Raw genomic sequence first — 56663 nt, 5'->3', positions numbered from 1 at the left:
TCCCAAGGTATCGTGATGCGTCTTTTCCTGTCGCTGGCCGCGCTCGGTCTCTCGCTGACCCCCTTCGCCCTGTCGCCCGCCGACGCCGCGCAGGCGCGGGCCAAGGTCGACTGGACGACCCACATCACCCAGACGCCCGCCGGGGCCTATGTCATCGGCAATCCCAATGCGCCGGTGAAGCTGGTCGAATATGTCAGCTATACCTGCCCGCACTGCGCCGCCTTCGTTGCCGCTGCAACACCGGTGCTGAAAGGGCGGTTCGTGCGCTCGGGCTCGACCAGTGTCGAGATCCGCCATTATCTGCTCAACCGTATCGACCTGGCCGCGGCGCTGGTCGCGCGCTGTGGCGGTGCGGGCAAGTTCGTCGGGCTGACCGAGACCCTGTTCGCCCAGCAGAAGAACTGGAGCCAGCGCGCTTTCGATTTCGAACAGGCCAATGGCCAGCGGATCGGCATGTATCCCCAGGCCGCGCAGATGCGCGCGATCGCCGACGGGGCCGGGCTGACCGCGATCGGCAAGGGCGCGGGGCTGAGCGATGCGCAGATCGCCGCCTGCCTGTCGGACCGCGCCGCCACCGACCGGATCGTCGCGATGACCAGTTCGGCACCCGAATCGTTCGAGGGCACGCCGGGCTTCTTCATCAATGGCAAGCAGGCGCTGGGCGTCTTCGGCTGGGATCGCCTGTTGCCGCTGTTGCGCGCGGCCGGTTCGCGCTAATTCCCGTTTTTTCCTCGGAGCATATGTCGATGACGTCTCGTCTTCTCCTCCTCGCCCTGTCGCTGTCCGCCCCGCTCGCGCTGGCCGCCTGCGGTAGCGGCAATGGCAATGGCGATGCCAACAGCACCGGCCCCGCCGCCGCGCCGTTGGCCGCGGTCGCCGCCCCTGCGGGCAAGGACTGGACCCAAGTCGTCAGCAAGACGGCCGAGGGCTATGTGATGGGCAACCCCAACGCCCCCATCAAGCTGGTCGAATATGGCTCGCGCCTGTGCCCGGCCTGCGGCGCCTTCGCGCGCGAAGGATATGAGCCGCTGGTCAACAATTATGTGAAGACCGGTAAGGTCAGCTGGGAATTCCGCGAATTCCTGATCCACGGCGCGCCGGACCTGCCGCCCGCGCTGCTGGGCATCTGCGCTGGCGAACAGACCTTCTTCCCGCTGCTGGAGCAGATGTACCAGTCGCAGCAGGGCTTCAACGACAAGCTCCAGGCGATGCCGCCCGCGATGCAGCAGCAGCTACAGAACGCCAAGCCGGTCGACGCGATCAAGGCGATGGCCGAGCAGATGGACCTGATCAACTTCGTCAAGCAGCGCGGCCTGCCCGAAGCCAAGGCGCGCGAGTGCCTGGGCAACATGCTGGAGATCGACCGCCTGACCAAGCAGACCCAGGATCGCGGCGCGGACGGCACGGTGACCGGCACGCCGACCTTCATCCTGAACGGCAAGCCGCTGAAGGGCGCGATCAGCTGGAGCGACGTCCAGGCGGCGCTGAAGAACGCGGGCGCATAAGGCGCGGGCGTTTCGGGTTACGTGAAAGGCGGTCGGGCGAAAGTCCGGCCGCCTTTTGCTATGCCGCCCCTGTTCCCCGGCGAAGGCCGGGGCCCAGTTGCCGCACTTTAGATGGCACGCGGGGCGATGCATGGGAGGCCATAGCGAAGGCGGGTAAGAGCCTCCCGCGCTTTGTCCAATGCTCCCTCTAACAGCACCGAAACTGGGCCCCGGCCTTCGCCGGGGAACAAAACCGCTTGAATGCCACCTCTCGTCATCGCCCTTCCTCGCGCCATCACCAGAAACACAAAAAGGGCCCGGGGATTTCTCCCCAGGCCCTTCTTCTTTGGCTGTGCCGCAAGGACAGGCCGGACCGGTTCCCGGCAGAGGTCGCCCCCCGCCGGTCGCCGATATCCGACTTAGAAGTCCATGCCACCCATGCCGCCCATGCCGCCACCGGCGGGCATGGCGGGCTTGTCGTCGGGCAGCTCGGCCACGGTGGCTTCCGTGGTGATCAGCAGGCCCGCGACCGACGCCGCATTCTGGAGCGCAGTGCGCACGACCTTGGTCGGGTCGATGACGCCGGCGGCCACCAGGTTCTCATAGGTGTCGGTCGACGCGTTGAAGCCGAACGAGGTGTCGTCCTGGTCGAGCAGCTTGCCCGACACGACGGCACCGTCATGACCGGCGTTCTGAGCGATCTGGCGAACCAGCGCGGTCAGCGACTTGCGGACGATGTCGATACCACGGGTCTGGTCGTCGTTGATGCCCTTGACGCCGTCGAGCGCCTTGGTCGCGTACAGCAGCGCCGTACCACCACCGGGGACGATGCCCTCTTCGACGGCCGCGCGGGTCGCGTGCAGCGCGTCGTCGACGCGGTCCTTGCGCTCCTTGACCTCGACCTCGGTCGCACCACCGACCTTGATGACGGCCACGCCGCCAGCGAGCTTGGCCAGACGCTCCTGGAGCTTCTCGCGGTCATAGTCGCTGGTGGTGTTCTCGATCTGCGCACGGATCGCCTCGGTGCGACCCTTGATCGCGTCGGCATCACCCGCACCATCGACGATGATGGTGTTGTCCTTGTCGATCGTGACGCGCTTGGCGGTGCCCAGCATGCCGACGGTGACGGTTTCGAGCTTGATGCCCAGGTCTTCCGAGATCAGCTCGCCCGCGGTCAGGATGGCGATGTCTTCCAGCATCGCCTTGCGACGATCGCCGAAGCCCGGCGCCTTGACCGCTGCGACCTTCAGGCCACCGCGCAGCTTGTTGACGACGAGCGTGGCCAGAGCCTCGCCCTCGATGTCCTCGGCGATGATCAGGAGCGGACGGCCCGACTGGACGACGGCTTCCAGGATCGGGAGCATCGCCTGCAGGTTCGACAGCTTCTTCTCGTGGATCAGGATGTACGGGTCGTTGAGTTCGACCGTCATCTTCTCCGGGTTGGTGATGAAGTAGGGCGACAGATAGCCGCGATCGAACTGCATGCCCTCGACGACGTCGAGCTCGAAATCGAGACCCTTCGCTTCCTCGACGGTGATCACGCCTTCCTTGCCGACCTTTTCCATGGCTTCGGCGATCTTCTCGCCGACTTCACGGTCGCCATTGGCCGAGATGATGCCGACCTGCGCCACTTCCGACGAACCCGACACGGGCTTCGAGCGGGCCTTGATGTCCTCGGTCACCTTGGCGACGGCGATGTCGATGCCGCGCTTCAGGTCCATCGGGTTCATGCCGGCCGCGACCGACTTCATGCCCTCGCGGACGATCGCCTGGGCCAGGACGGTCGCGGTGGTGGTGCCGTCACCGGCGATGTCGTTGGTCTTCGACGCCACTTCGCGCACCATCTGGGCGCCCATGTTTTCGAACTTGTCCTTGAGTTCGATTTCCTTGGCGACCGAAACGCCGTCCTTGGTGATGCGGGGCGCACCGAACGACTTGTCGATCACGACGTTGCGGCCCTTGGGGCCCAGCGTGACCTTGACGGCATCGGCGAGGATGTCGACGCCCTTCATGATGCGCTCACGCGCGTCGCGCGAAAACTTGACTTCCTTGGCTGCCATGATGGCTACCCTTTCAATCTGGAATTGTCAGAAAAACGGAAAAAGAAGGACCGGTCGCTCAGCCGATGATGCCGAGGATGTCCGATTCCTTCATGATGAGCAGGTCTTCACCGTTCACCTTGACCTCGGTGCCCGACCACTTGCCGAACAGGATGCGGTCGCCCGCCTTCACGTCCAGCGGGGTGACCTTGCCGTCTTCGGCCTTCGCGCCCGAACCGGCGGCGACGACCTCGCCCTCCTGGGGCTTTTCCTTGGCGGTGTCCGGGATGATGATCCCACCGGCCGTCTTTTCCTCGGCCTCGACGCGACGGACGAGAACGCGGTCGTGCAACGGACGAAAGTTCATTGCCATGTCCCTTTATCTGGCATGTTACACTTTTCTGGCACTCGAGCCATGCGAGTGCCAACACCCCGGATATGTGAACGGCGCCACTGGGCGTCAACGACCCGTCCATAAAAAATTTGCCGCCGCACGCCCGATCCGGGAACAAAATCCCGGGTTTGTGCCGCGTATTGGCTGCCTAATACGGGCCATTGCTCAGCCCTCGCGGCTGGGGTAGCGATGGGACATGACCGACGCTCGCGCAGACGCTCTTCCGCCCGCCTCCCCGCTCGACCAGGATTTCAGCCGACCGGGGCGCAGGCCCGGCAAGCGCAGCGGCTGGCGGCTGGTGCGCGGTGCATGGCGGCTGCTGGTGGGCATCAAGGACCTGCTGGTCCTGGTCGCGATGCTGCTGTTCTTCGGGCTGATCTTCGCGGCGCTCAATGCGCGGCCGGGCAGCAAGGCGATCACCGACGGCGCGCTGCTCCTGAAACTGGACGGTCCGATCGTCGAACAGCCCGAGGCGATCGCCCCGCTGGCCATGTTGACGAGCGGCGGCGACACGCCGCGCCAGTATCGCCTGCGCGATGTGGTGCGCGCGATCGACACCGCGCGCGACGACGCCCGCGTCAAGGTGCTGGTCCTCGACCTCGACTCCTTCGGCGGCGCCTATCCGGCCTCGTTGCAGGAAATCGGCGAGGCGATGACGCGCTTCCGCAAGGGCGGCAAGCCGGTGCTGGCCTATGCCACCGCCTATACCGACGGCGCCTATCGGCTGGCCGCCAATGCCAGCGAGATCTGGGTCAATCCGCTGGGCGGCACGCTGTTCACCGGGCCGGGCGGCAACCAGCTCTATTACAAGGGGCTGATCGACAAACTGGGCGTCACCACCCATGTCTACCGCGTCGGCAAGTTCAAGTCGTTTGTCGAGCCCTATATCCGCGCCGACCAGAGCCCCGATGCGCGGGCGGCGGCACAGGCGCTGTACGGCACGCTGTTCGCCCAGTGGCGCGAAGCGGTGGCCAAGGCGCGGCCCAAGGCGCAGATCGACGCCTTCCTCACCCAGCCCGACCGCGCCGTGCTCGCCGCGAACGGCAACATCGCCGAGGCCAATCTGAAGGCCGCCCTGGTCGACAAGCTGGGCGACAAGCTGGCCTTCGGCAAGCGCGTGGCCGAGATCGCCGGTGCCGAGGCGAACAAGCCCGTCGGCTCCTTCCGCACCATTTCCTATGCCGCCTGGGTCAAGGCCAACCCGCTGCCGACCGCAGGCGACGCGATTGGCGTGCTGACCATCGCGGGCGACATCGTCGATGGCGAGGCGGGCCCCGGCACCGCCGCGGGCGAGACGGTGTCGAAGGCGCTGCTCGACGGGCTGGCCAAGAAGAACCTGAAGGCGCTGGTCGTGCGCGTCGCCTCGCCCGGCGGCTCGGTGCTGGCGTCCGAACAGATCCGCCAGGCGATCCTGGAGGCCAAGCGCCAGAAGCTGCCCGTCGTCGTGTCGATGGGCGGCCTTGCCGCCTCGGGCGGTTACTGGGTGTCGACGCCCGCCGACGTGATCTTCGCCGAACCCGGCACGATCACCGGCTCGATCGGCATCTTCGGCATCATCCCGACCTTCGAGAACACGCTGGCCAAGATCGGCATCACCACCGACGGGGTGAAGACCACGCCGCTGACCGGCCAGCCCGACGTGCTGAGCGGGACGACGCCGATGCTCGACACCATCCTGCAGGCGGGGATCGAGAACGGCTATCGCCAGTTCCTGACCCGCGTCGCCCAGTCGCGCCACATGACTCCCGAAAAGGTCGACACCATCGCTCAGGGTCGTGTGTGGGACGGCGGCACCGCGCGCCAGATCGGCCTGGTCGACCGCTTCGGCAACCTGTCCGACGCCATCGCCGAGGCCGCCCGCCGCGCCAAGCTGGACCCGGCCAAGGTCCATGCCGAATATCTGGAAAAGAAGCCGGGCTTCGCCGCCTTCCTGGCCGAAGGGTTCGAGAGCGACGATGACGGCCAGCAGGGCGGCGACGTCTTCGCCATCGCCGCCGCCGAGCGCCGCGCCATCGTCGCCCGCGCGCTGGGCGACGTGACCCGGCTGGCCAAGGGCGGCTCGGTCCAGGCGCGTTGCCTGGAATGCGGCGGGCTGGGTCCGGTGGCGAAGGCGGGCGATGCACGCTTGCTTGACCTGCTGATCACGCGACTGGGCCTGTAACCTTCACGAGGAAGTGAGGCCGACATCCCCCCCTCCGTTCAGCCTGAGCAACCGGAGGGGGGGTATCGTGCAAATGGGCGTAGAAAGTTGGCCCTTCCCGAACCGCGCATCCCCGCGCTACGCAGGCCCATCCCTTTCGGAGTTCCATTCCAGCATGATCGCCATCCGCGCCGCCCGCCCCGATGACGCTGCCGCCATCGCGGCCATCTATGCCCCGCATGTCCTGGCGGGCGTCGTCTCGTTCGAGACCCAGGCTCCCGACGCCGACACGATGCGTTTGCGGATGGAAGGCGCGGATGGGCTGTATCCCTGGATCGTGGCGACGCTGCGCAGTCAGGACGGAGTCGATGGCGAAGCGCAGGAGGAAGCCGTGATCGGCTATGCCTATGCCGCACGCTTCCGCGAGCGCGAGGCCTATCGCTGGGTGGTCGAGACGACGATCTACGTCGCCGATGTGTCGCAGCGTTCGGGCATCGGGCGGCTGCTGTACGAGGCGCTGGTCGACACGCTGACCGCGCAGGGCTTCACCCAGGCGATGGGTGTGATCGCGCTGCCCAATGACGGCTCGATCAAGCTGCACGAAGCCGTCGGCTTCCGCCGCGCGGGCGTCTTTCGCGAGGTCGGCCACAAGCATGGCCGCTGGATCGACGTCGGCTATTGGCAGCGCGAACTCGCCGAACCCAAGCCCCACCCCGCCGAGCCGAAGCGTTTCGCCGATGTCGGCGTGGTCCGCGATCCGGTAGCGGGCAAGCATCGCTGACCCGCCACCGGCCCGACTACCGGTCGCACCGGCGAGCCGCCGTCAGCGGACGATGAAGAACGGCGCGCCGGGCTCCCAGTTGATCCGCTGCACCCAGACCGATGCCATCGGCTTGCCATCCGCGCCGATCGCGGGTTCGAAGCTGCCCCGCTTCGTGGCCGCCTGGCATGTGGCGTCCTGAAACACCTTATCCCCGCCGGACTTGGTCACCGCGCAATTCCGGATACGGCCATCGGCACCGATCAGCAGCCGGATGATGACGGCCCCGGCCATGCCGATATTCGCCGCGCCTGCGGGATAGTCCTCCGGCCGAAACCAGGTGGCGATGTTGCCGACCGGCCGGGGACCGCGTGTCGCCTGACGCAGCGCCGCCGGATCGAGTCCCCAGGACTTGATGAGATCGTCGGAACATTGATCGAGCGCCGCCAGCGCACCCTTCATCGGGCCTAGGTCGAACTGCGCCACGTAGCGCCGGACGAAATTGACCCGCATGATCGTCGGCTTGCCTGCCGCGACGTCGCTGCGAAACGCCTTGGGCAGGTCGTCGTCCGGTCGGAAGCGCAGCGTCGCGGGGATCTGGCCCGTGCTGGCGAATCCCTGGGCCTGGATGCCGGGCACGTCGGCCATGGTGGACGTCGCGACGGATACCGGCACCCGCTTGTCCGTCGCCGGAATATGCGGCCCCGCCAGCAGCATCTCCAGTCGATCGGCCGGATCATAGCGACTGAGTTGCAGGATGGTGCGATCCTTGCCCTCTCCGAAGATGCGGATCAGGCGACATTCGTTCGGCGCATAATCGACCTGCCATTTTGACGAGGGGGCAAGAACGAGCGGCGGCTCGGCCGCGATAGCCGCTTGCGGTGCGACATTACCCGCCATCATTGCCAAGCTCGCCACGAACGTCCGAACGCGCATCCTTCCGTCTCCCCGACTCGGCGACTCTCCCTTCGCCGAACCCATTGGTGGCATGACCGTCGCGGATCAGGCAAACGCGATTCAGCGCCACGGCAGCCGCCCGCTTCCCACCATACCAATCTAAGGCTTGGCTTTGCCCGCCCGCTTTGGCTAACGCCATGAGCGAAGCCCCACCGGGCACGTCAAGGAAGGAACAGGCATCATGGCTGCCGACTGGTCGACGATCGAATCGCTCCCGCAGACCCCGCTTCTCGATCTTTTCGCGAATGATCCCAACCGGCTGGCCTCGCTCAGCCTGGATGTGGCGGGCATCCATTTCGACTGGTCCAAGACCCATCTGACGCCCGAAGCGGTCGTCGCCTTCGCCGACCTCGCCAAGGCCAAGGGGCTGGCCGCCAAGCGCGACGCGCTGTTCGGTGGCGAGGTCGTCAACGTCACCGAGGGCCGCGCGGTCGAGCACACCGCCGAGCGTGGCGAGGGCAATCCCGAGAGCGTCGCCACCGCGCGCCAGTCGCACACCCGGATGCGCGCGCTGATCGACGCGATCGAGGCAGAGGCGCTGGGGCCGATCCGCCATGTCCTGCACATCGGCATCGGCGGCTCGGCGCTGGGCCCCGACCTGCTGGTCGATGCACTGGGCCGCGACAGCGACCGTTATGACGTCGCGATCGTGTCCAATGTCGACGGCGTCGCGCTGGAGGAGGTGTTCAAGCGCTTCGACCCCGCCGCCACTTTGCTGGTCGTCGCCTCCAAGACCTTCACCACCACCGAGACGATGCTGAACGCCACCTCGGCGCTGCAGTGGATGACCGAGAACGGCGTGGAGGATCCCTATGGCCGCGTCATCGCGCTGACCGCCAGCCCGGACAAGGCGGTGGAATGGGGCATCGACGAAACCCGCATCCTGCCCTTCGCTGAGTCGGTCGGCGGGCGTTATTCGCTATGGTCGACCATCGGCTTTCCCGCCGCGCTGGGCCTTGGCTGGGACGCGTTCGAGGAACTGCTGGAGGGCGCGGCCGAGATGGACCGCCACTTCCGCCTGACCGACCTGTCGCAGAACGCCCCCGCGCTCGCCGCCTTTGCCGACCTGTACTACACCCAGGTCCGCCATGCCGAGACGCGCGCGCCGTTCGCCTATGACGAGCGGCTGCGCCTCCTGCCCTCCTATCTCCAGCAGCTGGAAATGGAGTCGAACGGCAAGGGCGTGACCGTCGATGGCGAGGCCGTGGGTCGCCCCACCGCCGCGATCACCTGGGGCGGGGTCGGCACCGATGCGCAGCATGCGGTGTTCCAGCTTCTGCACCAGGGTACGCACCTGGTGCCGGTCGAATTCATCGCGGTGATCGAGCCGGGCGACATCCTGAGCGACGATCACCACCGCCAGCTGCTGCTCAATGCGTTCGCGCAGGGTGCCGCGCTGATGAAGGGCAAGAAGACCGACGACCCCGCGCGCAGCTATTCGGGCGATCGTCCGTCCTCGACCATCCTGCTCGACACGCTCGACCCGCGCACGCTGGGCGCGCTGATCGCCTTTTACGAGCACCGCGTGTTCGTGAACGGCGTGCTGCTGGGCATCAACAGCTTCGACCAGTTCGGCGTCGAGCTGGGCAAGGAAATGGCCAAGGCCGCCGACCAGGGCGGACAGGACTTCGACCCGTCGACCGAAGACCTGATCAAGCGGGCCTTCGGAGAGTAACTGTCATTCCTCCCCTGGCAGGGGAGGTGGCAGGCCGAAGGCCTGACGGAGGGGTGTCCCGCCATCGAGAGGGCGACACCCCTCCACCAGCTTCGCTGGTCCCCCTCCCCTTACAGGGGAGGAATTTGAGTTTTCGATCACTGTCAGGGGGACGCTGAACTTGGCTCGGCGTTCCCCGTTGTGCATTCAGGCGGGCCTGTCGCCCCAATTCCCCGGAGAAACCGTTCGCATGGCTGACTATGACTATGACCTGTTCGTCATCGGGGCGGGCTCGGGCGGCACGCGTGCCTCGCGCGTCGCCGCGGCGCATGGCGCGCGCGTGGCGGTGGCCGAGGAATATCGGGTCGGCGGCACCTGCGTCATTCGTGGTTGCGTGCCGAAGAAGCTGCTCGTCTATGGCGCGCATTTCGCCGAGGACCTGAAGGACGCACGCCGCTTCGGCTGGCAGGTGCCGAGCGAATGCGAATTCTCCTGGGAGACGTTGCGCGACAACGTCCTGTCGGAAGTCGACCGGTTGAACGGCGCCTACAAGAAGACGTTGGAGAGCCACAATGTCGAGATCATCGGCCAGCGCGCCACCGTCACCGGCCCGCACAGCGTCCGCCTGGCCGATGGGACCGAGAAGACCGCCGACAAGATCCTGATCGCGGTCGGCGCGCACCCCGCCGTCCCCTCCTGCCCCGGTCACGAGCATGGCATCACCTCGAACGAGGCGTTCCATCTCGATTCGATCCCCAAGCGTGTCCTGATCGCGGGCGCGGGCTATATCGCCAACGAGTTCGCCGGTGTCTTCCACCAGTTCGGCGCGCACGTCACGCTGATCAACCGCAGCAAGGACATACTGCGCGGCTACGACCTGACGATCCGCGACCGCCTGCTCCAGATCTCGATGATGAAGGGGATCGAGTTCCGCTTCGACGCGACGTTCGAGGGAATCGAGAAGATGGACGATGGCTGCCTGAAGGTGTCGATGTCCAACCACGAGCCGATGATCGTCGACATGGTGATGTTCGCGACCGGCCGCCTGCCCAACACGCATGGCCTGGGGCTGGAGACGGCGGGCGTCGAGCTGGACGATCACGGCGCGATCAAGGTAGACGAGGACAATCGCTCGACCTGCCCCAGCATCTATGCGGTGGGCGACGTGACCAACCGGGTCCAGTTGACCCCCGTCGCGATCCGTGAGGGGCAGGCCTTTGCCGACACGGTGTTCGGGGGCAAGCCGACCCGCGTCGATTACGACTGCATCCCCGCGGCAGTCTTCAGCCATCCGCCGATGGCGGGCGTCGGCATGACCGAGGCACAGGCGCGCCAGACGCTGGGCTCGGTGCAGGTCTATACGTCGGACTTCCGCCCGATGAAGAACGTCCTGGCGGGCCGCGAGGAGCGTTCGCTCTACAAGATGGTGTGCGACGGCGACACCGGCCGGGTCGTGGGCCTGCACATGATCGGCCCCGACGTGCCCGAAATCCTGCAAGCCGCCGCCGTCGCGGTGAAGGCCGGACTGACCAAGGCGCAGTTCGATGCCACCGTGGCGCTGCACCCGACCATGGCCGAGGAACTGGTCCTGATGCGCTGATCGATCGGCCCTGCCCCGCCTTTACCGTGCCAAAGCGGGGCAGGGCTTATAGACAGCAACAAAATTGCATATCGCGAAAAACATTATCGCGGTTTACGACTTGTTTGCTAGACAGCAGCTATCCGGCGTGAACAAGTACAGCGTAATGTAAGTTAGGATTCGTCGATGAACGACCAGCCCGTGACATTCGAACAGGTGATCTCCTTCGCACGCGCGGCTTTGGAAGGGGCGGACAAGCTGAACATGCCGCTGGCGGGCAACCATATCGCGGCTGGCCTCGACATGCTGTGCGCGGCGCTGGAGCGCAGCAATGGCGGCCATCCGACCGCCTGATGCAGGGACGTATCTGACGCGTCGGGCGGACGCTCGTCAGGCTGGGTCTTCCCCGGGCGCGCCATCGTCCAGGGCGGCGGCGCGACAATGGGCCGGGCGGTCCTGCAACCGGCCGATATAGGCCATGATCGCGTCGGTCTTCGGCACCAGCCCGAACTGGGTGAACCACATCAGTTGCGATCCGACATAGACGTCGGCCGCCGTGAACCGGTCCCCCGCGATATAGGCGGTGTTCGCCACCGCATCACTGATCACGCCGATCGCACGATCGAAATCGCCATAGCCCGCCATACGCTGCTGCTCGACGCTGACCGTCACCCCCAGCGCGCGATTGGTCGCCGCCGCCTCCAGCGGGCCAGCGCCGAAGAACAGCCAGCGATAATAGGCCGCCCGCTCCTCCGGCATTGGCGCCAGCTCGGCATCGGGAAAGGCCTCGGCAAGATAGGCGCAGATCGCCGCCGTCTCAGTCACCACCCGCCCCTGATGGACGATGGCGGGGACTTTCATCATCGGGTTGATCGCACGATATGCGTCGGCGACCATCGTCGTTCCATAATCCAGGACGACCGTGTCGTAGGCGGCACCGGTCTCCTCCAGCATCCAGCGGGCGATACGTCCGCGCGACTGGGGATTGGTGTACAGCGTCAGGTCGGTAGCCATGCGATCGATCTCCGGCAGGAAAACGTTCGGGCTCAGGCCCGGTCGAGATATTGGTGCAGGAAGCGCGTAGTCCGCTCCCAGGCCAAAGCGGCGGCGGCCGCGTCGTAGCGCGCGGCCGAGCTGTCATTGTTGAAGGCATGGTCGACGCCGGGATAGGTAAACGCCTCGACCGTCCGCCCGGCGGCTTTCAGCGCGGCGACCCAGGGCTCGCCGGTGGCGTTCACCCGCGCGTCCTTGCCCGCATAATGCAGCATCAGCGGGCTGCGCACCTTCGCCGCCTCGGCCGGGTCGGGTGCCGGGCCATAATAGGCGACGCCCGCCGCCAGTGCAGCGCCCGACGCGACCGCCAGCCGGTTGACGAACGCCCCGCCCCAGCAAAAGCCGACCGCGCCCACCTTGCCCGTCCCCGCCTTGTCGGCGGCGGCGTGCGCCATCATCGCGCGCGCCTGTCGCAGCGCCAGGTCATAGTCGAGCGTGCCGATCATCGTGCGGGCTCGGTCCTCGTCCGGCGGCGTCCCGCCCTGCGGCGCCAGCAGGTCGGGCGCGATGGCGTGGAACCCGGACAGGGCCAGGCGGCGGGCCACATCCTCGATATGCGGGGTCAGCCCGCGATTTTCGTGGACGATCAGCACCGTGCCGAGCCGCTTCCTCGCGCCCTTCGGCGCCGCGACATAGGCCGCGGAGCGGGCCCCGCCCTCTATACCCTCGCGCCGGTCGATGCGCAGCCGTGCATCATGCGGGTCGGTCACCGCCGCCGCTGCCGGGCTGGCCGCCAATCCCAGGATCAGCGTCTCGGCCGCCGCTGCCGACCCGGCCAGCACGGTCATCTGGCGCAGCAGGGTGCGGCGATCGTGATGCTCATGGGTAAAGGCGTCATAGATGCGGACCGCCCGATCGTGCAGCGTGTCTGTGTCGGAACCATGGGTCATGCGGCCATCCTCCATGGCCGCCCGCCCGGCTGTGGCCGGGTCCGTCGCTCGGCGACCCTGGACCAGAGCATAAGCGGGTGCGCGCGCATAGGATAGGCCCGCTTGTACCGGAAGGGGGCACGCGCCATGATGATGTTCGAGTGGAGCGCAGGCCGCCCCTCCCCGCTACTGCATGGCGACGTCACGTCGATGGCGCATGTCGTTTCCCGGATGGTGAGCGGGCGACCGCCATGTGCACTTCCCACGGGCCAAATGCCCGCGCAGCCATCTGACGACGCACGCCACGCGGATCGTGGACGGCGAAACAGTGCCTCATCGGGCGGGCTGGCACGCCGTCTGAACCAATCGGAGTCGCCCGGATGGCTGCAAGCCGCGATCTGGGTGGAGACGCCGAGCTTTCAGGACTTTCACAAGACCGGCCACAACCGCGCACGGCGCACTCGCCTCGCGTACGAATTCATCGGCCGTTTGGTGAAGCTGAACGCCTTGTCCTCGATAGGGCAGCCGGGCGTGACTGCCGGGTGAGATCGCTATCGAGAGTCTGCTGAAGCACCACCCCGGCCTTCGCCGGGGTGGCAGGACGCTATTCAGGGTCCATCGACATTCAGGCCTCTCCCCCGAAATTCCTTCCCGGCAAGGGAGCCGGGATCATGCGCAGCATGGTGGAGGGGTGTCGCCGGTCGCGAAGTTTGACCAGCCTCTCAAGGCCGGGACACCCCTCCGTCAGGCCTTCGGCCTGCCACCTCCCCTTGCAGGGGAGGAATGAAACGAATGTCGATTTGCTCCAGGATCAGGTCGATCAAATTCTGACGAGCTTGGCCCGCCCGATCGCACGCTGCAATTCGTTGGCGGAACCTCTCGACATGACCCCGATGCGGGGAGAAGCGGCTATGTGCGACGCCGGGGATTGCGACAGGAATTTGCAAGAAGGGAGGGACCGGGGCGTGGCCACCTACTTCGTTCACGAAAAGCGATGTTCGGGAACGCCGTTCGGAGGCCTCTCTGGTCACGTTAAAGGACATATTCGCGAGATTGGTCAAGTCCATGCCGGAGGCCTGACAAAACAGAGAGAGCCGCCCCCTTGCGGGGACGGCCCTCCATGCCCAAACCCCTAAGGATCAGGCGCCCAGCGGAGTCGGCGATCCAAACGGGCCGTTGCCACGACGGGTCTTCGGGATCGACGTGCCCGCCTTGGCGATCGGGACCGCCTTGGTCTTGGGGTCTTCCCGGTCAATGTCGTCACCCGCGATCAGCTTCTTGATCTCGTCGCCCGACAGCGTCTCGTACTCGAGCAATGCGCCTGCCAGCAAGTGGAGCTGGTCGACATGCTCGGTCAGGACGTGCTTGGCACGGTGCAGGCCGCCCTCGACGATCGACTTGATCTCGTCGTCGATCAGCTGCGCGGTCTGGTTCGACATGCGCACCGGCTGGCTGGACGAATAACCCAGGAAGCTCTCGCCTTCCGGCTGGGCATATTCGACCGGGCCGACCTTGTCCGACATGCCCCATTTGGTGACCATGTCGCGCGCCAGACCCGTGGCATACTGAATGTCGCCGCTGGCCCCGCTCGACACCTTGTCATAACCGAAGATGATCTCCTCGGCGACACGTCCGCCCATGGCGACCGCCAGGTTCGCGTACATCTTGTCGCGGTGATAGCTGTACGAGTCGCGTTCCGGCAGGCGCATCACCATGCCCAGCGCGCGACCGCGCGGGATGATCGTCGCCTTGTGGATCGGGTCGGACGCCGGTTCGTGCAGCGCGATGATCGCATGGCCCGCCTCGTGATAGGCGGTCATCCGCTTCTCGTCGTCGGTCATGACCATCGAGCGGCGTTCCGCGCCCATCATGACCTTGTCCTTGGCTTCCTCGAACTCGGCGCTGGCGACCAGGCGCTTGCCCTTGCGCGCCGCCATCAGCGCCGCCTCGTTGACCAGGTTGGCGAGATCCGCGCCCGAGAAGCCCGGCGTGCCGCGCGCGATGACGCGGGCGTCGACGTCGGGGGCCAGCGGCACCTTCTTCATATGGACTTCGAGGATCTTCACGCGGCCATCGATATCCGGGCGCGGCACCACGACCTGCCGGTCGAAGCGGCCGGGACGCAGCAATGCGGGGTCGAGCACGTCGGGACGGTTGGTCGCGGCGATGATGATGATGCCTTCATTGGCCTCGAAACCATCCATCTCGACCAGCAACTGATTCAGCGTCTGCTCGCGCTCGTCATTGCCATTGCCCAAGCCGGCACCACGATGACGGCCGACCGCGTCGATTTCGTCGATGAAGACGATGCACGGCGCCGACTTCTTGGCCTGCTCAAACATGTCGCGCACGCGGCTCGCGCCGACGCCGACGAACATCTCGACAAAGTCCGAACCCGAAATGGTGAAGAAGGGCACGCCCGCCTCACCCGCGATCGCGCGGGCGAGCAGCGTCTTGCCGGTGCCGGGCGAGCCGACCAGCAGCGCGCCCTTCGGGATCTTGCCACCCAGCCGGGCGAACTTCGACGGGTCCTTCAGGAACTCGACGATTTCCTGCAGCTCTTCGCGTGCCTCGTCGATGCCGGCCACATCGTCGAAGGTAACCTTGCCTTCCTTCTGGGTCAGCATCCGCGCGCGGCTCTTGCCGAAACCCATCGCGCCGCTGGCCCCGCCACCCTTCTGCATCTGGCGCAGAACGAAGAAGGCGATACCGATGAACAGCACGAACGGCAGCGAATTGTAAAGCATCAGCATCCAGATCGAGGGACCTTCCTCGGCCTTGGCCGTAAAGGTCACGCCCTTCTGGCGCAGACGCGGGATCAGCTGGGAATCGGGCACCGGGCTGGTCTTGAACTTCTCGCCCGACGACAGCGTGCCCGTGATCGAATCGCGCGAGATCACGGCGGTCTTCACCGTTCCCTCGTCGACCTTGTCCAGGAAGGTCGAATATTCGATCTGGTTGCCGGTTTGCGCCGACGAACCCGCGCCCGACAAGCTGACGAACAGGGCGAGCGCCATTAGGATGCCCACCCAGATCAACAGGCTCTTCATCCAGGGGTTGCCGCCCCCATTGGGATCGGGGCTCTGCTGCTTGTCGTTGTCGTTCATAGGTGCCGGATACCTTTCAGCGTCCAAGATAGGCATGACGAGGTTAATGGCAATGGAACAAGACCGATCAATGTGATCGGGTCTTATCGCCCCCCCCTGCGCCATGCCTGGGAAGGACTGGGTCAGCCCGTCTTGCGCGGCGGGGCCGGGCGGAAGCGCCAGACACCGGACCGAACGCTGGCGATCACCCCGGCATGGGTGGCGCGGCTGCCCTGGCCAAGCGCTTCTAGCAGCTTTTCGATGTTGCTGCCCTCGCTCCAGGCCGGAGCCTCGATCCCGGCGGCGGCACGTACGGTGCCGATCGCGCGACGGGCGAGCCGACGCCCCAGCTCGCGCGGCAGGTCGGCGGCCTGGATGCGGACATTGTCCTCGTCGATCTGGACACGTTCGTACCACAACCAGTCGACCGTCGCGCGAAGGTCGGTATCCGCCTCGGCCAGTTGCTGCGCGGCGCGCGCCAGTTGCGCGACGCCCAGCCATTCATGCCCGTCGAGCAACTGGCGGAAGCGCGTGCGGTCGTGGCGCGGATCGTAATTGGCGGGATCGTCGACGAATGGTGCCTCGGCCCGGCGGACGATCCGGCGCAGCTCGGCCCGGCGCCAGTCGAGCAACGGGCGCAGCACCACCGCCCCGGCAATCTCGGTGCGGGCGCGCACCCCCGACAGGCCGGACAGCCCCGCGCCGCGGGCCGCACGCATCAGGAACGTCTCGGCCTGGTCGTCGGCATGATGCGCCGTCAGGATCGCCGCCGCGCCGATCGCCCTGGCATGCGCGGCCAGAAGGGCATAGCGAGCCTCGCGCGCCTGCGACTGGAGGCTTGCCCCCTCGATCGGCGTCGCAGGGTGAAGCCCCTGGTGCGGCACGCCCAGCGCGGCGCAGTGGTCGGCCACCATGCGCACCTCGTCGGCCGCCTCGGGACGCAGGCCATGGTCGACCGTCGCCACTGCGATCCGCCCCGGCAAGGCGGCCACGGCCAGCGTCAGCATCGCCATGCTGTCGGGCCCACCGGACACCGCCAGCAACAGGGGCGCCGTATCGGCCCGGTAATCGAAAAGAAGCGTCAGATCGGCGGCAAAGCGCGCAATCTGATCGTCGGCCGTGGCATCGGTGGCCATGATGCTCTCAAAACTGGTCAGGGATGCGGGTGATCTGGCCCTTCCGCCGCACCAGTGCAAGAGGTTTTGCGCTCGACAAGTGGCGTGCGGACCCCCCTCACCCTTCCCACCCGCTATCGCAGGCGGGCCCCTTCCCTCTCCCATTGGGAGAGGGAGGGAGGTGCGCAGCACCGGAAGGGTGAGGCTAGAGTAGTGCGGGAGATACCCGCGACTGGTTCCTTACTGGCACTTCGCCGCGGTGCGTCCGCTGGCGATCTGCCCCTTCATCGCGGCGGACAGCTTGGCGCCGTACACGTCGCTGAGCTCGTCATAGACCTTGCAGGCATCGGTCGGCTTGTTCAGCTTGGTCAGCGCCTGGCCGAGATACAGCAGACTGTCGGGCGCCCGCTCGCCGTCCGGGAATTTCTTGTAATTCTCGTAGAATGCCATCGAGGCCAGGCTGGGCTTGCCCGAGTCGAGATAGGTGCGGCCCAGCAGGTTCTGCGCGAAGCTGGCGCGGCGGCTCTTGGGATAGTCCGCGACCATCTTCTTCAGCGCGGCCTCCGCCTCGGGATAGCGCTTGGCCTGCCACAGGCGGTAGCCGTAGAGATAGGCATCCTCCGCCGCATCCCCGGTCGACGGCTTTTCGACAGCGGCACCGCCACCGGCCGCCGCCGGGATCGTCGTCGCGGTATCGCCGGTCACGACCGACGGCGCCGCCGGGGTCCTGGTCGGGCGGGTCGTGCCGGTCACGGGCTGGGCAGGCGTGTCGAGCGGGGCGCTCTGTCCGGCGGGCGCGATCGGCGCGGGGCCTGCCTCCAGCGCCTTCAACCGCGTCTCGACGCCGCGCTTATACGCATCGAACTGCTCCTGGAGCTGACGGGTGCGATAGCCGTTCTGCTCGATCTGGCCGGTCAGGTTCGCCATCTGCTCCTCGAGCGAGGTCACGCGCGAGGTCAGGTCGCTCAGCGCGCTGGAGGCGGGCACGCCCAGCGTCTGCGCCTGGGCCTGCGGCGCGGTGATCTCGGGCTGGACATAGCCGCCTGCCCCGTTCGGGAAGACCTTGCGCTGGACCGCGCGCATCTCGCTTTCCAGCTTGCCGACACGGCCCTCGACATTGGACTGGGCGATGGCGGCGGTCGGCAGCAGCATCACGACCGCGACCCCGGCCAGCAACAGATTACGCATTCGGTCTCACCCCCCGGTGGGCTGGTTGTTCAAGCGACACGCAATGGTTAACGCGCCGCCCCGGCTGTCTCCAGCCCTAAAAGCGGCCCCGCCTTACAGATCGGCGGGGGCGGTGGTGGCGGGCGTCGGCGTTGCGGCAGGCGCGGCCGACGGCGCCGTGGTGCCGCTCGCCTCGCTGGTATTCGTCGCGCTGCTGCGCCGTACGGGCCGCTCCCGCAACGGGGTGCGCGGCGCGGCCGATGTGGCGGTCGGTGCGCCCGACATTCGTGCTGCGATCGCGGCGGGGTCGAGCGGCACGTCCTTGATGGCGCGCGAACCGTCGCCCAGCGGCGGGATCGCCTGGCCACCGACCGTCACGGTCAGCTTGTCCGGGCGACCGACATTCAGCAGCGGCCCTTTGGCGGTGGCCGGGACCTCATAGCTTTCGCCGGGCTTCAGCGTGCCCATCTTCAGCGTGACGTTGTCGGCGTCATAGACGCGCAGCCAGACCTCGCCATTGGCGGTCAGGACGACCTTACCCGCCGCGACCGGCGTCGGACTGGCGGTCGGGGCGGGAGCGGGCGTGTCGCCATTGGTCAGCGGCGTCGCGGCGGGCACCTCCTGCGCGGTACGGTCACGGCGGAACAGGTCGGTGCCGTACCACAGCCCGGCCAGGACCAGCAGCGCCAGCGCGACCCCGATCCCGATGATCGCCAACCCACGCGAGGGCACGCGCGACGGGTCGACAATGTCCTGCGGCACATATTCGGTGACGCGGCGGCCCAGCTTGTCGACATCGGCACGGACCGACTGCGCGATCGCGACCTCGTCGGCGCCGACCGCGCGGGCATAGGCCTTGGCGAAACCGACCGCATAGGTGGCCGAGGGCAGGCTCTGATAATCGGAAACCTCGATCGCCGCGAGATGACGGCTGGGGATACGCGTGCGCGCTCCGATATCGCCCAGCGACAGCCCTTGCGCCTCGCGCGCCATGCGCAGGACGTCACCGGCGCGGGCAGGTGCCGCCGGTGCGGCATCGTGGCCGGGATTGACCTCGTCCATTCTCAACTCCGAAGCGATCATGGCCCACCCCATGATCGCGGTCGTTCTTTCAGACGGCTGGGATCAAGTCAACGCGCACCCCTGACCTGGATCAGGCCAATTCCACACCATTCGTCGCAGCCCAGGCACCAAGCGCCCCGCGCATGTCCCGCACCGGATGGGCGAGCAGCCGCGTCATTTCGGCGGTGATCGCCACGCGGTCCAGCGAGCGGATCATGGCCTTGACCGGGCCCACCGCCGCCGGGGTGATCGACAGCCGGTCGATGCCGAGGCCGATCAGCGCCATCGCCTCCAGCGGGCGGCCGCCCATCTCGCCGCACACGCCGATCGGCACCCCCGCCGCGTGGGCCGGCTCGACCACCCGGCGCAGAAAGCGCAGGATCGACGGGCTCAGCCAGTCATAGCGTTCGGCCAGCTTCGGGTTCGCACGATCGGCGGCGAACAGGAACTGGGTCAGATCGTTGGTGCCGATCGACAGGAAATCGACGTTCGGCAGGATCAGGTCGAGCTGTTCGGCGAGCGCCGGCACTTCGAGCATCGCGCCGTAGCGGACGTCGAGCGGCAGGCGACGCCCGCGCGAACCCAGCCAGGCGCGCTGCGCCTCGAACAGCGCCTTGGCCTCGTCGAACTCCCATGCCTCCGACACCATCGGGAACATGATGTTCAGGGTCCGCCCCGCCCCCGCCTCGATCAGCGCGCGCGCCTGCGCCTTCATCAGGCCGTCGCGCTCCAGCGCCAGGCGCAGCGCGCGCCAGCCCATGGCCGGGTTTTCCTCGTCGCCGGGATCGGTGTTGAGATAGGGCAGAGCCTTGTCGCCGCCGATGTCGATGGTGCGGAACACCACCGGCCGGTCGCCCGCCGCCTCCATGACGTCGCGGTACAGCCGCTGCTGTCGTTCGCGCTGCGGCAGGGTGGCGGAAACCAGGAACTGGAACTCGGTGCGGAACAGCCCGATCCCGTCCGCACCCGTGGTGTCGAGTGCGGCGGCATCGTCGCGCAGCCCGGCATTGACCATCAGGGTGACGCGGTGTCCGTCCTTCGTCACCGGCGGCACGTCGCGCAGCGCCGCAAAGGCCGCGCGCCGCTTCTGGCGAAGCTGCAGCTTGGCCTCGAACGCCTCCTCCATCGCCGCGGTCGGACGGACCAGAACGCTGCCCTCCGCCACGTCGAGCAGCAACTGGTCGCCGTCCGCGATCTGGCGGCGCACATCGCTGACCCGGCCCAGCACCGGCACGCCCATGGCGCGCGCGACGATGATGACATGCGCGGTCAGCGACCCTTCCTCCAGGATCACGCCCTTCAGCCGCCGCCGGTCATATTCCAGCAGCTCGGCCGGACCCAGGTTGCGCGCGAGCAGGATCGTGTCCTGCCGCAGCCCCAGCTGCGCCGCCGTGCCCATCTGGCCCGACACGATGCGCAGCAGCCGGTTGGACAGGTCCTCCAGATCGTGCATCCGGTCGGCGAGCAGCGGATCGTCGATCTGGCGCATCCGCTGGCGCGTACGCTGCTGCACCCGCTCGATCGCCGCCTCCGCGGTCAGGCCGCTGTCGATCGCCTCGTTGATCCGGCGCGCCCAGCCTTCGTCATAGGCGAACATCTTGTAGGTCTCGATGACCTCGACATGCTCGCCCGCCACGCCGAACTCGGCCTCGCGCGCCATGCGGTCGATCTGTTCGCGCATCTTGTCGAACGCGGCATAGACGCGGCGGCGTTCGGCATCGATATCCTCGGCCACCGTATGCTCGATGAAGATGCGCGGCTGGTGATAGACGGCAAAGCCGCTGCCCATCCCCTCGACCAGCTTCTGCCCCGACAGGCGGATCGTCGCGGTCATCTGCGGCCGGGCCCCCGCCGCGCCCGCCGCGTCGATCAGCCCGGCATTGGCGATCAGCTCGGACAGGACCATGGCGACGGTCTGCAACGCCTCGATCTCGACATCGGCATATTTGCGCGGTTCGCTATGCTGAACCGCCAGCACGCCCACCGCCCGCTCGCGCCGGATGATCGGCACGCCCGCAAAGCTGTGGAAGCGGTCCTCGCCGGTCTCGGGCTTGTAGGCGAAGTCGGGATGGCTGGCGGCTTCGTCGAGGTTCAGCACCTCGACATCCTCGGCGATGGTGCCGACAAGGCCTTCGCCCATCGCCAGCTTGGTGACGTGCACCGCCTCCTCGGCCAGGCCGCGCGTCGCGAACAGCTCCAGCACGCCCTCGCGCAGCAGATAGATCGAGCAGACCTCGCTGCCGATCGCCTCGCCGATGATCTGGACCACCTGGTTCAGCTTGGCTTGGGCGGGGGTGCGCGACGCCATCACGTCGTGCAGACGAACGAGGATCTCGCGGGCGGAGGCGGCGGCCGAAACGGGCATGGCGACAGGGCTAACAGACGGAGTGCGGCGGTGTCATGCTCTAATATCGCACAGCCGTGCCTTTTCATCCTTTGTCATGTTTCGCGGACCGGCTGATCCGCTGGGATATCCGCCAGCCTCGCGCCGTGGCACCTGGCCTGCATCCCGAGAGTTCAGCACTCATGGCCAATGGCCCCGAGTTGCCAGTCACTGACACCCGGTCATTGTTGGCAGGTTCCTGCATTAATCTACGCTATATTGGCAGAATCTGCTTTACCGGCACCCCTTACGCACCGACTTTGATCGGAAATGCCGTCGCAAATTCGCTATGCTCGGCGACATAGAGACAAAGGCGAGGAAGCATGGCGGACCTGAGCAATACCCGGATGGCGACGCGCGCCATCCACCATGGATATGACCCGTCCGCCCATGACGGTGCGCTGTCCCCGCCCATGTACCTGACCTCCACCTTCGTGTTCGATTCGGTCGAGGCGGGCGCGGACATGTTTGCCGGGACTGCGCCGGGCCATGTCTATTCGCGCATCTCCAACCCGACCCTCGACCTGCTCGAGCGGCGTTGCGCCAGCCTGGAAAATGCCGAGGCGGGCCTGGCGCTGGCGTCGGGCATGGGAGCGATCTGCGCGGTCATGTGGACCTTCCTGTCGCCCGGCGACACGGTACTGACCGACAAGACGCTGTACGGCTGCACCTTCGCCTTCCTGCGCGATGGCCTGGCGCGGTTCGGGATCACGGTGACCCATGTCGACATGACCGATGTCGAAGCCGTCGCGGATGCGATCACCCCGGCGACGCGCATCATCTATTTCGAAACGCCCGCCAATCCGAACATGCGCCTGGTCGACATCGCCGCCATCGCGCACATCGCCAAGGCCGCCGGGGTCCGGCTGGTGGTCGACAACACCTATGCCACCCCGATCCTGACCAGGCCGATCGAGCTGGGCGCGGATATCGTCGTCCATTCGGCCACCAAATATCTGGGCGGGCATGGCGACCTGGTCGGCGGCATCGCGGTCGGCCGGGCCGAGGACATGGCGCAGGTGCGGATGCAGGGACTGAAGGACCTGACCGGCGCGGTCATGTCGCCGTTCAACGCCATGCTGCTGCTGCGCGGGATCAAGACGCTGAAGCTGCGCATGACCGAGCATTGCGCCAATGCCGCCGCCGTCGCCCGCTTTCTCGATGCCCATCCGGGCGTGGCGAAGGTCCATTATCCAGGGCTGGAAAGCTTTCCCCAGCATGATCTGGCCAAGCGGCAAATGCCCGGCTTCGGCGCGATGATCGCCTTCGAACTGGTCGCGGGGCTGGCGGCGGGGCGCAGCATGATGAACCGCCTGGCGCTGATCCGCCGCGCGGTGTCGCTGGGCGATACCGAGTCGCTGATCCAGCACCCTGCCTCGATGACCCATTCGACCTACACGCCCGAGGAACGTGCCGCGCACGGCATTCCCGAGGGGCTGATCCGCCTGTCGGTCGGGATTGAGGATGTGGCCGACATCATCGCCGACCTGGACCAGGCGCTGGCCATGCCGGTGCGCGACGCCACGCCCGCGCTGGCCGCCTGATTGGAGACGCCGCCGTCTTACGTTAGGCGGCATATCCTCGATCACGGAAAGGGCAGGCGTTGGACGACAAGGATCGGCAGATCATCGCGGCGTTGCAGGCCAATGGCCGCCTGACCAATCAGGAGTTGTCCGAACAGGTCAACCTGTCGCCCTCCCCCTGCCTGCGGCGGTTGCGGATGCTGGAGAATGCGGGCGTCATTCGCGGCTATACCGCCGTGATCGACGAGGAGGCGTACGGCCTGCCCGTCACCGCGCTGGTCCGCATCCGCCTGCAAAAGCATGACGACGCCACCGTCGCCGCGTTCGAGGCGGCGATCGGCGGCATGGATGCGGTGCTCGATTGCTATGTCATGACGGGCAGCGACGACTATTTGCTGCGCGTGCTGGTCGCCTCGCTGAAGGACTATGAGGATTTCGTGCGCTCGAAACTCCACCCGATCGCCGGGATCGCCGCGATCGACACCAGCTTCGCCTATGGGATCGTCAAACGCTCCACGGTCTTCCCCGGCGTCCGGCGCGGCGGCTGACCGGGCGCTCCGGCAGGTATCCGGTCGACCGGATCATATATCCGCGGTGACGCTGGCCGTGACGCGTCGGCCCGGCAGCAGGGTGTATCCGCCGCCGCCCGATACCCGCCAGCCAAAGACATCCGCCACGTTGCGCACCTGGACGCGGAACAGCGTCGGCACGCGACCGATGCGGCTGCGATAACGGGTGCCCAGGTCGAGGATCGCGCGTGCCGGAAGCGTCGCGGTGTTCGCGGCATTGGCGGTCCGGCGCGCCTCGAACGTCGCATGACCATCGATTGAAAAGCCGGTGAGCCCAGGGATGCGATAATCGGCGCTGGCATCGACGAACAGGGGCGTGCGGCCGATCGGGCGCGCGCCGATCCGCCCGTCGTCGACCGCCTGCCCCGTTACGCGGGGGTGCAGCCATACCGTCCCGGCGACCAGGCTCAGCCCTTCCAGCGGACTGCCCGACAGCGATGCCTCGGCCCCGCGATGCGTGACGGTGCCCAGTTGGCGATACAGGCCGTCACGCCGGTCGAGATCGAAATAGGGCTTGGCGATGTCGAACACCGCCGCCGTCGCGCGCCAGCCGCCGGAAAAGGCGTAGCGTACACCCGCTTCATATTGCCGGGTGCGCAGCGCGGGGAGCGCCGCGCCGGGGTTGCCCGCATTGCCCGGTGCGATGCCGCTTTCCTCCAGCCCGCGCGTCGTCGCGGCATACACCGTCAGGCGATCGGTCGGCAGCAGCGCGAGCGCGGCGTTCCAAAGCCAGGGCCGGTCGCGCTCGATGACGACCGGCGCGCCCGGCACCGCGACCAGCTTGCGATAATCGGTCCGCGTCAGGCCGAGATTGAGTTCGAGCCGCCGGGCCCAGCGGAGTTCGTACCCGATCGCATAGCTCGTCTGCTGCACATCGTCGCGCGTGCGCTCGCCGGGCACCAGCGAGGGCCGGGACTCGTCCACGGGAACGCCGATCGTCGCCAGCCCGAAATCGGCGGTGGCCAGCCCGCCATAGCGCGCCGCCACATTGCGGGCCCGGACCGAGGCGAGCAGCCGGTGACGACGCGCGCCCTCCTCGATCAGACGACTGACCCGCAACTCGCCCGAGGCCGAGGCGGTCGTCTGGTCCTCCCCCGCCAGTACGAAGGAACGGCCGACCCCGCTTGCATCCACCCCGCGATAAAAGGCGGTGTGATATTCGTCGCGCGCGAAACGGCTGCGAAAGGCACCGGCCGCGACCTGCCACAAACCGAACGTCGCCTTGGCCAACCCGCCATAATTGAAGGCCTGCCCCGCCCAGTCGGCCCAATCCTGTCCGAAGAAGCGGCGGCGCGCGATGCGCTGCGGCACGCGGCCGTCGACGGTGAAGATCGTCGGCGCCTGTTCCTCGTCGCCAAAGCTATAGCCGCCATAGAAGCCGGTCAGTTCGACATCGTCGACCGGGCGCACGCGCGCGATCCCGCCATAGCTGACGTACCAGCCACCGGCGCCGCTGACATATTCATCGTCATACAGGCCGAAATCGAGGTTCACGCCGACGCGGTCGCCGATCGGGATCGCGGCATCGACGATCAGGTCGGTGCCCAGATAGTCCCCGCTGTTCACCTGCACGCTGACGACCGGCCTGGTTCCGGCGCGACGCAGGTCATAGTCGATGATCCCGGTCGGCGCGGGCAGCGGATAGCCAAAGGCGCTGAGGCCGACGCGGGTCGTCGATCCGCGCGTGATGACGCTGCTCAGGATTGCCGCACGATCCCAGTAGACGCCCTCGATCCGGTTGTTGCCCGCCTCGGTCGCGCTGAACCCGCGTACTTCGCCACTGGCATAGATGCCGATCGATTCGCTGCCGACGCTCTTGCCGAAGCCGTCCTCGGCCTCGCGCACCGTATTTTCGGCGGTGCGCTGCGCGGCGGCGGGCGCGTGCCAGCCACCGGCGACCAGCACCAGCCCCCAGGCCAGGCGTCTCACAGCGCGACGGCGACCCGGGCGCGGATCGTGCGCGGTGCACCGGGCGTGATCCATATGTTCGAATAGCTGCTTTCGAGATAATAGGCGTCGAACAGATTCTCGCCGTCCAGGTGCGCCGACACACCTTGGCGCACCTGATAGGACAGGTTGAGACGCGCGGTGGTATAGCCCGGCAGGCGAAAACCGCTGGCGACGTCATCGCCCGGCCGCTCGCCGACATAGGTCACGCCCGTCCCGATGCCGACCGATCCCGGTTCGCTGCCCCGCGACTGCCAGAAGGCATAGGCGGCCCCGCTGTGACGCGGGATGTTCGACAGGCCGCTGCCGGTCAGGCCCGGCCGCGTGTCGCGCGTCACCCGCGCGTCGGTATAGGCATAGACGCCGGTCAGGGTCAGCCGGTTTCCGGCGCGGTAGTTGACGTCGGCCTCCACGCCCCGGCTGCGCGCCGCGCCGGTGGCGATGGAAAAACCGGAATTGGCCGGATCGTTCACCAGGACGTTGTGCTTGGTGATCCGGAACAGCGAGACGGTGCCGGTCAGCCTCTTGTCCAGCGCCGCGATCTTGACCCCGCCTTCCCACGCCTCGCCGCGCTCCGGCGCGAACGGGTTGGCGACGGCGTCGACGCCCTGGTTGAACCGGAACGACCGGCCCCAGCTGATATAGGTCGAGAGATGCTCGCTGGGCGCGAAGGTGAAGGCGGCGCGCGGGGATGTCGCCTGGGGGCGCTGGCGGTCGGTACGGCCGTTGCGGAAGTTCAAATTGTCCTGCCGAACCCAGTCATGGCGGATGCCGAGGAGCAGCGAGAAGCGATCGTCGAGCGTCAGCAGGTCCTGCGCATAGACGCTGTGCCCGCTCAGCTTTTCGAGCAGATCCTGGTTGAGCGGGGCGACCGGCTTGGGCTGGCCATAGACCGGCTTGAAGATGTCGATGGCATAGGGCTGCGCCGCGGTCGGGCTGAACCGGTAGAAGATGCGCCGCTGGTCATAGCCGAACGCATCGGCACCGACCCGCATCTGATGGCCGATGCCGAGCAGCGTGCGATTGGCGCTCAGTTCGATCCGCCCCGACAGATCCTGCCAGCGATAATCGTGGATGCGCAACTGCCGCCACAGCTGCGTGCCGACCAGTCTGCTATTGTGCGTCGACTGCCCCAGCAGCGCGCCGTCGCGATACTGGACGCCGCCCTCCAAAGCGACGCCGGGGCCGAGGTCGACATAGGCGGTCGCCTGATGCTGCGACGTGCGCTGGGTCATCTGTCCGTCGTTCGGCTCGCCCAGGAACCGGTTGCGCGGCAGCGCGCGGCCATTGCCGTTCACCGCCACTAGCCCGCGATCATGAGTAAATCCCACCAGATTATATTCGAGCTGGTAGAGCAGCCGCACCCGGTCGTTCAGCCGCCAGCCGATCGACGGCGCGAACAGCAGCCGGTCGTTATGCACGAAGTCGCGGAAGCTGCCGCCGTCCTGATAGACGCCGATGACCCGCGTCGACAGGCCGTTGCCGACCGGGCCGCCGATATCGAAGCTGCCGCGCCACGTATCGAAGCTGGCATAGCCCAGCTCGCCGCCGGCATGGACATGGTCGAGCGGGGCCTTGGTCACGATGTTGATCGATCCGCCCGGTTCGCCCTTGCCCGATAGCGCCGAGGCCGGGCCCTTCAGCACCTGGAAGCTTTCGACCGTCGCCACGTCGCGGCGCGCATTGAAGCCGCGATTGGCGCTGAACCGATTGACCAGCAGGTCCGGCCCCTGATTGATATCGCCGGAAAATCCCCGGATCGCATAGGCGTCCCAGGCGCCGCCGAAACTGTTCTGCCGCGACATGCCGCCCGCCAGATCGAACAGCTGCGACAGGTCGGTAAAGCCCGCCCGCTCGATCAGCTGGTCGTCGAGCAGGCGGACATTCTGCGGCAGGAGATGCGGATCGATGGCAAGACCGTTGATGCTGGCATTGGCCTGGCGTGACCCGGTGATCAGAATTTCATCCGACTGCGCGTCGCTTGCGGGTGCCGGATCGGTCGCCTTTTCGTTCGCCGACGCGCTTGCGGCCATCAGCATCGGCACGAGCATCAGGACCGGTCCGAACCGGCGCAGGCAGATCGTCATGAATGTTCCCCCGAACAAATGATATATTGTTACCTTACGGTCAAAACCGATTGCGTAGCCGCTGTCAATGCTATGATACATCATCACTGTTGACGATCATGCCTCTCGGAGGGCAGGAAGCCCGGCATGTCGACGATATCCCAGATACCCGCCGCCGCGCCCGAAATCGCCATGGAGGATGCGGTCCTGCATTATGGTGCACACCGCGTGCTCGACGGCCTGACGCTGTCGATGGCGGCGGGTGAGATCTATGCGCTGCTCGGCGGCAACGGCGCGGGCAAGTCGACCACCTTGTCGGCGCTGCTCGGTTTCGTCCGGGTCGATGGCGGCCGCGTGCGGGTGGGCGGGATCGACCCGGCGGCCGATCCCGATGCGGCGCGGCGGCGCATTGCCTATCTGCCGGAAAATGTCGCGCTCTACGAACATCTGAGCGCGGTCGAGAATGCCGATTACCTGCTCGCATTGTCGGGAACCCCGCGCGAGCGGACGGCGATCACCGATGCCCTGGCGGCGGCGGGCCTGCAGGAGCGGGCCTTCGAACAGCGGCTGGGCGGCTTTTCCAAGGGGATGCGCCAAAAGGTCGCGATCGCGGTGGCGCTGTTGCGCGAGGTGCCGGTGCTGCTGCTCGACGAGCCGACCTCGGGCCTCGATCCGCGTGCGACCGCAGACTTCAACGCGCTGCTCCATGCGGTCCGCGCGCGCGGCACCGCCGTGCTGATGGTGACGCACGACCTGCTCAGCGCCGCCGATGTCGCCGATCGCATCGGCTTCCTCGAGGGCGGACGGATCGTCGCGGAGGTCGCGGCGGAGGGCAAGGACCGGTTCGACGTGCGGGCGCTGCACGACCGGTTCGCGGGGGCGGCCGGGGCATGAGCGCCGTCTCGCTGATCGCCCGCGACGAATTGCGGCTGATGCGGCGCAACCGCGTCGCGGTGACCGCGATCCTGCTGCTGCTGGTCCTGACGCTGGTCGCGGTCGTCACGTCCTGGACGCATCAACAGGGCATTGCCGACAATCGCGCGCGCAACCAGGCGGAGGCGAACCACGCGTTCGAGGCACAGCCCGACCGCCACCCGCACCGCGTTGTCCATTATGGCCATTTCATCTTCCGCCCGCTGGGGCCGCTCGCCGCCTTCGATCCGGGCGTCGACGCGTTTACCGGCAACACCATGTTCCTTGAAGGACATCGCCAGAACACCAGCAATTTCGGCGATGTGCGGCAAAGCTCGGCACTGGTCCGCTTCGGCCAGTTGACCCCGGCCTTCGTCCTTCAGGCGGTGGCCCCGCTGCTGCTGATCTTCCTGGGATATGGCGCCGTCGCGCGCGAGACCGAGGGGGGAACGCTGCGGCCGCTGATGTTGCAGGGGGCATCGGCGCGCGCGATCGTGCTGGGCAAGCTCGCCGCGCTTGGCGTCGTGGCGTTGCTCGTCGGGCTGCCCGCGATGGTCGGCTTCGTCCTGATATCCGGTCAGCCGGGGGCGTTCGCCGGGCCGATGGCGGCAATCGCGCTGGCCTATGCCGCCTATCTGGCGCTGTGGGTGGTGGCGATCATCCTCGTCTCGATGCTGGTCCGTCGTCGGCGCGATGCGTTGCTGGCGCTGTTGGCGGTGTGGGCGGTGACCGTCGTACTGCTGCCGCGTGTCGCGCCCGACATGGCGAGCGCAGCCTATCCGCTCGCCAACCGCCTGCAGACCGACGTCGCCATCGCCCGCGACCTGCGCCAGATGGGCGACACCCACAATCCCGACGACCCGCATTTCGCCAAGTTCAAGGCGGACGTGCTGAAACGCTATGGCGTCACCCGCATCGAGGATCTGCCGGTCAACTATAAGGGCCTGCTGGCGCTCGACGGCGAGGCGATGACCAGCCGGTTGTTCGACCGTTATGCCGCCGACAGCTTCGCCACCCAGGCGCGACAGAACGCGCTGGTCACCGGTGTCGGCCTGCTCAGCCCGACCATCGCCCTGCGCCAGGCGTCGATGGCGGCGGCGGGCACCGACTTTGCCGGGCACCGGCGCTTCCTCGAACAGGCGGAGGCCTATCGCTATGCCCTCGTCCAGCGGCTGAACCGCTTGCAGGCCGAGGCGGTGAGCTATGCCGACGATACCGCCAAGGATGCCGGTGCCGACCGGCGCAAGCGGATCGGCGCGGACAATTGGCGGCGGATGCCCGAATTCGCCTTCGTCCAGCCCGATGCCGCGACGCTGGTGCGTGCCAGCCTGCCGGGATTGGCGATCGTGTCGGGCTGGCTGGTGCTGGCCATGGGCGCGCTGGCCCTTGCCACCCGCCGACTGGGAGCGAAGTGATGGCGATCTGGAAGCATGAGCTGCGGCTGTTGCTGCGGTCGCGCATGGCGAGCATCGCGCTGGTCCTGCTGGGCGTGCTCAGCATAGCCGCCGTCGCTGCCGGCATGGCCGAGATCGCGCGGCAACGGGCCGCGATCGAGGCGGTCGCCGCCGCGCAGGCCGAGGATGTCGGGGCAATCGCCACCTTCGTCGATCGTGAGAAAGACGCCGGAAGCGCCGCCTATTACACCTTCCACCCCACCTGGGACATGCCCGCGCCGCTGGCCTTCGCGGCGATCGGGATGCGCGACGTCGCGCCCTATATCCTGCGCGTCCGCGCGCTGGGGCTGGAGGCGCAGATCTATGACGGCGACACCTTCAATCCCGAACTGGCGCTGCCGGGGCGGTTCGATTTCGCCTTCGTGCTGGTGTTCCTCGCGCCGCTCTTCGTCATCGCCCTGTTCCACGACCTGAAGTCGGGCGAGCGGGAGGCGGGACGCGCACGGATGCTGGGCGCCTTGCCGGGGGCGCGGCGGCTGTGGCTGCGGCGCGGGCTGCTCCGCCTCGCGCTCCTGCTGGCGGCGCTGGCGGTGCCGTTCGTGGTCGGCGCGGTACTGTCGGGGGTCGCCGCCTGGGCGATCCTGCTCGTGGTGGCGGTGACGGGTGCGTATCTGCTGTTCTGGATCGGATTGGCCGGGCTGGTGACGCGGCTGGGCCATGGATCGACGGCCAATGCCGCGACGCTGGCGGGATCGTGGCTGGTGCTCGTGCTGGTCATCCCGACGCTCGCCAATGTCGTCATCAACCGCGCCATCCCGGTCGACGAAGGCGCCAAGATCGCCCTGGCCCAGCGCGAGAATGTCCATCACGCCTGGGAAATCCCGCGCGAAGACACGATGCGCCGCTTTTATGCCAGCCACCCCGAATGGGCGAACTCGCCGCCCTTGCCCGAGGCCTTCCACTATAAATGGTATTTCGCCTTCCATCAGAATGGCGATGAAAGCGTCGCCGGTCGGGTCAGGGCCTATCGCCACGGCCTGGAGCGCCGCGCCGCGACCGCCGATGCGCTGGGTTGGCTCCTGCCCTCGGTCGGCGTGCAGGCACTGCTGACGCGGCTGGCCGATACCGATCTGGCGGCACAACTCGCCTATCAGGACCGTATTCGCGCCTTCCATCACCGGCTGCGCGATTTCTACTATGCCTATATCTTCCGCGACCGCCCGTTCGCGCGCGCGGATTTCGCCAAGGCTCCCCGTTTTGGGGCCGGGGGCGGCGAGCGGTGATGCGTCGCAAGACATAGCCGCAACCGAACGCTATGGGGGCGGGATGGCCCGGCTGCTGCTGTTCAACAAACCCTTCGGGGTCCTGTCGCAATTCACCGATCGCGGATCGCCGACGGTTCGCTCGACCTTGTCGGACTTCATTACGGTGAAGGGCGTCTATCCCGCCGGGCGGCTCGATCGCGACAGCGAGGGCCTGCTGCTGCTGTGCGATGACGGGCGACTACAGGCACGCATTGCCGATCCCCGCTTCAAGATGCCCAAGACCTATCTCGTACAGGTCGAAGGCGATCCGCAGGAGCCGGAACTGGACCGTTTGCGGCGGGGCGTCGAGCTCAAGGACGGCATGACCCTGCCCGCCGATATCGCTCGTATCGACGCGCCAGACCTGTGGCTGCGCGATCCCCCGATCCGCCAGCGCCAGTCCATCCCCGACAACTGGCTGAAAATCACCATACGCGAAGGGCGCAACCGGCAAGTGCGGCGCATGACGGCGGCGGTCGGGCTGCCCACGCTGCGCCTGGTCCGCTGGTCGATCGGCGACTGGTCCGTCGCCGGGATCGCGCCGGGCCAGTTCGAGGAGGTTTCCCATCTGGCCAAGGGCAGCAACCGATGACGCCGTTTCGTCGGGAGTTGGGGAAAGGCTGGCGGGATGGCGGATCACGCGCGCGCCCGTGGCCGGTTGCCGCCAACCACGCAAACTGATGTGAGGCGGTGCTCAGAGGGGCTTTGTCGCTCCCTCGCCCGATAGCCCGCAGAAAAGCCAAACCGCAGAGTTCGGAATTCCCATGAATTATCGCCACTCCTTCCATGCCGGCAACAGCGCCGATGTCGTCAAGCACAGCCTGCTGATCGCGCTCGTCCGCGCCTTGCAGCAGAAACAGGGCGCGTTGACGCTGATCGACACCCATGCCGGCTGCGGAATCTATGACCTTGGCGGCGAGCAGGCCCAGCGCACTGGCGAAGCCGCGCAAGGCGTGATGCGGGCCTTTGCCGACGCGGATCCCTTGCTGGATGACTATCGCGCCGCCGTCCGGGCGGTGAATGTCGGGGCGGAGCCACGCCTCTACCCCGGATCGCCACGGTTCCTGGCGCAACTCCTGCGCCCGCAGGACCTGCTGATCGTCAACGAAAAGCATCCCGAGGACGCCTATGCGCTACGCGGCGCGATGCGCGGTACGGCTGCCGCCGTGCATGAGCGTGATGCCTATGAACTCTGGCTGGCGATGCTCCCCACCCGCACGCCGCGCGGCGTGGTGGTGGTCGATCCCCCCTATGAGCAGACCGACGAACGTGCCCGCATCACGACCACCCTCGCCGCGGCGCACCGCAAATGGGCGCATGGCGTGACCGTCGTCTGGTATCCGCTGAAGGACCGCGCGACGCATCAGCGGTGGAAGAATGATCTGCGCAGGCTCGGCATCCCGAAATTTCTGGCGGTCGAGCATTGGCTCTATGATGCCGATCAGCCCGGCATCTACAACGGCGCGGGGCTGTTCATCGTCAATCCGCCCTATGCCTTCACGCAAGGATTGCCACCCCTGCTGGAAACCCTCCGCGCCACCCTGGCGCCGGAAGGGCATCGCGGCGAGATCACCGCGGATTGGCTGGTCGATTGAAGGTTAACCCGATTCCGGACTCAGGCTCCGGGGCGGACATGCCGTCCTGGATATTTGACTGGGCCAAACCGAAGCACCAACCCGACCGTGCCGCTTGAAGCCGATCGACGGGCCGATGCCGAGCAAATCGGCGATCTCCCATCACGGATCACCACGCCAGGATGGCGCAATACTTAAAGCTGGAAGGAAATGGTGCACCCGACTGGATTCGAACCAGTGGCCTCTGCCTTCGGAGGGCAGCGCTCTATCCAGCTGAGCTACGGGTGCGTGGGCTGGCCGACTAGCATCGCGCGTTCTTCCACGCCAGTCCTTTTTATCCGGCCAGCATTTTTACGCTGCCGCCTTGACCGCCGGGGCGGGCGTCTTGGGGCGATAGGCGCAAAGGTCCGCGACCGGGCAGCGCCAGCATTCGGGCCGCCTGGCCTTGCAGACATAGCGACCGTGCAGGATCAGCCAGTGATGGGCATGCACCCGGAACGGTGCCGGGGTCGCCTTGTCCAGCTTCAGCTCGACCGCCAGCACCGTCTTGCCCTTGGCCAGGCCGGTGCGGTTGCACACGCGGAAGATGTGCGTATCGACTGCGAAGGTCTCGTGCCCGAAGGCGACGTTCAGGACGACATTGGCGGTCTTGCGCCCCACCCCGGGCAGCCGCTCCAGATCGGCACGCTCCTGCGGCACCTCGCCGCCATAATCGTCGACCAGCATCTGCGACAGGGCGATGACGTTCTTGGCCTTGGTGTTGAACAGGCCGATCGTCCTGATATGGGCTTTGAGCCCCTCTTCGCCGAGTTCCAGCATCTTCTGGGGCGTGTCGACCTCGGCAAACAGCGCGCGCGTGGCCTTGTTCACGCCGACATCCGTCGCCTGCGCCGACAGCGCGACCGCGACGACCAGCGTATAGGGATTTCGGAATTCCAGCTCGGTCTCGGGATGCGGGTTCGCCTCCGCCAGCCGGTGGTAGAATTCGACGACGTCGGCCGTCTTCATGGTTCTTACAGGCCCAGCACGTCGCCCATGCGATAGCGCCCCGGCGCCTGCCCCGCGAGCCACAGCGCCGCGCGCACCGCGCCGCGTGCGAAGATGCTGCGGTCCTGCGCGAAATGGCCCAGCGTCACCCGCTCGCCCTCGCCCGCGAAGATCACCTCATGATCGCCGATCACCGAGCCGCCGCGCAAAGCCGCCAGACCGATCGTCCCCTCCGTCCGCGCACCGACCAGCCCGGCGCGACCATCGACGCGCAACTCGGACAGCGGATGCCCCCGCCCCGCCGCCGCCGCCTCGCCCAGCAGCAGCGCAGTGCCGGAAGGCGCGTCGAGCTTGTGCCGGTGATGCATCTCGGTGATCTCGATGTCCCAGTCGCTGCCCAGCCGCGCCGCCGCCTCGCGCACCAGATTGGCGAGCAGCGTGATGCCGAGCGAGGTATTGCCGGTCTGGAGCACCGCGATCTCCGTCGCGGCGGCGTCGATCGCGGCATGCTGCGCCGGGGAAAGGCCGGTGGTGCCGATCACGATCGGCGTGCGCGCGGCGCGGGCGGCGGCGAGATGGACGTCGAGCGCCCCCGCGATCGAGAAGTCGACCAGCACATCCGCCGCCTTGGCCAGTGCATCGGGATCGTCCCGCGAATCGCACCCACCAGCCAGCGTCGCGCCCTCACCCTCGATCAGGTCGGCAATGGCGCGGCCCATACGCCCGGCGCTGCCGTAGATACCGATGGCGGTCATGCGGGAGTTCCGGTGGTGAAAAGGGAAAAGGTCGTCATGCGGCGTTCCTTGGCACAGGTTACGACCGGGGGAAACCGCCGGCCGTATGTCCATTCAACGCGCCTCGGCCGGTTCCGGGCCAGTCTCGCACCGCGTCCCGACATCAATCCGATCGCTGTAATCCTTGCCCGCCATCATCACGCCCGTCGAATAGGGGCGTCGGATGTGGCGCGGTGCCGAACCGCAACCATCGGCGGCTCATGCCGGGGCGGCAATCCGAAACCGGCCCGCTGCGGCGGGTCGCCAACTGCGCGCGCGATCATTGCCGCGTGATCCGCCATACGGCATATCACGACCTCCATATCCCTATGTCCGCCCAGTGCGCCAACGCTGTCGAATAGAGGAAAATCGGCATGCCGCTATTCTGGCTCCTTGGTCTTCAGTCAGCCTTGGGATGGAGCCCCCCCCGCGCAGGCAGCATGGGCCGATGAAAATCCACCGATTGAAGTCCGGTTGCATGCACCCACGCTGTCCATGCGCGGGGAAGCGCCCATCGAAGTCGTCATCACCGCAAAGGCCAAAGGCTTTGCCGTATCGCCGTTTCTGCAACCCGCACGGGGCATCGCTTTCGAGGTCGTCACGCCGACAGGCCAACCGGTCACAGCCGCCGTACCGATGATGGGCTCGCCGCCCCCGCCCCCGCTGAAGGCGGAGGATCTCGTCACGGTATCGCCGACATCGCCCTACCGTATCGCCACACGCGAACGCACGAACACGATCTTTCCGAAAGCTGGACAATATAAAGTGAAAGCCCGAATTTTTCTGTTCGACTTTCCGTCCGAGCCCGTCCGCTATGCCCAGCTGGTATCGGACACTATCATGGTGAACGTCACGCCATGACCGCCACCCGCAACATCGTCATCCTCACCGGCGCGGGCATCTCCGCCGAATCCGGCATCGCCACTTTTCGCGGGCCCGGCGGGTTGTGGGAGGGGCACCGGGTCGAGGATGTGTGCACGCCTGAGGCGCTGGCCGCCGATCCTGATCTCGTCCACCGCTTCTATGACCTGCGGCGGGCGGCGCTGGCGACGGTCGCGCCCAATGCGGCGCATGAGGCCTTGGCGCGACTGGACCGGGAATGGCCGGGTGAGTTGCTGATCGTCACGCAGAATGTCGACGATCTGCATGAGCGCGCCGGGGCAGTGCGGATGCTGCACATGCACGGGGCGTTGAAGCAGGCGCTGTGCGCGGCTTGTGGCGAGCGGTTCGGTTGGGAGGGCGACCTGCCGCCCGGCACGCCCTGCCCCGCCTGTGCCGCGCCGCGCTTGCGGCCCGACATCGTGTTCTTCGGTGAGATACCGTACGACATGGACCGGATCGAGGCGGCGCTGGCACGGGCCGATCTGTTCGTGTCGATCGGTACCTCGGGCGCGGTCTATCCGGCCGCCGGGTTCGTGCGGATGGCGAGCGCCTGCGGGGCGCGCACGCTGAAGCTGAATCTCGACCCATCGGAGGGCAGCGGATGGTTCGACGAAAGTCGTCTTGGCCCGGCCAGCGAACGCGTACCCGAATGGGTCGACCGGTTGCTCAGCCGGTGACCGGCACGATCACTTCGCGGGCACGGGGTGTAAGCCGCTCGAGCGCCGGGGCCTGAAGCCCGCGCGCCGTCACCAGCACGCCGAATGCGCGCGGATCGGGCTTGTTGAAAAGCAGCGGCTGGCCCAGCGCATCGGCGACCCCCGCCCCCGCTTCCGATGCGATCAGCGCGGCGGCCGCGATGTCCCACTCATTGCCCCAGCGCAGCGTGGCGACCAGATCGGCCTCGTCGGCGGCGACCATCGCGATGCGCAGCGCGATCGAGTTGGGCTTGAAGACGGCGACCAGATCGCGATCCGCCTTGGGCAGGGCGTCCACCGGCACGCGCGCGCCGGGCATCTGGCGGCAATAGCCCGCACTCAATGTGCGACCATTGCGCGTGGCGCCGCCGCCCGCCTGCGCCAGCCACAATTCGCCGCGCGCGGGCGCGGCCAGCACGCCGATCACCGGCCGCCCGTCCTCGACCAGCGCGACCGACACCGCCCAGCCCTCGCGTCCGCGAATATAGTCGCGCGTGCCGTCGATCGGATCGACCACCCAGACGCGGCGCGCGGCCAGTCGGTCGGGCTTGTCCGCCGTCTCCTCCGACAGCCAGCCCGCATCGGGAACCAGCGCGTTCAGTCGCGCATGCAGCATCCGGTCGACGTCCAGGTCGACCTCGCACACCGGGCTGCCCGGCGTCTTTTCCCACTGGCGGAATTCGGTGCGCCAACGGGCGAGCGCCATGGCGGCCGCCTCGCGCGCCGCCGCCACGACCGCAGGGATCAGGTCCGATATGGGGATCGGTTCCGGGATCGGCTCAGCTGCTGGCAACCGTCATTCCATCGATGCGCAGCGTCGGCACGTTGACGCCGTAGCGGAACTCCAGGTCGTTGGCCGGGGTCATGGCGAGGAACATATCCTTCAAATTGCCTGCCACGGTGAACTCCGCAACCGGCCCGGCGATCCGTCCCCCCTCGATCCGAAAGCCCGCCGCCCCCCGGCTATAGTCGCCGGTGACCGGATTGACGCCGCTGCCGATCAGCTCGGTGACGTACACGCCGTCGGCGATATCGGCGATCAGCGTTTCCACCGGCACGCGGCCCGCCGCCATGAACACGTTGCTGGTCGACACCCCCGGTGCGCCGCCCGTGCCGCGCGCGGCGTGGCCGGTCGGCTCCAGCCCCAACTGCCGGGCAGAGGCGGAGTCGAGCAGCCAGGTTTCCAGCACACCGTCCTCGACGATCGCGGTCGGCGACACGGCCAGCCCCTCGCCGTCAAAGGGACGCGAGCGCAGGCCGTGCGGACGATGCGGATCGTCCTCGATCCGGATGCCCGCCGCCATCACCTGTTCGCCCAGGCCATCGAGCAGGAAGCTGGTCCGCCGGGTGATCGCCGCGCCCGCGATCGCGGAGACGAGATGCCCGACCAGCGACGATCCGACGCGCGGGTCATAGACGACCGTCATCGCGCCGCTGGCCAGCTTGCCCGGGTTCAGCCGCGCCACGGTCCGCTCGCCCGCGCGGGTGCCGATCGCCTCGGGCCCTTCAAGCAGGCGACGCAGGCGCGCGCCGTGATGGGCATAGTCGCGCTGCATGGCCGCGCCCTCGCCCGCCACCACGCTGACCGACAGGCCGTAACCGGTGGCGGCATAGCCCGCGGCAAAGCCGTGGCTGGTCGCCAATGCCGAGACGACACGCGAGGCCGATGCCCCGGCCCCTTCGGAATTGGTCACGCCCGCCACGGCGCGCGCAGCCTCCTCGGCCTCCAGCGCGGCGGCGCGCAGCGCCTCGGGCGCCACCTCGCCGCCATCGTCCAGGTCGAGCATCGGCGGCGCGCCGTGCAGCAGCCGTTCCTCGGGCGCCAGGCCCGACCAGCGATCCTCGGGCGCCTCGCGCGCCATGGCCACGGCACGCTCGACGGCCAGGGTCATCGCATCGCCCGACAGGTCCGACGTCGACACGCTAGCCGAGCGCCGCCCGACAAAGACGCGCAGGCCCAGTTCCTCGCTTTCCGACCGGCCGACATCCTCCAGCGCGCCGAGGCGGACCGACACCTCCAGCGCGGCATCGGCGGCAAAGACCGCATCGGCGGCGTCGGCTCCTGCGGCGCGGGCACGGGCAACGATATCGGCGGCCCGGTCGCGGGCCTGTTCGGGTGTCAGCATGGATCAGGACTTAAGGTCGCAAGGGCGGGGATGCCAGTCCTTACCGACCGGCATCCCCGCCCCCGATGGTCAGCTTGCCAGCGACAGGCGCTGCCGCGAGGTGAGGACGGGGGGACGCGGCGCACTGGCATCGCCCGTGCGGCTCAGCCGGAACTGGGCGACCTCGCGCGCCAGGGTATCCGCCTCCGCCGCCAGATGACGTGCGGCGGCGCTCGCCTCTTCGACCATGGCCGCATTCTGCTGGGTCGAGCCGTCCATGTCCGCCACGGCGACGTTCACCTGCTGCAAACCGGTGGCCTGTCGCTGCGCCGATGCCGCGATCTCGGCGACGAGGGCGGCGATCTCGCCGATCCGGGCCGAGATCACCTCCAGCGCGCGTCCGGCCTCGCTGACCAGCCCGACGCCCACCCCGACCTGCGCGGACGAGGCCTGGATCCGGTCCTTCACCTCCTTGGCCGCGTCGGCGGAGCGCTGCGCCAGCGCCCGCACCTCGCTGGCGACGACGGCGAAACCCTTGCCCGCATCGCCCGCGCGCGCCGCTTCCACCCCGGCGTTCAGGGCCAGCAAGTTGGTCTGGAACGCGATGCCGTCGATGACCCCGATGATGTTGGAGATCTCGGCCGAGGACCGCTCGATCGCGCCCATCGCGTCGACCGCACGGCGGACGACATCACCCGATTCCTGCGTCTCGCGGTGTGCCGCCGCGACGACCGTATCGACGCGAACCGCACTGCCCGCCGTCTGGCGGACGCCGCTGGTGATCTCGTCCATCGCCGCCGCCGTCTCCTCCAGGCTGGCGGCCTGCTGCTCGGTTCGTTGCGACAGGTCGTCGGATGCCGAACGAACCTCCGACGCGCCGGTGCGGACATTGCCCGCCGATTCCGCCACGCGCGACAGGGTGTTGCCCAGGCGCTCCATGGTGGCATCGAAGGACACGGCCAGCCCGCGATACTCGGCGGGCAGGGCATCGCCGATCCGGTGGGTGACATTGCCCTCCCCCAACTGGTCGAGCGCCCCGGCGAGTTCGCGCACCACGCTTTCCTGCTTGTCGACATTGACCCGCTGCGCCTGGGCCGCGACGCGGAACACCTCGACCGCCGAGACCATGATGCCGATCTCGTCCGCACGTTCGCCACCATCAAGCTTCAGGGCCAGATCGCCGTCCGCCATCCGGTGCATCGCATCGGCGGTGGCCCCGACCGGCCCCAGCACGCGGCGCATCAGATAGACCAGCCCGCCGATCAGCATCGCGGCGATGGCCAGGCCGAGCAGCGCCAGGATTGCGATCGTCATGTGAAGCGACGACAGGCTCGCTTCGTTCACCCGCACCTGCGCCGCGCTGACCGACCGGACCAGCGTGTCGATATCGCGGCGATGCGCGACATAGGCGTCGGTCAGACGGGCATAGCTGGCATCCACCGCCGCCTGATCGCCGCGTCGCAGGGCGGGCAGCATCACGCCGTCCAGCTCGGTCCAGAAGCGATCCGCCTGGCGGGCCGCCCTGTTGACCAGCAGCGACTTCACCTCCTTATCGACCGACGAAGCCCGCCAGCGCGCGATGCTCGAACGGAAGCTCGCCTCCAGCGCGGCCAGCTTGGCACGGCGGGTCGACAGCGTTTCGGGATGGCGGACCAGCAACGTCGCCTCGAGATAGGGCTCGATGATATAGGCGGGTGGCGGCAGGATATCGGCCTGGAGATCGCTGACCTGCTGCTGGGCATCGGCCAGGGGGCCGCCGATACGGATCTTGTCGATCTCAACCCCGGTCAGGATTCCGCCAACGGCCAGAATGGCCAAAATGGACAATCCGCCGATCCGACATCTTTGCTTGATATTCAAGAGAATAGCTCCTTGCCGCCCTCTCGATACCAACACATGACTTAAAATAGATTATTCTTCGTAATATTATTCTGTTCATTTCGGCCATTGCCGCGCGCCATGATGCCGGAAACAGCCGACCATATGCTGAGCGCTGTCACACCGGGGCCGCGTCCGCCCCCGCGCCGTAATGGTGCCAGGTGAAGATCGCGAGCGCGCTGCGATGCGGGCGAAATGCCTCCGCCAGCACGCGCACCTGTTTTTCCGAGGGGCGTGCGTCGTGGCCCAGGATACGCCCCATCTCGATCTGCACCGCCAGGTCGCCTGCGGGCCAGATATCGGTGCGCCCCTCCGCGAACAGCAGATAGACCTCCGCCGACCAGCGACCGATACCCTTGACCGCGACCAGCCTGGCGATCGCTTCCTCGTCATCGTCGGGCAGGTCGAACAGGTTCAGGCGACCGCTGGTCACTTCCTCGGCCAGGCTGCGCAGATACGATGCCTTTTGCCGCGAGATGCCCGCGCCGCGCAGTTCCTCGTCGGTCACGCCCGCCAGCCGGGTCGGGTCGCTCGCATCGCCGAGCAGGTCGTGCAGCCGCCGCCAATGCGCGTCCGCCGAAGCGACGGACACCTGCTGGCCCAATATCGTGCGGACCAGCGTGGCATAGCCGCGCGCCCGGATGCGCGGCGCGGGATAGCCGATCCGCTGGAGCGCGGCGCCGATGGCGGGCTCGCTGGCGGCAAGCGCATCCATGCTTTGACGAATCTGTTCGGCGCTCAGGCCCATGATGCTTGATCCGTGCGTTCAGGCCCGGCAGAGGCGCTTTCAACAACCGGGCCGACAACTGGGCCGAGAGGGAGAATGGACATGCCCAAGCTTATCGTCGTGACCCGCGACGGGGAAGAACGCGAAATCGATGGCGAGGCCGGTCTGTCGGTGATGGAAGTCATTCGCGACGCCGGTGTCGACGAACTGCTGGCGCTGTGCGGCGGTTGCTGCTCCTGCGCGACCTGCCATGTGCATGTCGACCCCGGCTTTGCCGACACGCTGCCCGCGATCGGGCCGGACGAGGACGACCTGCTCGATTCGACCAGCGAGCGCGATGCAACCTCGCGCCTGTCGTGCCAACTCCCGTTCGGGGAAGCCCAGGACGGGATGCGGGTGCGGATCGCGGCGGAGGACTGACCGGGCATCGCGCAAGAACGCGGGGGGCGGGGCGTTGGTCCCGCCCCTTTTTTGCGCGTGGGGCTGAGAGGGTTTTGCTTGAACCCGTTTCCCGCGGCCTTCGACTTCGCTCAGGCTGAACGGAGCTTGGGGCATGGCGCGGGTTGACCCCACCCGTCCCGCACACCCCGCAAACCATACCAACAGCCGTTCACGCTGAGCGAAGTCGAAGCGCACGCCCTGCGTTCGCCACGGGTACAATCTCTGCGCCCTCCGCGCCTCTGCGCGAAAAAAATGGCGGCGAGACGAATCCCGCCGCCCCGGAAATCACCGCGCCGCCACCGCGTACAATGCGATCGCCGCCGCATTGGAGACGTTCAGGCTCTCCACCTTCGGGCTGATCGGCAGTTTGGCGAGTTCGTCGCAATGCGCCTCGGTATTCTGGCGCATGCCTTCGCCTTCCGCGCCCAGCACGATGCAGATGCGCTGCGTGCCCATCGCTTCGGCCAGCGTCTGGTTGGCATGGCCGGTCAGGCCGATGCGCCAGAACCCGGCTTCCGCAATCTCCTCCAGCGCGCGGGCCAGGTTGACGACCCGCACCCATGGCACGGTTTCCAGCGCACCGCTGGCCGAGCGGGCGACCGTGCCCGATTCGGGTGGCGCGTGCCGGTCCTGGGTCACGATCGCCAGCGCATCGAACGCGGCGGCCGAGCGCAAGATCGCGCCGACATTGTGCGGATCGGTCACCTGGTCCAGCACGACGAGCGGCCGCTGGTCATCCTGCGCCTCGTGCAGCAGGTCACCCAGCCAGATATCCTCCAGCGGATCGACCTCGGCCACCAGCCCCTGGTGGGGTGCATCGGACGGCACCAGCCGCCCCAGATCGGCCACATCGGCATAGGTGATCGGCACCACCGGCGGCAGGTCGAGCGCGGCCAGCGCCTCGCGCGTGCCCCAGATCTTGCGCACCGTGCGGTTCGGGTTGGCGAGCGCCGCCGTCACCGCATGCCGTCCCCAGAAGCGGGGGCGGTTGGATGAAGCCTGGCTGGGGCGATGTCCTCGGCGTGCCATCAGTCGTCGGTATCCGTAAAATCAAAGGGTTTGGTCGTCACCGGTTGCGTCGGCACCGGCGGGCGCGGCAACGCCTTGTCCGCATTCGCCGCCGCGAGCAAGACCCCCGCGAGCACGACGGACGCCTGGCGCATGTCGTCGGCCTTCAGATGGTCGAAGGTATCGGCCGAACTGTGATGCGTGCGGCTACCATAATCCAGCGGATCCTGGATGAACTGAAAGCCCTGTACGCCGACCGCCTGCATGAAGACATGGTCGGTGCCGCCGGTCGTCCGCTGCACGACATTGCCCGCCCCCATCGCGGCATAGGGCGACAGCCATTCCTTCAGCATCGGCACCGCCGCCGGATTGTTCTCGGCATAGATACCGCGCAGCTTGCCCGAGCCATTGTCGATGTTGAAGTACGCGGCGAGGTCGCCGTAACCGGGCTTCGGCGTGATCGGCCAGCGATTGGTCCAGCCATAATAGCGCTTCAGGCCGGTCTGCGGCGCATCGTCCGGCCGCCCACGCGACGCCAGATGCTGCTCGACATAGGCCATCGAGCCCAGGATGCCCTGTTCCTCGCCCGACCACAGCGCGAAGCGGATGGTGCGCTTCGGGCGCTGGCCGGTGGCGGCCAGGATGCGTGCCGCCTCCATGATCATCGCGCTGCCCGCCGCATTGTCGGTCGCGCCGTCGCCCGCGACCCAGCTATCGAGATGCGCGCCCGCCATGACGTAACCCGCCTTGGGATCGGTGCCGGGAATCTCGGCGATGATGTTGTAGGCGTTCACGTCGCTATCGTCGTAGCGGACGTCGCTCAGCACCTCGATGGTCGGGGCGGGCCCGACCTTCGACAGGCGCGCAAGGCGGCGATAATCTTCGGCGGCCAGTTCGATGCCGGGGACGGCAGGCGTCTCGCCCCGCCCGAACAGATAGCCTTCGCCGTGCACCAGCTTGCCGTCGCGATAGCTCTGGGTGACATAGGCCACCGCACCCTCCGCCTTCAGGAACGCGTCGAGCTTCTGCGCGAAGTCGAGCCGCTTCAGGCGGCGGTCGGCACTGTCGGGATCATGCTCCGGCTGGACGTATACGTCGAGCTTGGAGATGTCCTCGCCGGTCAGGCGGCGGAAGGGCGCGGAGCCGGGTTCGTCGCCGGTGCCGGGCATCGAGACCATGACGATCTTGCCGCGCAACTGCCCCCGCCACTTGTCGAAATCACGCTCGCGCTTCATCGGCGCGACGATCACCGGGGCGGTCACCGCGCCGTTGGTGCCGGGCGTCCAGGCGATGGGGATCGCGGTCAGCTGCAGCGGGCGGGGCGAGACCATGCGCACGCTCGCCCGCTCGATCGACCAGCCGCGCCCGAAAGCGAAGCCTTCCTTGTGGACGTTCTTCAGCCCCCATTTGGCGAACTGCTCGGCGGTCCAGCCTTCGGCGGTGCGCATCGCCGGACTGTTGGTCATGCGCGGACCGATCACGTCGGTCAGATGCTGGGCGGTCTGCAACACCTGGCTGTGGTTCATCCCCTCGTCGATCAGCCGATTGGCGGCGGTGCGATCCTGCGCGGAGGCCATGGCGGCGGGCAACAGGGCCACCGCCGCGACGGCGGCGAGCAAGGATGGACGGATCATGATATTTCCCCCGGTGTCTCTCTGATGGGTCAAAGGCTATGTCCCGATTGCCCGACATGCAAGCAACCGGATCGAACGCGAGTTGCGTAAAACGTACAAATCGGCGTTGACAGGTCCGCCGAGCTTCGGCATTGGGCGCGCCTCGCTCCGATGGAGTGACACCCCGGAAGGGTGGCCGAGTGGTTAAAGGCAGCAGACTGTAAATCTGCCCGCGTGAGCGTACACTGGTTCGAATCCAGTCCCTTCCACCATCCCCGCCAATCGGCTAGGGTCGATCAGCGGCGCTGGACTTGAGCGGGTATAGCACAATGGTAGTGCAGCAGCCTTCCAAGCTGAATACACGGGTTCGATTCCCGTTACCCGCTCCACGCTCCCCCATCCCTGAACCTCTGGCCGCCGCGCCCGAATAATTCCCCGCTCAATGCTTGACGCATACGTCAACACGCGGCACGCAAGCGCGCGATACGGACATATTCGAAGGCGTTACGCGACATGGCATCGGTGAATTTCGACATCCCCCACAGCCTGGGCCGTGCCGAAGCGCGTCGCCGCGTCGAGCAGGGGCTGCCCAAGCTCGAATCCAAGATTCCCGGCGGTGGCCAGGTGACGTCCGAATGGCCCGCCGATGACCGGCTGATGCTGACCATCATCGCCATGGGCCAGTCGGTAAAGGCCGACATGAACATCACCGACGACGCGTTGCGCGGCACGGTGGCGATCCCGATGATGCTGTCGATGATGGCCGGCCCCATCGGCGAGTTCGTGAAGACCAGCGCGGAGAAAATGCTCAGCAAGGCGTAAGCCCCGCCGATCGGGCACCTGCGTACCCCTTGCCTCACCCGTGATGGGGAGGGGTGGATTGGTTCCCTCGGCAATCGCCGATCGATCGCCCCACTCCGGGCCAGCATTCCCCCTTGCCCCGCCGGGCCCGACACGTCACCATTTTCCGGCCATGCCCACACTTCCCGCCGTCGCCACCATCGCCCAGACCATCCAGCTGTCGCTGGCGCCGGTCTTTATGCTTGCCGCGATCGGGCAGTTGCTGAACGTGCTTGCCGGGCGACTGGCCCGCGTCATCGACCGCGCACGCGGGTTGGAGATGATGATCCACAAGGTCGACGACAGCCCGGAGCGGGTCCGCCACAAGTGGGAGCTGCGACTGCTCGACCGGCGCATGTCGATCATCAACGCCGCGCTGTTCCTGGCGGTGTCCAGCGCGGTGATGGCGTGCATCGTCATCGCGCTGCTGTTCATCGCCAATCTGGGCAAATTCCATATCGGCACCTGGATCGCACTGGCCTTCATCCTGTCGGTGACGCTGCTGACGCTGTGCCTGATCGCCTTCATGGTAGAGGTGCGCGTGTCGCTGCGCGCGATCCATGTCCGCAAGGAAATCCTGGATTGAGCATCGCCCCGGCCGAACGGCGCGCCTTGCAGGTCGTCGTCGCCATCGCCTGCCTGGTGCCCCTGGCCACCGGCGGGATCAGCGTGATGCGCGGCCCCGGCTGGCTGGGCCATGCGTCATCGGTGCCGACCGACCTGGACAGCCAGTTCCGCTATGTCTCGGGCATCTTCTTCGCGCTGGGGCTGGCCTTCGTGACGTGCATCCCCGCCATCGAGCGCAAGGGCGCGCGGTTCCGGCTGCTGGGCGCGATGGTCGTGGCGGGCGGACTGTCCCGGGCGCTGTCCTGGGCCATGGTCGGCGTGCCGTCGACGGGGCATCAACTGGGATTGGTCATGGAACTGGGTGTCGTCCCGCTTCTTATGATGTGGCAGGGTCGCGTCGCGCGCGGCTCCCGCTGATTTTTCCAGGAGCGTGTCCATGCGTTTTTCCAACCGGGCCTTTCTCGTCACCGGGGGCACCTCGGGCATCGGGCTGGCCACCGCGCAGCGCCTGGTCGCCGAGGGCGGGCGCGTGCTCGCCACCGGGCGCAGTCCCGAGCATATCGAGGAGGCCAGGGCCGCCCTGCCCGACGCCACGATCATCGCGCATGACGCCGCCGATGCATCGGCGACCGACATGCTGGCCGAGGCGGTTCGCGCCTTCGCGCCCGGGGGGCTGGACGGCACCTTCCTCAATGCCGGGATCGGCCGGTTCAAGACGCTCGATGCGATCGACGCCGACGAGTTCGACCAGCATTTCGACCTGAACGTCCGCGCGCCGATGCTTCAGGCGCAGGCGCTGGCCCCGCTGATGAAGGACGGCGGTGCGCTGCTGCTGATCGGATCGGGCACGGTCGGCGGCGGGCGGGCCGATACGCTGGTCTATGCCGCCAGCAAGTCCGCGATCCGCCAGGCCGCGCGCAGCCTGGCCAGCCAGTTCGCCCCGCGCCGCATCCGCGTGAACGTCGTCGCCCCCGGCGCGACCGAAACCCGCTTCCACACGCGCGGCGGCATGAGCGACGCCGACCTGGCCGAATACAAGGCCAAGCTGTCCCACACCATTCCGCTCGGCCGCCTGGGCAAGCCCGAGGATGTGGCGGGCGTCGCCTGCTTCCTGCTGTCCGACGATGCCGCCTATGTCACCGGCTCGGAATATCGGGTCGATGGCGGGCTCACCATGGCATGACGGCGCTTCGGTGGATCGCCAAGACGCTGGCGCTGGTCCTGATCCTCGTCGGCCTGGCCGCGACCATCGTGCCGCACTATCTCGACCGGCTCTACTATGAAGGGCCGGAAAGCGGCCATTATGACGGGCAACGCTTCTTCAATCCGGACGGCGACAGCGATACGTTGCGGATGCCGAGCCGTGGCGGGCGTGGCGGCTTTCTGTGGCGCCAACTGACCGGCGACGATGACCGCCCCGCCTGGCCCGAGACGGTGGCGGTGCGCCAGACCCGGCCCGAGCAACGGGTCGAGGGCCAGCGCATGGTCGCGACCTGGATCGGCCATGCGACGGTGCTGGTGCAGACCCAGGGCCTCAACATCCTGACCGACCCCATCTATGCCGAGCGGGCCGGGCCCTTTGGTTTCGGTCCGAAGCGGGTCGCCGCACCCGGCGTGGCGTTCGACGCGCTGCCGAAGATCGACCTGGTCGTCATCAGCCACAATCACTACGATCATCTCGACCAGGCGGTGCTGAAAAAGTTGTGGGCGCGCGACCGGCCGCTGGTCGTCACCAGCCTGGGCAATGACAGCGTGATCGGACAGGTCGGCGTGCACGCGACCGCGCTCGACTGGGGCCGGGAAAAGATCATCCGGCCGGGCGTGTCGGTGGTCGTCACCCGTAACCATCACTGGGGCAGCCGCTGGTTCGCCGACCGCAACCGGGCACTATGGTCGAGCTTCGTGGTGAAACTGCCCGGCGGCAACGTCTTCTTTGCGGGCGATACCGGCATGGGCGACGGGCGCTGGCCCGAGGAGGCGGCGAAGTTCGGCCCGGTACGCCTCGCGCTGCTGCCGATCGGCGCGTTCCGCTTCGCCCCCGGCCAGATGGCGAGCGGCAGCCATGTCGGCCCGCCGCAAGCGGTGCAGATCTTCGAACGGCTGGGCGCATCGACCGCGATCCCGATCCACTGGGGAACGTTCCGCCTGTCCTATGAAGGCTATGATACGCCGCCCAAACTGCTCGATGCCGCGATGCGCTGTTCTGCGGCGCGGTCGGGAAGCCGCTTTGCCGCGGTACGACTGGGGGAGCCGGTGACGATCGGGCCGGTGGTCGGCGGGGCCGGTGGCCGAACGGACGATGCGGCGATGCGGGCCTGCCTGGATACGCCACAGGTCCGGGCGTTGCGCTGATCGGCGGGCTGAGGGACGTGGCCTTCGACTACGCTCAGGCTGAACGGGGGTCGGGGAGATGGACAGACACCCCCCCCGTTCACGCTGAGCGAAGTCGAAGCGCACGCCCTGCGCTCGCGGCTTGGCCCGCCACGACCTCAGGAGCGGCTGGCGACCACCCCCGGCTTCAACAGGTCCAGGATCGCCGCCGTCGTCGCCACCGCGCCGGTCACGATCGACGGTTCGGGCGCGATCTTGAACTGAGGCGAATGGTGCGACGCCACCGCAGGCCCGCCCGCCTTTGCCGCCGCCAGCGCTTCTGCGGGCGTGCCGCCGACCGACAAGTAATAGCCGCGCACGCCGCTATCCGGCTGGACCAGATAGGCGAAGTCCTCCGCCCCCATGCCCTTCTGCTCGAACGGCGTGACGTGATCCTGGCCGAAGGTCGTGACCATCACCGCGTTCAGCCGCCTGGCGAGCGCCGCATCATTGATCGTCGTCGGCGTGCCCTCGGTCACCGTCACCACCGGCATCTTGTCCTCGGGCATGCCGTTCAGCACGCCGATGCCGCGCGCGACGCGGCTGATCCCGGCCAGCAGCCGCACCCGCTCAGCCTCGTCATTGGCGCGCACCGTGACCTGCAGCCTGGCCTGGTCCGAAATGATGTTGTGCTTCAATCCGGCATGGAAAGAACCCACGGTGATGACGCCGGGCTTCAACGGCTGCTGCTCGCGGCTGATCAAGCCTTGTAGCGCGACCACCAGTTGCGAGGCCATATAGACCGGGTCCTTGCCCATATGCGGGCTGGCCCCATGCGCACCGATGCCGGGCACGGTGATGTCGACCGAGTCGGACGAGGAATATTGAATCCCCTCCGATGCCGACACGGTGCCCGCCGCGCGTTCGGAATCGACATGGAAGGCCAGCGCGTAATCGGGCTTGGGGAAACGCGTATAGAGCCCGTCGGCGACCATCGCCCTGGCGCCGCCGACCCGTTCCTCGGCGGGCTGGACGATGAACACCACCGTGCCCCGCCAGCGATCCTTCAGCGCCGCCAGTCGCCGCGCGGTAGCGACCATCGCGGTGATGTGCGTGTCATGGCCACAGGCGTGCATGACCGGCGCCTCGATCCCGTCCACCCCCACCTGTCGCACGGTCGAGGCATTGGGCAGCCCCGACTTCTCCTCGACCGGCAGGCCGTCCATGTCGGCGCGCAACAACACCACCGGCCCCGCGCCGTTCTTCAGGACGCCGACCACGCCGGTGCCGCCGACCTTCTCGGTCACGACCATGCCCGGCACCGCGCGCAACTCGGCCGCCATGCGCGCGCCCGTCTTCACCTCGCGAAAGGACAGTTCCGGGTTGCGGTGGAACCAGTCCCAAAGCTTGCCCAGGTCGCGGTCGTAATCGGCTTTCACGGCGGCGGCGTAATCCGGCTCGGCAAAAGCGGGGGCGGCGGTGAGCAGCGAGGCCGACAACAGGGCGGCGGCGATAGCGTGGCGCATGGAAATCCCCTTTTCCTCTTTTTCCGCGATGCTACCCCAGATCGACGGGTGACGAAACGGGAACAGATACCCATATTCATCCCCATGGCGATCCAGATCCGCACCACCCTCGACGAGCCCGAAACCGGGGTCAGCTTCGTACCCCACCGCCCGTCGCGCCCCGAAAAGGCCGAAGGCGGCAAGCGCTTCGAACTCGTCACCGAGTATACCCCCAGCGGCGACCAGCCTGCGGCGATCAAGGAGCTGACCGCCGCCGCGCGGGCCGGGGACAAGGATCAGGTGCTGCTGGGCGTCACCGGTTCGGGCAAGACCTTCACCATGGCCAAGGTCATCGAGGAGTTGCAGCGCCCGGCGCTGATCCTCGCGCCCAACAAGATCCTCGCGGCGCAGTTGTATGGGGAGTTCAAGAGTTTCTTCCCCAACAACGCGGTCGAATATTTCGTCAGCTATTACGACTATTACCAGCCGGAGGCCTATGTTCCCCGGTCGGACACGTATATCGAGAAGGAAAGCTCGATCAACGAGTCGATCGACCGGATGCGCCACTCGGCGACGCGCGCGTTGCTGGAGCGTGACGACGTGATCATCGTGGCGTCGGTATCGTGCCTGTACGGCATCGGCTCGGTCGAGACCTATTCGGCGATGATCTTCGACCTGAAAAAGGGCCAAAGCGTCGACCAGCGCGAGATCATCCGCAAGCTCGTCGCCCTGCAATATAAGCGCAACGACGCCGCCTTCATGCGCGGCAATTTCCGGGTGAAGGGCGACAATCTCGAAATCTTCCCCTCGCACTATGAGGATTCCGCCTGGCGCGTGTCCTTCTTCGGCGACGAGATCGAGGATATCGTCGAGTTCGACCCGCTGACCGGCAAGAAGGTCGCCAGCCTCAACTCGATCCGCATCTACGCCAATTCGCACTATGTCACGCCCGGCCCGACGATGAAGCAGGCCACGGAAGCGATCAAGTTCGAGCTGACCGAGCGACTGAAGGAGCTGGAGGCGGAAGGCAAATTGCTGGAGCACCAGCGGCTGGAGCAGCGGACGAACTTCGACCTCGAGATGATCGCCGCCACCGGCAGCTGCAACGGCATCGAGAATTACAGCCGCTTTCTGACCGGTCGCCTGCCCGGCGAGCCGCCGCCCACTTTGTTCGAATATCTGCCCGAAAACGCCGTCCTGTTCGTCGACGAGAGCCATGTCACCATCGGCCAGATCAACGGCATGTCGCGCGGCGACCACCGCCGCAAGATCACGCTGGCCGAGTACGGCTTCCGGCTGCCGTCCGCGATCGACAACCGGCCGCTGCGCTTCAACGAATGGGATGCGATGCGCCCGCAGACCGTCTGCGTCTCGGCCACGCCCAGCCATTGGGAGATGGATCAGACCGGCGGCGTCTTCGTCGAACAGGTCATCCGCCCCACCGGGCTGATCGACCCGCCGGTCGAGATCAAGCCGGTCGAGGAACAGGTCCAGGACCTGATCATCGAGGCGCGCAAGACCACCGAACTCGGCTATCGCACCCTCGTCACCACGCTGACCAAGCGGATGGCGGAGGACCTGACCGAATATATGCATGAGGCGGGGATCAAGGTCCGCTACATGCACTCCGACGTCGAGACGCTGGAGCGTATCGAGCTGATCCGCGACCTGCGGCTGGGCGTGTATGACGTGCTGATCGGCATCAACCTCCTGCGCGAGGGGTTGGACATTCCGGAGTGCGGGCTGGTCGCGATCCTGGACGCGGACAAGGAAGGGTTCCTGCGCTCCGAAACCTCGCTGATCCAGACGATCGGGCGTGCGGCGCGCAACGTCGACGGGCGGGTGATCCTGTATGCCGACCGGATCACCGGCTCGATGGAACGCGCCATGTCCGAGACGTCACGGCGTCGCGAAAAGCAGGTGGCGTACAATACCGAGCACGGCATCACGCCGCAGACGATCCGCCGCCAGATCGGCGACATCATCGCGCATGTCGCATCCGGCGACCAAGTGACCGTGCCGATCGACGACAACCGTCCGCATATGGTCGGGCATAATCTGCGCGCCTATATCGAGGATCTCGAGAAGAAGATGCGCAAGGCCGCCGCCGATCTCGAATTCGAGGAAGCGGGCCGGTTGCGCGACGAGATCCGCCAGCTGGAGAATGAGGAGCTGGGCCTGCCGGTGCACGAGCAGAAGGCGCCGATCATGGGCCGGTCCAACGAAGGCAAGCCGGGAACGCGCAAGACGCGGTTCGGGAAGAGCAAGAAGTTCGCGAGCGGGCGGAAGGCGAATTGATTGTTGGAGGGGGCTGCTTGGCGAGGCCCTCCCCCATCCCCTCCCGCTTGCGGGAGGGGAGCGTTACTGGTCAGGCGTCAAAGCACTACGTCTGAGCAATTCCTGCTTCGGCCACGGGCACGCCCCTCCCGCAGGCGGGAGGGGATGGGGGAGGGCAGGCCACTAGGACAACCCTCCGAAACCTCACCCCAGATCGAGATTTTCCGTCCCAACCCCATAATAACCCGCAACCCGGTCGGCATAGGCCTGGTCGAACACCGGCGCATTGTTGGACCAACTCGGCCCGCCTTCCAGCAGGCGGCGATCGACGGTGATCACATATTGGTCGCCCACCGGATCGAACTGCAACAGGCTGAACGGCACCGGGTAGAAGCTCTTGCCCATGCCCAGAAAGCCACCCAGCGCCAGCACCGCATGGGTCGCACGGCCGGAGCGTTTGTGCACCATGAAGGAATAGACGCTGCCGATCGCATCGCCATCGCGGCTTTCGAGCTTCAGCGTGCCCGAGACGGTGGACTGGACAAGGATCAGGGTCGGCGTGTCGTGTTCGGCCATGTTAACCTCCATTTAGCCGGATGAACCGCCGGGGCGGTGCCGGGTTCCGATGCATGTTCCGATGCCCGCCGCATCGGCACGCCCCGTCGCACCGCGGGGTTGAGCATCCGGCCCCCCTCCCGCATAGGCTGGACCCGATGCGTCGCCTGTCCCCCGCCCCCCGCGCCCCCTTCACCCCGGTCATCGCGGCCACCGCCCTCCTGCTGTCGGTCGCGGGTTGTATTCCCGCCGCCCCGCGCCCGGAGCCCACCCCGCTGGTCCGCCAGGCACCCCGCCCCGCCCAGGCTGCACCACGCCCGGTGCTGGGCGCGGACTGGCGCGATTGGCCGCTGACGCCAGGTGACTGGCGCTATCAGCGCACGCCGCAAGGGTCGGCGGCAGTGTTCGGCACAAGTGGCGTCGCACGGCTGACGCTGGCTTGCGACCTGCGCACCCGGCAGGTCATTCTCGGCCGTCCGGCGGCGGTCGCGGGCATGGTCACGATCCGCACCTCCAGCACGACACGGAGCGTCACGACTCGCGCCGTCGCGACGGGAGCCGAGCTGACGCTGCCCGTCGCCGATCCGCTGCTCGACGCGATGGCGTTCAGCCGGGGGCGGTTCACGGTGGAGCAGGCGGGCCAGGCCTCGCTGGTCATCCCCGCCTATGCCGAGATCGGCCGCGTGATCGAGGATTGCCGGGGCTGAGTCCCGCCATTTGGCGGGGGCAGAATGCTCGGCCAAACATCGTTGCATTTCAAGTCTTGTTTATCGCCGCTCGCCTACGCACATTGGCGATGCGCACCTGCGAAGGGCGCATTGGCTTTAACTAGCGAAAGGAGGTGATCCGATGTCTCATGGTTCAGCAAGGGGGTCGGTTCAGTTCGTTCGGGGGGCCGGTCTCTGACATCGACGGGTGTGGTTCGGGGGGTATTTTCCCCCAATCAACGACCGCACCTGATGTCATGAGGCCCGCATGGTCTCCCGGGCTGGAGCTCTCCGGCCGCTGACCATGTTTAGGGGTTGTCGGGGCTGTCGTGATGACGCCCCGGCAGCCTCTTTCATTTTGGCGATTATGTAGTTTGCAAACACGCGTAGCGCGTCAGCGATCGCCGCTCTCAAATAGCTCTTGTCCATAAGGCAAGTGGACGCCGAGCCGCTCACGATAACACGCCGCATGACAGGGCCACGACTGATTGCCCTCGCCTTTGTTAAAAATGGCGAGGGTGCATGGGTCTAACCCAACCTCGGCGTCAGGCTCGCCGCAGAAACAGCAAACGCCGTCAATCATTCTGGCATCTCCGACTTGGCTTGTTTGCAAGGTATGTAAACGCCTTCATTTTGGGGCCCTCCCCGCCGCCCTCGCAAGCGGGTCAGGGTTTGGCAGGCGTCGGGTCCTGCATCACCAGCCGCAACGGCCTGTTACCCGGCACCATCAGCGAGGGCACATCCTCGCCCGCGCGCAGCAGCACCTGATCGACCGGAATCGCATCATCGCTCTCGCCCGCGATGAAGACCTGCACAAGCCGCTCACCCTTTTGCGGCACGAAGCCCGCCGGAATCACCATCGGCTTGCGCCCCATGGCCGCCAACCAGTCGGGGCGCCCCTTCACCATGCGGGTGGCGGGATGATAGACCTGCAGATCGACCGCGCCCGCATATTGGCCGACCACGACCGGGCGATCCCCGTCAAACATCGCTATCGACCGGCCCGATGCCTTGGTGGCGAGGACCCGGCGCGGATGGCCGTTATAGCCGCCTGTGCTTTGTCCCAGTGTGGCCTGGTCGATGGTCAGCGGATCGATGCCGGTCTTGGCCTTCAACAACGTGGCCATCCAGCTCTGCTTGCCATTGCCATAACCATCGATCGGCTGCTCGGCGACATGGCTGTGGCCGACATAGACGAACATCTTTGCCTGAGGATCGGCGGCCAGTACCTTGGCCAGATTGCTGGATTGCGCCTCCTCCCGCCGTGCGATGCTCTCGGCGCGGCTCAAACCGCCGCCGCCACTATCCATCTGTTCATAAGCTACGGGACGATAGCCCATGGCTAACGATTGACGAACGAAGTCACCGAAGACGGGATCCTGCGTATAATGTCCCGAACTATGAACCGGATAGCCATCCTTGGCAAGCCGAACCATCGGGGCGTGATCGTCCACGTTTAAAAAGGTTTCCGCCGCCAGCACCGAATAGCCCAGCGGGCGCAAGGCGCGGGCGACTTCGAGCGCAAAGGCGCGGTCGCGCGGAAGAGCGTGATCCTCGTTGAGGATAACCACGCGGGTCTTGGCCGCGCGCGCGACGATCTCGGCGATCGCATCGCGAGGCGTAGCGGTGGCCAGGCGATCGGCGGCCGCCTTGGCCTCTGGTTCATCGGACGGTTGCGGTTCGGGCCCGATGGGCTCGGCCGTCATGCGAGTCCGCGCCTCTCGCCATTGGCTATAGAAAATGCCGGGCTTGGGCTTGCCCGCCGCGTCGAACGCCAGCGGTCGCAATATGTCCGCCGCATCGAGATAGCGGCCTTGCTCGAGCTGTTTCATGGACGCATTGATTGCGTCCCAATCCGCCTTGCTCGGCCCGTCCTGCGCCATCACGGCGGCGGGAAGCATCAACACCGCCGCCGCCGTGCGTGCGATCATTCGGCCTTTTCCTCGCGATACTTCATTTCCAGGAATCGTCCGCGCGTCGACAGGCTGTCCAGATCGGCCTGGGCCAGCCGCTGCGTCATGTCGCCAATCTCCTGCTCGATCAGCCTCAGGCCGTCGACCAGCTGCGCATCCGGTGTCCGTCCGTTGCGCTCGACCCGGCGCAAGGGCTCGGGCACGCGTTCGTAATCGCGCAGGAAGGCGGGGAGCTGCTCACCGATCAGGCGGCGGACCTCCATCGCCTCGGGCGTCTCGTTGTCGACGGCGCTGAGCTGCGGCGCGAGCGTGTCGAGCCGCCGACCGATCCGGTCGACCAGCTGCACGGCGGGCGCGGGCAGCAGGGGCCGCTGCGCCTCCAGCCAGCGTTCGGTCTGGGCGGGCAGCGCCTTGATATCGACCTGGGCCAGCTTGGCGGGCGTGGGTGCGCGCGGGGCGGGAGCGAGGGCGATGGCCAGCGTCGCCGCCAGCATCAGCATCATCACCGCCAGCGCGCCGAAAATGCCGATCCCGCCGGGCAGGATCAGGCCCGTCACCATCGCCGCGATCAGGATGACCGCATTGGCGACGGCGATCAGGATCACACGCTGCATCGCCGAGCGCGCGCGTCGCCGCGCACGCTTGACCGTCGCCTGCGCCTGCCCGCGATAATCCTGCGAGATGCGCGCCATCGTCTCGCGCGCACGCTCGATCTGGGCATCGACCTCATTCGAGCGGGGAGTGGTCACGGGATTACAGCGCCTCCAGCTTGAACGACGACGCCGACGAGGTGAGCTGTGGGTTTTGCGCCCCCTCGGCCCGGGCGATATAGCCCTTCGACTTCTCGACCTCGTTGCCCAGCGTCGTGACCGTGGTCTTCATCGAATCGAGCGCCTTCAGCTTGAAGCTGTCGATCGCATCCATCGTGTCATAGATATTCTGGAAGGCGCGTTGCAGCGTCTCCAACGGAATGGTCGAGGCCGCGGCCTGCTCGTGGATCTGCGCGGTCTGGCTGCGCAGCAGCTTGCCGGTCGAATCGATGATGTTGGCGGTGGTCGAGTTGAGCGCGGTGATCTGGTCGAGCACCAGCTTCTGGTTGGCCAGCGCCTGCGCCACGGTAACGGCGGTGCGCAGCGCCGAGACGGTGGTGGTCGAGGCGCGGTCGACGCCCTTCACCAGCTCGACATTGTTCTTCTTGACCAGGTCCAGCGCCAGATAGCCCTGCACCGTGACCGCCATCTGGGTCAGTAGGTCCTGGGTACGCTGGCGGGTATAGAAGAGCGCGGTCTCGCGGATCGCCTTGGCCTTGGCGGGATCGGTGTGATCCAGATTGTTGGCGGTATCCTCCAGCTTGGCGTCCATCGCCTTGGACAGATGGATCATCTGCTCCAGCCGCCCCATCGCCGACCACAGGTTCGCGCGCTCGGTGTCGATCGCGGCATTGTCCATCAGGAGTTCGTCGCGGCCCGAGGCCAGGCTCTTGAGGATCGCGGCGATGTGCGACTGCGACGAGCGATAGCCGTCGAAATAGTCGCGCATCTTGTTGCCGAAGGGCAGGATGCCCAGCAGCTTGCGCGGCGCGGACAGATTGCCCTGCTTGCCCGGATCGAGGCTTTCGACGACGCGGCGCAACTCGGTCAGGTCCTTGCCCACCCCCGTCTCGCCGTCCATCGCCTTGACGGGACGGTCGAGGAAGCGGTTGGACTGGCCCGCGGCTTCGCGGATTTCCTTCTGCCCCATGGCGGTGATCGCATCGACGCGGCGGCCGAATTCGGGGCTGTTGACGTCCTGCGCGATCAGCTCGGCGACGAAGCCGTCGACCTTCTGCTCCAGCTGGCTGCGCGTCTTG

The 56663-nt window shown here is 67.1% G+C and carries 51 protein-coding genes and 3 tRNA genes (2 of these 54 only partly in view); 28 read left to right on the top strand and 26 right to left on the bottom strand.

From position 1 onward, the window contains the following. The 3 genes in view from SOM26_RS05780 to SOM26_RS05770 are tightly spaced (at most 29 nt apart) and all read left to right on the top strand, a layout consistent with a single transcriptional unit that may run on beyond the window. Nucleotides 1-16, top strand: partial view of a DUF721 domain-containing protein gene (locus SOM26_RS05780; protein WP_320451765.1) — the 3' portion only. 500 nt of this gene lie to the left of the window's left edge; the window shows 16 of its 516 coding nt (coding positions 501-516); its start codon lies off the left edge, out of view; it ends in the stop codon at nt 14-16. Beyond that, the gene (locus SOM26_RS05775) at nt 16-717 is read left to right on the top strand and encodes a DsbA family protein (RefSeq protein WP_320451868.1); all 702 of its coding nucleotides are present in this window, start codon (nt 16-18) and stop codon (nt 715-717) included. Before SOM26_RS05780 ends, SOM26_RS05775 begins: the two co-directional genes overlap by 1 nt. Before the next feature lie 29 nt (nt 718-746). Beyond that, a complete protein-coding gene (locus tag SOM26_RS05770) occupies nt 747-1505 on the top strand; it encodes a DsbA family protein (protein ID WP_320451764.1) in 759 nt (252 codons plus the stop codon). Nucleotides 1506-1903: 398 nt separating this feature from the next. On the opposite strand, the gene groL is transcribed toward SOM26_RS05770, so the two are convergent. Together groL and groES are read right to left on the bottom strand one after the other, a co-directional pair. Then, complete coding sequence (gene groL, locus SOM26_RS05765; protein ID WP_320451763.1) at nt 1904-3544, bottom strand: chaperonin GroEL; 1641 nt, start codon at nt 3542-3544, stop codon at nt 1904-1906. Between the two features lie 58 nt (nt 3545-3602). Further along, a complete protein-coding gene (groES, locus tag SOM26_RS05760; RefSeq protein ID WP_042484184.1) occupies nt 3603-3890 on the bottom strand; it encodes a co-chaperone GroES in 288 nt (95 codons plus the stop codon). A 223-nt stretch (nt 3891-4113) separates the two neighbouring features. Here groES and sppA point away from each other — a divergent pair, with 223 nt between their 5' ends. Continuing rightward, nucleotides 4114-6078 (top strand): signal peptide peptidase SppA, encoded by a 1965-nt coding sequence (gene sppA, locus SOM26_RS05755; RefSeq protein ID WP_320451762.1) that lies wholly within the window; start codon nt 4114-4116, stop codon nt 6076-6078. A gap of 154 nt (nt 6079-6232) precedes the next feature. Beyond that, entirely contained in the window at nt 6233-6838 is a 606-nt protein-coding gene (locus SOM26_RS05750) for a GNAT family N-acetyltransferase (RefSeq protein ID WP_320451761.1), read from the top strand. A 42-nt stretch (nt 6839-6880) separates the two neighbouring features. Here SOM26_RS05750 and SOM26_RS05745 read toward each other — a convergent pair whose 3' ends face one another. Then, nucleotides 6881-7753 carry an energy transducer TonB gene (locus SOM26_RS05745; protein WP_320451760.1) on the bottom strand — a complete coding sequence of 291 codons (873 nt, stop codon included), beginning with the start codon at nt 7751-7753 and terminating at the stop codon, nt 6881-6883. A 202-nt stretch (nt 7754-7955) separates the two neighbouring features. On the opposite strand from SOM26_RS05745, the gene pgi reads away from it, so the two are divergent. The 3 genes from pgi to SOM26_RS05730 all read left to right on the top strand — a co-directional run bounded on the left by pgi (nt 7956) and on the right by SOM26_RS05730 (nt 11361). Then, nucleotides 7956-9449, top strand: coding sequence for a glucose-6-phosphate isomerase (gene pgi / locus SOM26_RS05740; RefSeq protein ID WP_320451759.1), 1494 nt, complete (start codon nt 7956-7958; stop codon nt 9447-9449). A gap of 229 nt (nt 9450-9678) precedes the next feature. Continuing rightward, complete coding sequence (gor, locus tag SOM26_RS05735; protein ID WP_320451758.1) at nt 9679-11028, top strand: glutathione-disulfide reductase; 1350 nt, start codon at nt 9679-9681, stop codon at nt 11026-11028. A 165-nt stretch (nt 11029-11193) separates the two neighbouring features. Then, nucleotides 11194-11361: a hypothetical protein gene (locus SOM26_RS05730; RefSeq protein ID WP_320451757.1), complete on the top strand. Its 168-nt coding sequence runs from the start codon at nt 11194-11196 to the stop codon at nt 11359-11361. A gap of 36 nt (nt 11362-11397) precedes the next feature. On the opposite strand, the gene SOM26_RS05725 is transcribed toward SOM26_RS05730, so the two are convergent. Together SOM26_RS05725 and SOM26_RS05720 are read right to left on the bottom strand one after the other, a co-directional pair. Continuing rightward, nucleotides 11398-12021 carry a glutathione S-transferase family protein gene (locus SOM26_RS05725; protein WP_320451756.1) on the bottom strand — a complete coding sequence of 208 codons (624 nt, stop codon included), beginning with the start codon at nt 12019-12021 and terminating at the stop codon, nt 11398-11400. Between the two features lie 32 nt (nt 12022-12053). Next, nucleotides 12054-12950, bottom strand: a complete 897-nt coding sequence (locus SOM26_RS05720; RefSeq protein ID WP_320451755.1) for a dienelactone hydrolase family protein — start codon at nt 12948-12950, stop codon at nt 12054-12056. A 126-nt stretch (nt 12951-13076) separates the two neighbouring features. Between SOM26_RS05720 and SOM26_RS05715 the strand changes: the two genes are divergently transcribed. After that, entirely contained in the window at nt 13077-13475 is a 399-nt protein-coding gene (locus tag SOM26_RS05715) for a hypothetical protein (RefSeq protein WP_320451754.1), read from the top strand. A 593-nt stretch (nt 13476-14068) separates the two neighbouring features. On the opposite strand, the gene ftsH is transcribed toward SOM26_RS05715, so the two are convergent. The 5 genes from ftsH to ptsP all read right to left on the bottom strand — a co-directional run bounded on the left by ftsH (nt 14069) and on the right by ptsP (nt 21724). Then, nucleotides 14069-16036, bottom strand: a complete 1968-nt coding sequence (ftsH, locus tag SOM26_RS05710) for an ATP-dependent zinc metalloprotease FtsH (protein ID WP_320451753.1) — start codon at nt 16034-16036, stop codon at nt 14069-14071. Nucleotides 16037-16158: 122 nt separating this feature from the next. Continuing rightward, the gene (gene tilS, locus SOM26_RS05705; RefSeq protein WP_320451752.1) at nt 16159-17151 is read right to left on the bottom strand and encodes a tRNA lysidine(34) synthetase TilS; all 993 of its coding nucleotides are present in this window, start codon (nt 17149-17151) and stop codon (nt 16159-16161) included. A 219-nt stretch (nt 17152-17370) separates the two neighbouring features. After that, nucleotides 17371-18318 (bottom strand): tetratricopeptide repeat protein, encoded by a 948-nt coding sequence (locus SOM26_RS05700; protein ID WP_320451751.1) that lies wholly within the window; start codon nt 18316-18318, stop codon nt 17371-17373. A gap of 93 nt (nt 18319-18411) precedes the next feature. Next, nucleotides 18412-19359: a helix-turn-helix domain-containing protein gene (locus SOM26_RS05695; protein ID WP_320451750.1), complete on the bottom strand. Its 948-nt coding sequence runs from the start codon at nt 19357-19359 to the stop codon at nt 18412-18414. A 91-nt stretch (nt 19360-19450) separates the two neighbouring features. Next, on the bottom strand, nt 19451-21724 hold the full coding sequence (gene ptsP / locus SOM26_RS05690) for a phosphoenolpyruvate--protein phosphotransferase (protein WP_320451749.1): 2274 nt from the start codon (nt 21722-21724) through the stop codon (nt 19451-19453). Between the two features lie 341 nt (nt 21725-22065). On the opposite strand from ptsP, the gene SOM26_RS05685 reads away from it, so the two are divergent. Together SOM26_RS05685 and SOM26_RS05680 are read left to right on the top strand one after the other, a co-directional pair. Continuing rightward, a complete protein-coding gene (locus SOM26_RS05685) occupies nt 22066-23286 on the top strand; it encodes a methionine gamma-lyase (protein ID WP_320451748.1) in 1221 nt (406 codons plus the stop codon). Nucleotides 23287-23345: 59 nt separating this feature from the next. Then, nucleotides 23346-23813: an Lrp/AsnC family transcriptional regulator gene (locus SOM26_RS05680; RefSeq protein ID WP_320451747.1), complete on the top strand. Its 468-nt coding sequence runs from the start codon at nt 23346-23348 to the stop codon at nt 23811-23813. A 33-nt stretch (nt 23814-23846) separates the two neighbouring features. Here the strand turns inward: SOM26_RS05680 and SOM26_RS05675 are convergent, their stop codons facing one another. Together SOM26_RS05675 and SOM26_RS05670 are read right to left on the bottom strand one after the other, a co-directional pair. After that, nucleotides 23847-25763: a TonB-dependent receptor gene (locus tag SOM26_RS05675; RefSeq protein WP_320451746.1), complete on the bottom strand. Its 1917-nt coding sequence runs from the start codon at nt 25761-25763 to the stop codon at nt 23847-23849. Then, nucleotides 25760-27868 carry a TonB-dependent siderophore receptor gene (locus SOM26_RS05670; RefSeq protein ID WP_320451745.1) on the bottom strand — a complete coding sequence of 703 codons (2109 nt, stop codon included), beginning with the start codon at nt 27866-27868 and terminating at the stop codon, nt 25760-25762. Before SOM26_RS05670 ends, SOM26_RS05675 begins: the two co-directional genes overlap by 4 nt. Nucleotides 27869-27994: 126 nt before the next feature. Between SOM26_RS05670 and SOM26_RS05665 the strand changes: the two genes are divergently transcribed. The 5 genes from SOM26_RS05665 to SOM26_RS05645 all read left to right on the top strand — a co-directional run bounded on the left by SOM26_RS05665 (nt 27995) and on the right by SOM26_RS05645 (nt 33052). Next, nucleotides 27995-28741 carry an ABC transporter ATP-binding protein gene (locus SOM26_RS05665; protein ID WP_320451744.1) on the top strand — a complete coding sequence of 249 codons (747 nt, stop codon included), beginning with the start codon at nt 27995-27997 and terminating at the stop codon, nt 28739-28741. Then, a complete protein-coding gene (locus SOM26_RS05660) occupies nt 28738-30174 on the top strand; it encodes an ABC transporter permease (RefSeq protein ID WP_320451743.1) in 1437 nt (478 codons plus the stop codon). The genes SOM26_RS05665 and SOM26_RS05660 overlap by 4 nt, the downstream gene beginning before the upstream one ends. Continuing rightward, nucleotides 30174-31436: a DUF3526 domain-containing protein gene (locus SOM26_RS05655; RefSeq protein ID WP_320451742.1), complete on the top strand. Its 1263-nt coding sequence runs from the start codon at nt 30174-30176 to the stop codon at nt 31434-31436. The genes SOM26_RS05660 and SOM26_RS05655 overlap by 1 nt, the downstream gene beginning before the upstream one ends. A gap of 43 nt (nt 31437-31479) precedes the next feature. Further along, entirely contained in the window at nt 31480-32049 is a 570-nt protein-coding gene (locus SOM26_RS05650; protein ID WP_320451741.1) for a pseudouridine synthase, read from the top strand. Between the two features lie 172 nt (nt 32050-32221). After that, nucleotides 32222-33052, top strand: coding sequence for a 23S rRNA (adenine(2030)-N(6))-methyltransferase RlmJ (locus SOM26_RS05645; RefSeq protein ID WP_320451740.1), 831 nt, complete (start codon nt 32222-32224; stop codon nt 33050-33052). A gap of 190 nt (nt 33053-33242) precedes the next feature. On the opposite strand, the gene SOM26_RS05640 is transcribed toward SOM26_RS05645, so the two are convergent. From SOM26_RS05640 to dapB, 3 genes are all read right to left on the bottom strand, one after another. Then, nucleotides 33243-33319: transfer RNA gene (locus SOM26_RS05640), tRNA-Arg, on the bottom strand. Between the two features lie 63 nt (nt 33320-33382). Next, entirely contained in the window at nt 33383-34039 is a 657-nt protein-coding gene (nth, locus tag SOM26_RS05635) for an endonuclease III (protein ID WP_320451739.1), read from the bottom strand. Between the two features lie 5 nt (nt 34040-34044). After that, nucleotides 34045-34773 (bottom strand): 4-hydroxy-tetrahydrodipicolinate reductase, encoded by a 729-nt coding sequence (gene dapB / locus SOM26_RS05630; protein ID WP_320451738.1) that lies wholly within the window; start codon nt 34771-34773, stop codon nt 34045-34047. A gap of 513 nt (nt 34774-35286) precedes the next feature. Between dapB and SOM26_RS05625 the strand changes: the two genes are divergently transcribed. Beyond that, nucleotides 35287-35652 carry a hypothetical protein gene (locus SOM26_RS05625; protein ID WP_320451737.1) on the top strand — a complete coding sequence of 122 codons (366 nt, stop codon included), beginning with the start codon at nt 35287-35289 and terminating at the stop codon, nt 35650-35652. Then, on the top strand, nt 35649-36350 hold the full coding sequence (locus SOM26_RS05620; protein WP_320451736.1) for an NAD-dependent deacylase: 702 nt from the start codon (nt 35649-35651) through the stop codon (nt 36348-36350). Before SOM26_RS05625 ends, SOM26_RS05620 begins: the two co-directional genes overlap by 4 nt. On the opposite strand, the gene SOM26_RS05615 is transcribed toward SOM26_RS05620, so the two are convergent. The 4 genes from SOM26_RS05615 to SOM26_RS05600 form a co-directional block, all read right to left on the bottom strand. Further along, entirely contained in the window at nt 36340-37161 is an 822-nt protein-coding gene (locus SOM26_RS05615) for a 3'(2'),5'-bisphosphate nucleotidase CysQ (protein ID WP_414712018.1), read from the bottom strand. The genes SOM26_RS05620 and SOM26_RS05615 overlap by 11 nt on opposite strands. Further along, the gene (locus SOM26_RS05610) at nt 37148-38494 is read right to left on the bottom strand and encodes a TldD/PmbA family protein (RefSeq protein WP_320451735.1); all 1347 of its coding nucleotides are present in this window, start codon (nt 38492-38494) and stop codon (nt 37148-37150) included. Before SOM26_RS05610 ends, SOM26_RS05615 begins: the two co-directional genes overlap by 14 nt. A 69-nt stretch (nt 38495-38563) precedes the next feature. Then, the gene (locus tag SOM26_RS05605; protein ID WP_320451734.1) at nt 38564-40291 is read right to left on the bottom strand and encodes a methyl-accepting chemotaxis protein; all 1728 of its coding nucleotides are present in this window, start codon (nt 40289-40291) and stop codon (nt 38564-38566) included. Between the two features lie 178 nt (nt 40292-40469). After that, nucleotides 40470-41099, bottom strand: coding sequence for a DNA-3-methyladenine glycosylase family protein (locus tag SOM26_RS05600; protein ID WP_320451733.1), 630 nt, complete (start codon nt 41097-41099; stop codon nt 40470-40472). An 81-nt stretch (nt 41100-41180) separates the two neighbouring features. On the opposite strand from SOM26_RS05600, the gene SOM26_RS05595 reads away from it, so the two are divergent. Beyond that, nucleotides 41181-41498, top strand: a complete 318-nt coding sequence (locus SOM26_RS05595) for a 2Fe-2S iron-sulfur cluster-binding protein (RefSeq protein ID WP_320451732.1) — start codon at nt 41181-41183, stop codon at nt 41496-41498. A gap of 306 nt (nt 41499-41804) precedes the next feature. Here SOM26_RS05595 and rlmB read toward each other — a convergent pair whose 3' ends face one another. Together rlmB and SOM26_RS05585 are read right to left on the bottom strand one after the other, a co-directional pair. Then, a complete protein-coding gene (rlmB, locus tag SOM26_RS05590; protein WP_320451731.1) occupies nt 41805-42548 on the bottom strand; it encodes a 23S rRNA (guanosine(2251)-2'-O)-methyltransferase RlmB in 744 nt (247 codons plus the stop codon). After that, nucleotides 42548-44161, bottom strand: coding sequence for a M20/M25/M40 family metallo-hydrolase (locus SOM26_RS05585; protein ID WP_414712017.1), 1614 nt, complete (start codon nt 44159-44161; stop codon nt 42548-42550). The genes rlmB and SOM26_RS05585 overlap by 1 nt, the downstream gene beginning before the upstream one ends. 165 nt (nt 44162-44326) lie before the next feature. Between SOM26_RS05585 and SOM26_RS05580 the strand changes: the two genes are divergently transcribed. The 7 genes from SOM26_RS05580 (at nt 44327) to SOM26_RS05550 (ending at nt 47899) form a co-directional block, all read left to right on the top strand. Then, a tRNA-Tyr gene (locus tag SOM26_RS05580) sits at nt 44327-44412 on the top strand. A 43-nt stretch (nt 44413-44455) separates the two neighbouring features. Further along, a tRNA-Gly gene (locus tag SOM26_RS05575) sits at nt 44456-44529 on the top strand. A gap of 124 nt (nt 44530-44653) precedes the next feature. Then, nucleotides 44654-44962 carry a polyhydroxyalkanoic acid system family protein gene (locus tag SOM26_RS05570; RefSeq protein ID WP_320451730.1) on the top strand — a complete coding sequence of 103 codons (309 nt, stop codon included), beginning with the start codon at nt 44654-44656 and terminating at the stop codon, nt 44960-44962. Nucleotides 44963-45113: 151 nt separating this feature from the next. After that, nucleotides 45114-45566: a DUF2721 domain-containing protein gene (locus tag SOM26_RS05565; RefSeq protein WP_320451729.1), complete on the top strand. Its 453-nt coding sequence runs from the start codon at nt 45114-45116 to the stop codon at nt 45564-45566. Continuing rightward, a complete protein-coding gene (locus tag SOM26_RS05560) occupies nt 45563-45964 on the top strand; it encodes a DUF4345 domain-containing protein (RefSeq protein WP_320451728.1) in 402 nt (133 codons plus the stop codon). The genes SOM26_RS05565 and SOM26_RS05560 overlap by 4 nt, the downstream gene beginning before the upstream one ends. A gap of 19 nt (nt 45965-45983) precedes the next feature. Then, the gene (locus SOM26_RS05555) at nt 45984-46730 is read left to right on the top strand and encodes an SDR family NAD(P)-dependent oxidoreductase (RefSeq protein WP_320451727.1); all 747 of its coding nucleotides are present in this window, start codon (nt 45984-45986) and stop codon (nt 46728-46730) included. Beyond that, the gene (locus SOM26_RS05550) at nt 46727-47899 is read left to right on the top strand and encodes an MBL fold metallo-hydrolase (protein WP_320451726.1); all 1173 of its coding nucleotides are present in this window, start codon (nt 46727-46729) and stop codon (nt 47897-47899) included. Before SOM26_RS05555 ends, SOM26_RS05550 begins: the two co-directional genes overlap by 4 nt. 137 nt (nt 47900-48036) lie before the next feature. Here SOM26_RS05550 and SOM26_RS05545 read toward each other — a convergent pair whose 3' ends face one another. After that, a complete protein-coding gene (locus SOM26_RS05545; protein WP_320451725.1) occupies nt 48037-49383 on the bottom strand; it encodes an amidohydrolase in 1347 nt (448 codons plus the stop codon). Between the two features lie 84 nt (nt 49384-49467). Here SOM26_RS05545 and uvrB point away from each other — a divergent pair, with 84 nt between their 5' ends. Continuing rightward, nucleotides 49468-51660 (top strand): excinuclease ABC subunit UvrB, encoded by a 2193-nt coding sequence (uvrB, locus tag SOM26_RS05540; protein ID WP_320451724.1) that lies wholly within the window; start codon nt 49468-49470, stop codon nt 51658-51660. Nucleotides 51661-51843: 183 nt separating this feature from the next. On the opposite strand, the gene SOM26_RS05535 is transcribed toward uvrB, so the two are convergent. Next, complete coding sequence (locus SOM26_RS05535; protein WP_056437049.1) at nt 51844-52215, bottom strand: PRC-barrel domain-containing protein; 372 nt, start codon at nt 52213-52215, stop codon at nt 51844-51846. Nucleotides 52216-52352: 137 nt separating this feature from the next. On the opposite strand from SOM26_RS05535, the gene SOM26_RS05530 reads away from it, so the two are divergent. Continuing rightward, a complete protein-coding gene (locus tag SOM26_RS05530; RefSeq protein ID WP_320451723.1) occupies nt 52353-52901 on the top strand; it encodes a hypothetical protein in 549 nt (182 codons plus the stop codon). A gap of 665 nt (nt 52902-53566) precedes the next feature. On the opposite strand, the gene SOM26_RS05525 is transcribed toward SOM26_RS05530, so the two are convergent. The 3 genes in view from SOM26_RS05525 to SOM26_RS05515 are tightly spaced (at most 4 nt apart) and all read right to left on the bottom strand, a layout consistent with a single transcriptional unit that may run on beyond the window. Next, the gene (locus SOM26_RS05525; protein ID WP_320451722.1) at nt 53567-54832 is read right to left on the bottom strand and encodes a hypothetical protein; all 1266 of its coding nucleotides are present in this window, start codon (nt 54830-54832) and stop codon (nt 53567-53569) included. Continuing rightward, complete coding sequence (locus tag SOM26_RS05520; protein WP_320451721.1) at nt 54829-55563, bottom strand: hypothetical protein; 735 nt, start codon at nt 55561-55563, stop codon at nt 54829-54831. Before SOM26_RS05520 ends, SOM26_RS05525 begins: the two co-directional genes overlap by 4 nt. Nucleotides 55564-55567: 4 nt before the next feature. Continuing rightward, nucleotides 55568-56663, bottom strand: partial view of a toxic anion resistance protein gene (locus SOM26_RS05515; protein WP_320451720.1) — the 3' portion only. The gene runs 113 nt beyond the window's last position; only the last 1096 of its 1209 coding nucleotides appear in the window; the start codon falls outside the window, past its right edge — the gene reads right to left on this strand; the stop codon is at nt 55568-55570.

This window comes from Sphingomonas sp. CFBP8993 (assembly GCF_034044895.1).
In the GTDB taxonomy this organism is placed as follows: Bacteria; Pseudomonadota; Alphaproteobacteria; order Sphingomonadales; family Sphingomonadaceae; genus Sphingomonas.
Note: the sequence above shows the minus strand (reverse complement) of the source record. Positions and strands in the feature narration are given on the sequence as shown.

Bases quoted from the DNA above. Each gene is read 5' to 3' on its own strand.
- SOM26_RS05775 (WP_320451868.1), top strand. From the start codon at position 16: ATGCGTCTTTTCCTGTCGCTGGCCGCGCTCGGTCTCTCGCTGACCCCC.
- SOM26_RS05770 (WP_320451764.1), top strand. From the start codon at position 747: ATGACGTCTCGTCTTCTCCTCCTCGCCCTGTCGCTGTCCGCCCCGCTC.
- groL (WP_320451763.1), bottom strand. From the start codon at position 3,544: ATGGCAGCCAAGGAAGTCAAGTTTTCGCGCGACGCGCGTGAGCGCATC.
- groES (WP_042484184.1), bottom strand. From the start codon at position 3,890: ATGAACTTTCGTCCGTTGCACGACCGCGTTCTCGTCCGTCGCGTCGAG.
- sppA (WP_320451762.1), top strand. From the start codon at position 4,114: ATGACCGACGCTCGCGCAGACGCTCTTCCGCCCGCCTCCCCGCTCGAC.
- SOM26_RS05750 (WP_320451761.1), top strand. From the start codon at position 6,233: ATGATCGCCATCCGCGCCGCCCGCCCCGATGACGCTGCCGCCATCGCG.
- SOM26_RS05745 (WP_320451760.1), bottom strand. From the start codon at position 7,753: ATGCGCGTTCGGACGTTCGTGGCGAGCTTGGCAATGATGGCGGGTAAT.
- pgi (WP_320451759.1), top strand. From the start codon at position 7,956: ATGGCTGCCGACTGGTCGACGATCGAATCGCTCCCGCAGACCCCGCTT.
- gor (WP_320451758.1), top strand. From the start codon at position 9,679: ATGGCTGACTATGACTATGACCTGTTCGTCATCGGGGCGGGCTCGGGC.
- SOM26_RS05730 (WP_320451757.1), top strand. From the start codon at position 11,194: ATGAACGACCAGCCCGTGACATTCGAACAGGTGATCTCCTTCGCACGC.
- SOM26_RS05725 (WP_320451756.1), bottom strand. From the start codon at position 12,021: ATGGCTACCGACCTGACGCTGTACACCAATCCCCAGTCGCGCGGACGT.
- SOM26_RS05720 (WP_320451755.1), bottom strand. From the start codon at position 12,950: ATGACCCATGGTTCCGACACAGACACGCTGCACGATCGGGCGGTCCGC.
- SOM26_RS05715 (WP_320451754.1), top strand. From the start codon at position 13,077: ATGATGATGTTCGAGTGGAGCGCAGGCCGCCCCTCCCCGCTACTGCAT.
- ftsH (WP_320451753.1), bottom strand. From the start codon at position 16,036: ATGAACGACAACGACAAGCAGCAGAGCCCCGATCCCAATGGGGGCGGC.
- tilS (WP_320451752.1), bottom strand. From the start codon at position 17,151: ATGGCCACCGATGCCACGGCCGACGATCAGATTGCGCGCTTTGCCGCC.
- SOM26_RS05700 (WP_320451751.1), bottom strand. From the start codon at position 18,318: ATGCGTAATCTGTTGCTGGCCGGGGTCGCGGTCGTGATGCTGCTGCCG.
- SOM26_RS05695 (WP_320451750.1), bottom strand. From the start codon at position 19,359: ATGGACGAGGTCAATCCCGGCCACGATGCCGCACCGGCGGCACCTGCC.
- ptsP (WP_320451749.1), bottom strand. From the start codon at position 21,724: ATGCCCGTTTCGGCCGCCGCCTCCGCCCGCGAGATCCTCGTTCGTCTG.
- SOM26_RS05685 (WP_320451748.1), top strand. From the start codon at position 22,066: ATGGCGGACCTGAGCAATACCCGGATGGCGACGCGCGCCATCCACCAT.
- SOM26_RS05670 (WP_320451745.1), bottom strand. From the start codon at position 27,868: ATGACGATCTGCCTGCGCCGGTTCGGACCGGTCCTGATGCTCGTGCCG.
- SOM26_RS05665 (WP_320451744.1), top strand. From the start codon at position 27,995: ATGTCGACGATATCCCAGATACCCGCCGCCGCGCCCGAAATCGCCATG.
- SOM26_RS05660 (WP_320451743.1), top strand. From the start codon at position 28,738: ATGAGCGCCGTCTCGCTGATCGCCCGCGACGAATTGCGGCTGATGCGG.
- SOM26_RS05655 (WP_320451742.1), top strand. From the start codon at position 30,174: ATGGCGATCTGGAAGCATGAGCTGCGGCTGTTGCTGCGGTCGCGCATG.
- SOM26_RS05650 (WP_320451741.1), top strand. From the start codon at position 31,480: ATGGCCCGGCTGCTGCTGTTCAACAAACCCTTCGGGGTCCTGTCGCAA.
- SOM26_RS05645 (WP_320451740.1), top strand. From the start codon at position 32,222: ATGAATTATCGCCACTCCTTCCATGCCGGCAACAGCGCCGATGTCGTC.
- nth (WP_320451739.1), bottom strand. From the start codon at position 34,039: ATGAAGACGGCCGACGTCGTCGAATTCTACCACCGGCTGGCGGAGGCG.
- dapB (WP_320451738.1), bottom strand. From the start codon at position 34,773: ATGACCGCCATCGGTATCTACGGCAGCGCCGGGCGTATGGGCCGCGCC.
- SOM26_RS05625 (WP_320451737.1), top strand. From the start codon at position 35,287: ATGCGCGGGGAAGCGCCCATCGAAGTCGTCATCACCGCAAAGGCCAAA.
- SOM26_RS05620 (WP_320451736.1), top strand. From the start codon at position 35,649: ATGACCGCCACCCGCAACATCGTCATCCTCACCGGCGCGGGCATCTCC.
- SOM26_RS05610 (WP_320451735.1), bottom strand. From the start codon at position 38,494: ATGCTGACACCCGAACAGGCCCGCGACCGGGCCGCCGATATCGTTGCC.
- SOM26_RS05600 (WP_320451733.1), bottom strand. From the start codon at position 41,099: ATGGGCCTGAGCGCCGAACAGATTCGTCAAAGCATGGATGCGCTTGCC.
- SOM26_RS05595 (WP_320451732.1), top strand. From the start codon at position 41,181: ATGCCCAAGCTTATCGTCGTGACCCGCGACGGGGAAGAACGCGAAATC.
- rlmB (WP_320451731.1), bottom strand. From the start codon at position 42,548: ATGGCACGCCGAGGACATCGCCCCAGCCAGGCTTCATCCAACCGCCCC.
- SOM26_RS05585 (WP_414712017.1), bottom strand. From the start codon at position 44,161: ATGATCCGTCCATCCTTGCTCGCCGCCGTCGCGGCGGTGGCCCTGTTG.
- SOM26_RS05570 (WP_320451730.1), top strand. From the start codon at position 44,654: ATGGCATCGGTGAATTTCGACATCCCCCACAGCCTGGGCCGTGCCGAA.
- SOM26_RS05565 (WP_320451729.1), top strand. From the start codon at position 45,114: ATGCCCACACTTCCCGCCGTCGCCACCATCGCCCAGACCATCCAGCTG.
- SOM26_RS05555 (WP_320451727.1), top strand. From the start codon at position 45,984: ATGCGTTTTTCCAACCGGGCCTTTCTCGTCACCGGGGGCACCTCGGGC.
- SOM26_RS05550 (WP_320451726.1), top strand. From the start codon at position 46,727: ATGACGGCGCTTCGGTGGATCGCCAAGACGCTGGCGCTGGTCCTGATC.
- SOM26_RS05545 (WP_320451725.1), bottom strand. From the start codon at position 49,383: ATGCGCCACGCTATCGCCGCCGCCCTGTTGTCGGCCTCGCTGCTCACC.
- uvrB (WP_320451724.1), top strand. From the start codon at position 49,468: ATGGCGATCCAGATCCGCACCACCCTCGACGAGCCCGAAACCGGGGTC.
- SOM26_RS05535 (WP_056437049.1), bottom strand. From the start codon at position 52,215: ATGGCCGAACACGACACGCCGACCCTGATCCTTGTCCAGTCCACCGTC.
- SOM26_RS05530 (WP_320451723.1), top strand. From the start codon at position 52,353: ATGCGTCGCCTGTCCCCCGCCCCCCGCGCCCCCTTCACCCCGGTCATC.
- SOM26_RS05525 (WP_320451722.1), bottom strand. From the start codon at position 54,832: ATGATCGCACGCACGGCGGCGGCGGTGTTGATGCTTCCCGCCGCCGTG.